Annotated in this window: 60 protein-coding genes and 1 riboswitch (2 of these 61 only partly in view); of the genes, 30 read left to right on the top strand and 30 right to left on the bottom strand. The window is 63.9% G+C overall.

The features are described from left to right. From ASE49_RS12155 to ASE49_RS12195, 9 genes are all read right to left on the bottom strand, one after another. Window positions 1-834 carry the 5' portion of a DegT/DnrJ/EryC1/StrS family aminotransferase gene (locus ASE49_RS12155; RefSeq protein WP_056772685.1) on the bottom strand. 402 nt of this gene lie to the left of the window's left edge, so 834 of the gene's 1,236 nt are visible here — the first part of the coding sequence; its start codon is at window positions 832-834; its stop codon lies beyond the left edge, outside the window. 138 nt (window positions 835-972) lie between these two features. Beyond that, complete coding sequence (gene rfbA, locus ASE49_RS12160; RefSeq protein ID WP_056772689.1) at window positions 973-1,842, bottom strand: glucose-1-phosphate thymidylyltransferase RfbA; 870 nt, start codon at window positions 1,840-1,842, stop codon at window positions 973-975. A gap of 24 nt (window positions 1,843-1,866) precedes the next feature. Then, entirely contained in the window at window positions 1,867-2,757 is an 891-nt protein-coding gene (rfbD, locus tag ASE49_RS12165) for a dTDP-4-dehydrorhamnose reductase (RefSeq protein WP_056772693.1), read from the bottom strand. Beyond that, entirely contained in the window at window positions 2,754-3,827 is a 1,074-nt protein-coding gene (gene rfbB, locus ASE49_RS12170) for a dTDP-glucose 4,6-dehydratase (protein WP_056773213.1), read from the bottom strand. The genes rfbD and rfbB overlap by 4 nt, the downstream gene beginning before the upstream one ends. Window positions 3,828-3,832: 5 nt before the next feature. Then, window positions 3,833-4,396 (bottom strand): dTDP-4-dehydrorhamnose 3,5-epimerase, encoded by a 564-nt coding sequence (gene rfbC, locus ASE49_RS12175; RefSeq protein WP_056772697.1) that lies wholly within the window; start codon window positions 4,394-4,396, stop codon window positions 3,833-3,835. 54 nt (window positions 4,397-4,450) lie between these two features. Further along, window positions 4,451-5,584, bottom strand: a complete 1,134-nt coding sequence (locus tag ASE49_RS12180) for a polysaccharide biosynthesis/export family protein (RefSeq protein ID WP_056772701.1) — start codon at window positions 5,582-5,584, stop codon at window positions 4,451-4,453. 111 nt (window positions 5,585-5,695) lie between these two features. Beyond that, window positions 5,696-7,630, bottom strand: coding sequence for a rhamnan synthesis F family protein (locus ASE49_RS12185; protein WP_082456450.1), 1,935 nt, complete (start codon window positions 7,628-7,630; stop codon window positions 5,696-5,698). Then, on the bottom strand, window positions 7,627-9,168 hold the full coding sequence (locus ASE49_RS12190; RefSeq protein WP_156370291.1) for a hypothetical protein: 1,542 nt from the start codon (window positions 9,166-9,168) through the stop codon (window positions 7,627-7,629). The genes ASE49_RS12185 and ASE49_RS12190 overlap by 4 nt, the downstream gene beginning before the upstream one ends. 5 nt (window positions 9,169-9,173) lie before the next feature. Continuing rightward, window positions 9,174-9,572 (bottom strand): hypothetical protein, encoded by a 399-nt coding sequence (locus ASE49_RS12195; protein WP_056772714.1) that lies wholly within the window; start codon window positions 9,570-9,572, stop codon window positions 9,174-9,176. A gap of 432 nt (window positions 9,573-10,004) precedes the next feature. Here ASE49_RS12195 and ASE49_RS12200 point away from each other — a divergent pair, with 432 nt between their 5' ends. Further along, window positions 10,005-11,702 carry a glycosyltransferase gene (locus tag ASE49_RS12200; protein WP_056772718.1) on the top strand — a complete coding sequence of 566 codons (1,698 nt, stop codon included), beginning with the start codon at window positions 10,005-10,007 and terminating at the stop codon, window positions 11,700-11,702. Next, window positions 11,699-12,607, top strand: coding sequence for an NAD-dependent epimerase/dehydratase family protein (locus ASE49_RS12205; protein ID WP_082456451.1), 909 nt, complete (start codon window positions 11,699-11,701; stop codon window positions 12,605-12,607). The genes ASE49_RS12200 and ASE49_RS12205 overlap by 4 nt, the downstream gene beginning before the upstream one ends. Window positions 12,608-12,637: 30 nt before the next feature. Here ASE49_RS12205 and ASE49_RS12210 read toward each other — a convergent pair whose 3' ends face one another. The 3 genes from ASE49_RS12210 to ASE49_RS12220 are packed head-to-tail and all read right to left on the bottom strand — an operon-like array spanning window position 12,638 to window position 15,245. Then, the gene (locus tag ASE49_RS12210) at window positions 12,638-13,285 is read right to left on the bottom strand and encodes an ABC transporter ATP-binding protein (RefSeq protein ID WP_056772724.1); all 648 of its coding nucleotides are present in this window, start codon (window positions 13,283-13,285) and stop codon (window positions 12,638-12,640) included. Then, a complete protein-coding gene (locus ASE49_RS12215; RefSeq protein WP_056772727.1) occupies window positions 13,282-14,073 on the bottom strand; it encodes an ABC transporter permease in 792 nt (263 codons plus the stop codon). The genes ASE49_RS12210 and ASE49_RS12215 overlap by 4 nt, the downstream gene beginning before the upstream one ends. Beyond that, entirely contained in the window at window positions 14,073-15,245 is a 1,173-nt protein-coding gene (locus ASE49_RS12220) for a Wzz/FepE/Etk N-terminal domain-containing protein (RefSeq protein WP_235522970.1), read from the bottom strand. The genes ASE49_RS12215 and ASE49_RS12220 overlap by 1 nt, the downstream gene beginning before the upstream one ends. Window positions 15,246-15,443: 198 nt before the next feature. Here ASE49_RS12220 and ASE49_RS12225 point away from each other — a divergent pair, with 198 nt between their 5' ends. After that, window positions 15,444-16,439, top strand: coding sequence for a hypothetical protein (locus tag ASE49_RS12225; protein WP_156370292.1), 996 nt, complete (start codon window positions 15,444-15,446; stop codon window positions 16,437-16,439). Here the strand turns inward: ASE49_RS12225 and ASE49_RS12230 are convergent. From ASE49_RS12230 to ASE49_RS12245, 4 genes are all read right to left on the bottom strand, one after another. Then, window positions 16,436-18,172 (bottom strand): hypothetical protein, encoded by a 1,737-nt coding sequence (locus ASE49_RS12230; protein ID WP_156370293.1) that lies wholly within the window; start codon window positions 18,170-18,172, stop codon window positions 16,436-16,438. The two genes, ASE49_RS12225 and ASE49_RS12230, sit on opposite strands and share 4 nt — an antisense overlap. A 181-nt stretch (window positions 18,173-18,353) precedes the next feature. Then, a complete protein-coding gene (locus ASE49_RS12235) occupies window positions 18,354-19,289 on the bottom strand; it encodes a phytanoyl-CoA dioxygenase family protein (protein WP_056772739.1) in 936 nt (311 codons plus the stop codon). A gap of 84 nt (window positions 19,290-19,373) precedes the next feature. Then, a complete protein-coding gene (locus ASE49_RS12240) occupies window positions 19,374-20,147 on the bottom strand; it encodes a DUF5672 family protein (protein WP_056772742.1) in 774 nt (257 codons plus the stop codon). Window positions 20,148-20,154: 7 nt separating this feature from the next. Next, window positions 20,155-21,789, bottom strand: coding sequence for a glycosyltransferase family 2 protein (locus ASE49_RS12245; RefSeq protein ID WP_082456466.1), 1,635 nt, complete (start codon window positions 21,787-21,789; stop codon window positions 20,155-20,157). A gap of 408 nt (window positions 21,790-22,197) precedes the next feature. Between ASE49_RS12245 and ASE49_RS12250 the strand changes: the two genes are divergently transcribed. Then, window positions 22,198-22,821: an outer membrane protein gene (locus ASE49_RS12250; RefSeq protein WP_056772745.1), complete on the top strand. Its 624-nt coding sequence runs from the start codon at window positions 22,198-22,200 to the stop codon at window positions 22,819-22,821. Window positions 22,822-22,866: 45 nt separating this feature from the next. On the opposite strand, the gene ASE49_RS12255 is transcribed toward ASE49_RS12250, so the two are convergent. The 4 genes from ASE49_RS12255 to ASE49_RS12270 all read right to left on the bottom strand — a co-directional run bounded on the left by ASE49_RS12255 (window position 22,867) and on the right by ASE49_RS12270 (window position 27,389). Continuing rightward, entirely contained in the window at window positions 22,867-23,229 is a 363-nt protein-coding gene (locus ASE49_RS12255; RefSeq protein WP_442945997.1) for a hypothetical protein, read from the bottom strand. Beyond that, window positions 23,190-24,602 carry a PepSY-associated TM helix domain-containing protein gene (locus ASE49_RS12260; protein WP_056772749.1) on the bottom strand — a complete coding sequence of 471 codons (1,413 nt, stop codon included), beginning with the start codon at window positions 24,600-24,602 and terminating at the stop codon, window positions 23,190-23,192. Before ASE49_RS12260 ends, ASE49_RS12255 begins: the two co-directional genes overlap by 40 nt. Beyond that, complete coding sequence (locus ASE49_RS12265; protein ID WP_056772755.1) at window positions 24,590-26,899, bottom strand: TonB-dependent receptor; 2,310 nt, start codon at window positions 26,897-26,899, stop codon at window positions 24,590-24,592. Before ASE49_RS12265 ends, ASE49_RS12260 begins: the two co-directional genes overlap by 13 nt. 106 nt (window positions 26,900-27,005) lie before the next feature. Continuing rightward, on the bottom strand, window positions 27,006-27,389 hold the full coding sequence (locus ASE49_RS12270) for a hypothetical protein (RefSeq protein WP_235522971.1): 384 nt from the start codon (window positions 27,387-27,389) through the stop codon (window positions 27,006-27,008). Between the two features lie 208 nt (window positions 27,390-27,597). Beyond that, window positions 27,598-27,674: riboswitch (Fluoride riboswitch) on the top strand. 24 nt (window positions 27,675-27,698) lie between these two features. On the opposite strand from ASE49_RS12270, the gene ASE49_RS12275 reads away from it, so the two are divergent. Continuing rightward, window positions 27,699-29,054 carry a voltage-gated chloride channel family protein gene (locus tag ASE49_RS12275; protein WP_056772760.1) on the top strand — a complete coding sequence of 452 codons (1,356 nt, stop codon included), beginning with the start codon at window positions 27,699-27,701 and terminating at the stop codon, window positions 29,052-29,054. Window positions 29,055-29,079: 25 nt separating this feature from the next. Next, a complete protein-coding gene (locus ASE49_RS12280; RefSeq protein WP_056772766.1) occupies window positions 29,080-29,463 on the top strand; it encodes a DUF190 domain-containing protein in 384 nt (127 codons plus the stop codon). Window positions 29,464-29,518: 55 nt separating this feature from the next. Here the strand turns inward: ASE49_RS12280 and ASE49_RS12285 are convergent, their stop codons facing one another. After that, on the bottom strand, window positions 29,519-30,178 hold the full coding sequence (locus ASE49_RS12285; RefSeq protein WP_056772769.1) for a TlpA family protein disulfide reductase: 660 nt from the start codon (window positions 30,176-30,178) through the stop codon (window positions 29,519-29,521). Between ASE49_RS12285 and argH the strand changes: the two genes are divergently transcribed. Genes argH through ASE49_RS12305 form a run of 4 tightly spaced genes read left to right on the top strand, consistent with a single transcriptional unit; the run spans window position 30,138 to window position 33,870 of the window. After that, complete coding sequence (gene argH, locus ASE49_RS12290) at window positions 30,138-31,511, top strand: argininosuccinate lyase (protein WP_056772774.1); 1,374 nt, start codon at window positions 30,138-30,140, stop codon at window positions 31,509-31,511. The two genes, ASE49_RS12285 and argH, sit on opposite strands and share 41 nt — an antisense overlap. A 5-nt stretch (window positions 31,512-31,516) precedes the next feature. After that, complete coding sequence (locus ASE49_RS12295; protein ID WP_056772778.1) at window positions 31,517-31,813, top strand: hypothetical protein; 297 nt, start codon at window positions 31,517-31,519, stop codon at window positions 31,811-31,813. A 7-nt stretch (window positions 31,814-31,820) separates the two neighbouring features. Beyond that, the gene (gene lysA, locus ASE49_RS12300; RefSeq protein WP_056772782.1) at window positions 31,821-33,080 is read left to right on the top strand and encodes a diaminopimelate decarboxylase; all 1,260 of its coding nucleotides are present in this window, start codon (window positions 31,821-31,823) and stop codon (window positions 33,078-33,080) included. A 7-nt stretch (window positions 33,081-33,087) separates the two neighbouring features. Continuing rightward, complete coding sequence (locus ASE49_RS12305) at window positions 33,088-33,870, top strand: siroheme synthase (RefSeq protein ID WP_056772786.1); 783 nt, start codon at window positions 33,088-33,090, stop codon at window positions 33,868-33,870. 6 nt (window positions 33,871-33,876) lie between these two features. On the opposite strand, the gene ruvX is transcribed toward ASE49_RS12305, so the two are convergent. From ruvX to pyrE, 7 genes are read right to left on the bottom strand one after another with little or no spacing between them, the layout of a single operon-like run. Beyond that, a complete protein-coding gene (ruvX, locus tag ASE49_RS12310) occupies window positions 33,877-34,386 on the bottom strand; it encodes a Holliday junction resolvase RuvX (protein ID WP_235522972.1) in 510 nt (169 codons plus the stop codon). Further along, entirely contained in the window at window positions 34,362-35,486 is a 1,125-nt protein-coding gene (locus tag ASE49_RS12315) for a DUF3089 domain-containing protein (protein WP_056772790.1), read from the bottom strand. The genes ruvX and ASE49_RS12315 overlap by 25 nt, the downstream gene beginning before the upstream one ends. 4 nt (window positions 35,487-35,490) lie before the next feature. After that, window positions 35,491-36,597: an AI-2E family transporter gene (locus tag ASE49_RS12320; protein ID WP_056772795.1), complete on the bottom strand. Its 1,107-nt coding sequence runs from the start codon at window positions 36,595-36,597 to the stop codon at window positions 35,491-35,493. After that, complete coding sequence (gene lepB, locus ASE49_RS12325; RefSeq protein WP_056772799.1) at window positions 36,597-37,535, bottom strand: signal peptidase I; 939 nt, start codon at window positions 37,533-37,535, stop codon at window positions 36,597-36,599. Before lepB ends, ASE49_RS12320 begins: the two co-directional genes overlap by 1 nt. Further along, complete coding sequence (gene acpS, locus ASE49_RS12330; protein WP_056772802.1) at window positions 37,532-37,957, bottom strand: holo-ACP synthase; 426 nt, start codon at window positions 37,955-37,957, stop codon at window positions 37,532-37,534. Before acpS ends, lepB begins: the two co-directional genes overlap by 4 nt. Beyond that, window positions 37,954-38,694: a pyridoxine 5'-phosphate synthase gene (locus tag ASE49_RS12335; protein WP_056772805.1), complete on the bottom strand. Its 741-nt coding sequence runs from the start codon at window positions 38,692-38,694 to the stop codon at window positions 37,954-37,956. The genes acpS and ASE49_RS12335 overlap by 4 nt, the downstream gene beginning before the upstream one ends. Window positions 38,695-38,754: 60 nt before the next feature. Further along, window positions 38,755-39,339, bottom strand: coding sequence for an orotate phosphoribosyltransferase (gene pyrE / locus ASE49_RS12340; protein ID WP_056772810.1), 585 nt, complete (start codon window positions 39,337-39,339; stop codon window positions 38,755-38,757). 211 nt (window positions 39,340-39,550) lie between these two features. Between pyrE and coxB the strand changes: the two genes are divergently transcribed. From coxB to ASE49_RS12410, 15 genes are all read left to right on the top strand, one after another. Then, window positions 39,551-40,588 carry a cytochrome c oxidase subunit II gene (gene coxB / locus ASE49_RS12345; protein WP_056773234.1) on the top strand — a complete coding sequence of 346 codons (1,038 nt, stop codon included), beginning with the start codon at window positions 39,551-39,553 and terminating at the stop codon, window positions 40,586-40,588. A 29-nt stretch (window positions 40,589-40,617) separates the two neighbouring features. After that, a complete protein-coding gene (gene ctaD, locus ASE49_RS12350; protein ID WP_056772814.1) occupies window positions 40,618-42,309 on the top strand; it encodes a cytochrome c oxidase subunit I in 1,692 nt (563 codons plus the stop codon). Window positions 42,310-42,407: 98 nt separating this feature from the next. After that, window positions 42,408-43,334: a heme o synthase gene (locus ASE49_RS12355; protein ID WP_056772816.1), complete on the top strand. Its 927-nt coding sequence runs from the start codon at window positions 42,408-42,410 to the stop codon at window positions 43,332-43,334. Between the two features lie 16 nt (window positions 43,335-43,350). Beyond that, complete coding sequence (locus ASE49_RS18835; RefSeq protein ID WP_268778251.1) at window positions 43,351-43,476, top strand: hypothetical protein; 126 nt, start codon at window positions 43,351-43,353, stop codon at window positions 43,474-43,476. A gap of 6 nt (window positions 43,477-43,482) precedes the next feature. Further along, on the top strand, window positions 43,483-44,061 hold the full coding sequence (locus tag ASE49_RS12360) for a cytochrome c oxidase assembly protein (protein ID WP_056772820.1): 579 nt from the start codon (window positions 43,483-43,485) through the stop codon (window positions 44,059-44,061). An 85-nt stretch (window positions 44,062-44,146) separates the two neighbouring features. Beyond that, a complete protein-coding gene (locus tag ASE49_RS12365; protein WP_056773237.1) occupies window positions 44,147-44,968 on the top strand; it encodes a cytochrome c oxidase subunit 3 in 822 nt (273 codons plus the stop codon). Continuing rightward, window positions 44,968-45,357 (top strand): DUF983 domain-containing protein, encoded by a 390-nt coding sequence (locus ASE49_RS12370; protein ID WP_056772823.1) that lies wholly within the window; start codon window positions 44,968-44,970, stop codon window positions 45,355-45,357. The genes ASE49_RS12365 and ASE49_RS12370 overlap by 1 nt, the downstream gene beginning before the upstream one ends. After that, on the top strand, window positions 45,357-45,914 hold the full coding sequence (locus tag ASE49_RS12375; protein WP_056773240.1) for an SURF1 family protein: 558 nt from the start codon (window positions 45,357-45,359) through the stop codon (window positions 45,912-45,914). Before ASE49_RS12370 ends, ASE49_RS12375 begins: the two co-directional genes overlap by 1 nt. 75 nt (window positions 45,915-45,989) lie before the next feature. Further along, window positions 45,990-47,393, top strand: a complete 1,404-nt coding sequence (gene thrC, locus ASE49_RS12380; protein ID WP_056773243.1) for a threonine synthase — start codon at window positions 45,990-45,992, stop codon at window positions 47,391-47,393. Next, the gene (locus tag ASE49_RS12385) at window positions 47,393-48,280 is read left to right on the top strand and encodes a class I SAM-dependent methyltransferase (protein ID WP_056772826.1); all 888 of its coding nucleotides are present in this window, start codon (window positions 47,393-47,395) and stop codon (window positions 48,278-48,280) included. The genes thrC and ASE49_RS12385 overlap by 1 nt, the downstream gene beginning before the upstream one ends. Before the next feature lie 9 nt (window positions 48,281-48,289). After that, entirely contained in the window at window positions 48,290-48,661 is a 372-nt protein-coding gene (locus ASE49_RS12390) for a dihydroneopterin aldolase (protein WP_056772830.1), read from the top strand. A gap of 10 nt (window positions 48,662-48,671) precedes the next feature. Next, complete coding sequence (locus ASE49_RS12395; protein WP_056772834.1) at window positions 48,672-48,998, top strand: Rossmann fold domain-containing protein; 327 nt, start codon at window positions 48,672-48,674, stop codon at window positions 48,996-48,998. 17 nt (window positions 48,999-49,015) lie between these two features. Beyond that, a complete protein-coding gene (gene moaA, locus ASE49_RS12400) occupies window positions 49,016-50,035 on the top strand; it encodes a GTP 3',8-cyclase MoaA (protein ID WP_056772838.1) in 1,020 nt (339 codons plus the stop codon). Further along, on the top strand, window positions 50,036-50,296 hold the full coding sequence (locus ASE49_RS12405; protein ID WP_056772841.1) for a MoaD/ThiS family protein: 261 nt from the start codon (window positions 50,036-50,038) through the stop codon (window positions 50,294-50,296). It begins immediately after the preceding gene. Window position 50,297: 1 nt separating this feature from the next. Further along, window positions 50,298-50,741, top strand: a complete 444-nt coding sequence (locus tag ASE49_RS12410; RefSeq protein ID WP_056773247.1) for a molybdenum cofactor biosynthesis protein MoaE — start codon at window positions 50,298-50,300, stop codon at window positions 50,739-50,741. A gap of 9 nt (window positions 50,742-50,750) precedes the next feature. Here the strand turns inward: ASE49_RS12410 and ASE49_RS12415 are convergent, their stop codons facing one another. Then, window positions 50,751-51,275 carry a hypothetical protein gene (locus tag ASE49_RS12415; RefSeq protein WP_056772844.1) on the bottom strand — a complete coding sequence of 175 codons (525 nt, stop codon included), beginning with the start codon at window positions 51,273-51,275 and terminating at the stop codon, window positions 50,751-50,753. A gap of 250 nt (window positions 51,276-51,525) precedes the next feature. Here ASE49_RS12415 and rplU point away from each other — a divergent pair, with 250 nt between their 5' ends. The 4 genes from rplU (at window position 51,526) to ASE49_RS12435 (ending at window position 53,616) form a co-directional block, all read left to right on the top strand. Further along, on the top strand, window positions 51,526-51,822 hold the full coding sequence (gene rplU / locus ASE49_RS12420) for a 50S ribosomal protein L21 (RefSeq protein WP_056772847.1): 297 nt from the start codon (window positions 51,526-51,528) through the stop codon (window positions 51,820-51,822). Between the two features lie 25 nt (window positions 51,823-51,847). Beyond that, window positions 51,848-52,117, top strand: a complete 270-nt coding sequence (gene rpmA / locus ASE49_RS12425; protein ID WP_056772851.1) for a 50S ribosomal protein L27 — start codon at window positions 51,848-51,850, stop codon at window positions 52,115-52,117. A gap of 230 nt (window positions 52,118-52,347) precedes the next feature. After that, a complete protein-coding gene (locus ASE49_RS12430; protein ID WP_056772854.1) occupies window positions 52,348-52,902 on the top strand; it encodes a GNAT family N-acetyltransferase in 555 nt (184 codons plus the stop codon). Window positions 52,903-53,079: 177 nt separating this feature from the next. Next, window positions 53,080-53,616: a GNAT family N-acetyltransferase gene (locus ASE49_RS12435; protein WP_056772856.1), complete on the top strand. Its 537-nt coding sequence runs from the start codon at window positions 53,080-53,082 to the stop codon at window positions 53,614-53,616. Window positions 53,617-53,629: 13 nt separating this feature from the next. Here ASE49_RS12435 and ygfZ read toward each other — a convergent pair whose 3' ends face one another. Continuing rightward, a complete protein-coding gene (gene ygfZ / locus ASE49_RS12440; RefSeq protein ID WP_056772859.1) occupies window positions 53,630-54,379 on the bottom strand; it encodes a CAF17-like 4Fe-4S cluster assembly/insertion protein YgfZ in 750 nt (249 codons plus the stop codon). Between the two features lie 197 nt (window positions 54,380-54,576). On the opposite strand from ygfZ, the gene ASE49_RS12445 reads away from it, so the two are divergent. Continuing rightward, on the top strand, window positions 54,577-55,152 hold the 5' portion of the coding sequence (locus ASE49_RS12445; protein ID WP_056772860.1) for a nitroreductase family protein. The gene runs 3 nt beyond the window's last position; the window shows 576 of its 579 coding nt (coding positions 1-576); its start codon is at window positions 54,577-54,579; its stop codon lies beyond the right edge, outside the window.

A 55,152-nucleotide genomic window follows, 5' to 3' on the forward strand; every position in this document is an offset into this window, starting at 1 on the left:
GGCGCGCTTGGCCGTCCACCCGTCAAGCTCTGCCAGCGCGACGGCGGCGTGGTATTCGCTCATCTTGCCGTTCAGGCTCTCGGTCTGGCTGTTACGTGATCCCAGGAATCCGAAGTTGATCGTCTGCGCGCCGCGCATCGCCAGGGTTGCGTCCGCCCATGCCAGGCAACCGCCCTCGCCGCACCCGAACGCCTTGGTCGCGTGGAAGCTGAGCGCCAGCGGCAGATGACGGCTGACGTGCATCCTGCCATCGGCGACAGCCTCGATCGCGGCAGCAGCGTCGACGACCACCGGCACGCCGGTACGCTGCTGAAAGTCCTCCCACGCCGCGATGTCGATCGCCCGGCCATAAGCGCATACCGGCACCACCAGCCCGACCCGTGCCAGCATCGGATGATCCAGCAGCGCGGCGGGGTTGGCCGTCCAGGTGTCGGGAGATACATCAACGAGATAGGGCTCGTACCCGCACTGCCGAACCGCTGCGGCGGTGGCCACGAAAGTATAGGCCGGGCACAGCGCCAGCGGGCGCTCCGGCGCGGGGCGCCCCGCGTGCGCCAGAATGCCAGCCATCAGCGCGGCTGTGCCCGATCCTGTAGGCACCACCGTGTTGGCGGGCAGGCCGAACAGGTCTTGCAGCCGGCTTTGCAACGTCAGCACCAGCGGGCCGTAGTTGGAGTAGATGCGCGACTGGTCGATCTGCCGCAGATACGGGATCAGCGCATCGGTGGACGGCAGCTGCGGCTTGAACGCCAGCAGATGGCGTTCGGCAGCCTGCAGTTCGACAGACGCGGGTGCGTCAGGGCTATCGGGGGCGGGCAAAGGACGGAGCGGCATGTGGCAGCCAGTTTCTCTTTCAAAGCGCATGGCACCTGGAAAAGCGCCGCCGCCGCCCCTTAAAACGGGGTTATGCCTCCAGCATACTGCAACGACCGCCAGCCGCCAACAGCGGGTTGCTTCCTAAGCCGGGCAGGCTCATCTTTCGGTCATGATCCCGCGCAGATACCGACCGTAGTCCGATTTGCCGAGCTTGGCGATGGCGCGTTCCATGCCGGCAGCGTCGATAAAGCCCTGGCGGAACGCGATTTCCTCGGGGCTTGCGATCTTGAAGCCTTGGCGCTTTTCCAGAATTCGCACGTATTCGCCGGCGTCCAGCAGACTGTCCGGCGTGCCGGTATCGAGCCAGGCGTAGCCACGCCCCATGATCTCGACCGACAGTTCGCCGCGCTCCAGATACACGCGGTTGACGTCGGTGATCTCCAGTTCGCCACGCGGGGAGGGCGCCAGGTTGGCGGCGATGTCCACGACTTGCGCGTCGTAGAAATACAGGCCGGTGACAGCCCAGTTGGACTGGGGCTTTTCCGGCTTCTCTTCGATCGAGACTGCCTTCATCGTATCATCGAAGGCGACCACGCCGTAGCGCTCCGGATCGGTCACGTGATACGCGAAGACGCTGGCGCCAGACGTGCGCGCGCCCGCGCTGCCCAGCAGTTCGGGCAGGCCGTGGCCGTAGTAGATGTTATCGCCCAGGATCAGCGCGGATTGCTGGCCGGCCACGAAGTCGGCGCCGATCACATACGCCTGCGCCAGCCCGTCAGGGCTGGGCTGCACGGCGTATTCGAAGTGCATGCCCCACTGCGACCCGTCGCCCAGCAGCGCCTGGAACGAGGGCGTATCGCGCGGGGTGGAGATGATCAGCACTTCGCGGATACCGGCCAGCATCAGGGTGCTGAGCGGGTAGTAGATCATCGGCTTGTCGTAGACCGACATGAGCTGCTTGGACGTTGCCAGCGTCATCGGATAAAGCCGGGTGCCGCTGCCGCCGGCCAGGATGATACCCTTCATGTGTCGTCGTCCTCGTGTAATGGGTCAGGTGGCCGGGCCAAGCAGGCGGGCCACCACGGTGTCCAGCGCGCCTTGCCAGGCGGGCAGGGCCACGCCGTGCGTCTTCGCGATCAGGCTGCAGTCCAGCCGTGAATTGGCGGGCCGGGCTGCGGGGGTCGGATACTCAGCGGTGGTGATGCGCTTGACGGCGGCGGCGGGGCCGCCATGCCGTTGCGAAGCGGCGAAGATGCCCTCGGCAAAGTCAGCCCAGCTTGCCTCACCGGCGGCGGTCATGTGGAACACGCTGCGCAAGGCCGGATCGGGATTGGCCGCCAGATTGGACAGCACGGCAAGGATGCCATCGGCGATGTCCAGTGCGCTGGTCGGGTTGCCGACCTGATCTGCCACCACGGACACCTCGTCGCGCTCACCGCCGATACGCAGCATGGTCTTGACGAAGTTGCCCCCGAACGGGCTGTAAACCCAGGCTACCCGAAGCACGGCGCTGCCTTCAGGATACGCCGCAAGAACGGCCTGCTCCCCTGCCAGCTTTGATGCCCCGTAGACTCCGGTTGGCCCGGTCGGGTCGGTTTCGCGGTAGGGGTGGTTCGCGTTGCCGTCGAACACGTAGTCGGTGGAGATGTGTACCAGCGGCACACCCAGGGCTTTCGCGGCCTGGGCCACGGCACCGGCGCCTTCGCCGTTCACCGCCTGAGCGATGTCCGCCTCGGTTTCGGCCTTGTCCACCGCGGTGTAGGCGGCGGCGGAGACGATCGCATCGGGCTTTGCCGCCTTCAGGGTGCGCATCACCGAAGCGGGATCGGCGAGGTCGAGGGCGGGTCGGCCCAGCGCGATCACGTCGTGCCCGACCACTGGCCCGCGTTCCAGCAGACTGGTGACCACTTGGCCCGTGTTGCCGGTGACGGCAATCCTCATGCCGAAGTCTTTGTCGCCGTATCGACTGCGCCCAGACCAAGGCGCTGCCCGTCGTACTGCACGCGCAGGGGCTGCCACCACCACTGGTTTTCCAGATACCAGCGGACCGTCTTCTCGATGCCGGTGTCGAAGGTTTCGCGTGCACGCCAGCCCAGCTCGGTTTCCAGCTTGGTGGCATCGATCGCGTAGCGCGCGTCGTGACCCGGACGGTCGGTAACGAACGTGATCAGGTCTTCGCGGGGGGAGTCGCCGGGAACCAGCTGGTCGAGCACGGTGCAGATGCGGCGCACCACGTCGATGTTCCGGCGCTCGTTGCGCCCGCCGACGTTGTAGGTCTCGCCCACCCGGCCCTTCTCGGCGATGATGTCGAGCGCGCGGGCGTGATCGTCCACGAACAGCCAGTCGCGGACATTATCGCCCTTGCCGTAAACCGGCAGCGGCTTGCCTTCCATCGCGTTGAGGATGGTGAGCGGGATCAGCTTTTCCGGGAAGTGATACGGCCCGTAGTTGTTGGAGCAGTTCGACACCACCACTGGCAGCCCGTATGTGCGCTCCCACGCCTTGGCCAGATGATCGGATGCGGCCTTCGACGCGGAATAGGGCGAGGACGGATCGTACGGCGTTGTTTCCTCGAACAGGCCCTCGTCTCCGAGCGAACCGTAGACTTCGTCCGTGGAAACGTGCAAAAACCGGAACGCGGCCTTGGCATCGGTATCCAGCCCGTTCCAGTAGCCGCGCGCGGCTTCCAGCAGAGTGAAAGTGCCGACCACGTTGGTCTGAATAAAATCGGCAGCCCCTGTGATTGATCGATCGACGTGGCTTTCGGCGGCCAGGTGCATGATGCGGTCCGGGGCGAAGTCCGCAATCGCCGCGTCCATCGCCGCCCGGTCGCAGATGTCGGCCTTCAGGAAACGGTGGTTTTCCTTGCCCTCGACCGCCTTAAGCGACGCTTCGCAGCCCGCATAAGTCAGCGCATCGATGGTCAGGACGTCGTAGCCCTTTTCAAGGACCAGATAACGCACGAGGGCCGAGCCGATGAAGCCGGCACCGCCGGTAACGATTACGCGCATGGGGATCATTCGCTCCAGACGAAGTATTCAGGAAGGTCAGCCAGGCGCGGCTGTACGCGATCTTTTGCCGACAGCGTTTCCGGGTCGGCCACGTCGGGCCAGACGATGCCGATATCTGCATCGTCCCAGGCCAGGCCCTTGTCACATGCGGCGCTGTAGTAGCCGGTTACCTTGTAGGCGATGACGGTATCGGGTTCGAGCGAGCAGAAGCCGTGCGCGAATCCGGGTGGGACCCACAATTGCTTGCCGTTGGCCGGGGTAAGCGTTTCCGCCGCCCACTGGCCGTACGTGGGCGAGCCCCGGCGGATGTCCACAGCCACATCGAAAAGCGCGCCCGCCGTGCAGCGCACCAGTTTGCCCTGAGCGTAGGGTTCGCTCTGGAAGTGCAGGCCCCGGACGGTGCCGGCTTTGGCGCTGAGCGATTCGTTATCCTGCACGAACGTGTGTTCGCCACAGGCCTGCGCAAACAAGTCGGCACGAAACACTTCGGCGAAATAGCCGCGTTCATCGCCCATTCGCTTTGGAACGAACAGCTTCAGGCCCTCTTGGGCTAAAGAATGAACTTCCATGGCTTCACTTTCATGCTGTCAACCACATCATGCCCCGCGCTGGATAAACGGGCTTTAGTTGCTGCTGTTCTGAACTGTCTGGACGGCACTGGTAACCGTGAGGATGGGAGCAAACAGCTGACTGACGAGCTGGATCACCTTGCTGGGCTGATTTGCACGTGCGTTGCCGAAATACAGCACGTCTTTGTCACGCATGATGAAGTGCTGGGACAGGAAATAAGAGCCGGCCTTCATCATATTGATATGATACACGACTGGCTTGGTTCCACCGGTTGCATCCGGAACATAACGGAACACGAAAATGGCCGAGGGATCGCCAAGGCTGGGATTGGTCCCGCCAGCCGATGCCACCGCTTCCGCAAGCGACATCGTCGATCGGGTGAAGGACAACTGGTCAGCCCGGCCCGGTGAACCCAGGATGGAAAACGTGCGAGGATCGCTGATCAGGGAAACCCGATCGCCCGGATACGCCCGCACATCGAGGGCCGGATTTTCCAGAAGGTCGCTTACCCGCAATTCAGCCGTGCGTTGCCCTCGCACCACGCGCAGGGAAAGCTCGTTCGCCTTACCGCGATATCCGCCCGCCAACGCCACCACGTCGGAAAGCGTTTCCCGGTTCGTCTGCAGCACAAGGCGTCCGGGCTTTGCCACTTCACCGCTGATGATGACCGAATTGGTGATCACGTCACGCGGTGTGACCAGCACCTGCGGGTTTTGCGTAAGTCCGCGCAGGGACCGTCGTATCTGGTCCTGCACTTCCGCGATCGTCTTGCCCACCACGTGCAACCGGCCCGCATACGGGATGACGATGTCGCCATTGTCATTGACGCGGCTGGGAGGCAGCGTGTGCGCCCTGGCGGAAGGGTCGAACGCCGGCGTTGCCGCAGTGCCGGACTGCCCGCCGCCGAATAGCGCCACGCCGGTTTCGTAGATCGATATCTCCAGAACATCGCCGGGACCGATCATGTCGGTGGGCGGAGGCTGAAGGTCTGGCAGCGGCATCGTTGCCGCCGCTGGTGCGGTCGGCAATTCAGTGGCATCTACCACTTCGACCACGTCCAACGGATGTTCCGGACGCGCGGCGTCCTTCAGTATTTGCGACCCGGTCGGGCCACTGGACGGGAGCGACGCGCACGCGCTCAGCAGGCCGGCAGCCGATAAGACAGACAGGAATTTGGAATGCTTCATAAACGTCGTCCGGGGCCCTGAAGGGCGTATTTGCAGCGGCCTTAGATCAGGCACGGGAACCTGGCAATCGACCATGGGCAAAGGCTTGGGGGTATTCCCGACCGACCGCACTTACGACGCCTTGTTGTAGGCGTGGATCGCTGCCCAATCGAACCCGGCATACTGGCAGGCAGGGACCCACATGCGCTCGATGGCATGCAGGACTGTACCATCATAGGGAACCGGCTCTCGCGGCCAAGGCATGGCGCTTGTGGCAGCCTGCATGGCGCGGGCGACTTCTACCTTGGCAAAGAACATGTTGCCGATGGGCATGGGGCCCGGGTGAGCAGGCAAGGCAAAGCCGAAGTTCTTGGCAATATTTTCGCAGAACGAGCGGTTTTTGCCCCAACCGACCGGACGGGAGGAATCGGGGAACAGCAACCCCAGCCGTTCATCGTCGAAAGCATCCACCGCCGTTTGGGTGAGGAGTGCGCCATAAAGGCTCTTGCGCCACAATGCCCCGTAAGTGGGGCCGACAGCAGGACTTTTTTTCGTGTGGATGTGGCAGATAACATCGCCGTCGGAGGCGTAATCGATGGCGTGATCCAGAAACGGCCCGATGTCACGACCGCTGTTTTCCACGAGGATCGTCTCGGCTGAGGCAAATCCTTTTTCCTCGACGATCTTTATGATTTCGTCGAAGTTTTTGGTCGTCGTCGTCGTAATCAGGAATCGCCCATCAACGGCGTCATCGACGAAATATTCAAGTATTTCTTCCACGACATCGGGATAGAATGCGTGGATATGGATCAGCATCGAAGACGGCAGCCGGCAGACCGGTTCGTCTTTGGCAAGGATGCTGGTGTAGCGAAGGAAATCGCCATTTTCCTGGCGCGCCGCGTGGACGCCGGGGGCCGGATTGATTGCGACTATGCCGTAGCTTAGCATGCGCTCAATCTGTTTCACCGTGTCTGCGCGCTGGCGCTCGGATACGATGACTTCAAACGCGGTATCATACGCCAGTCCTGTGTAATCCGTATCGATTTCAACGTTGACCGGACGTGGTGGCTTGGCGGACAAAGCTTCAAGGCGTGAGAACAGCTTGTCCTGGTAGGCTTTGTATGGTGAGGGGCCCGCCGCTGTTTTGGCGGGCGCCTGGGTGGCGCTGACAGGTCTGGCGGCAGGTTCATCCGAGCCTGGCCGGGAGGACACACGCTGCTTCGCATTACTTGCAGGTGCTTTCCGAGCCGCATTCGCGCCATCTATCGCCAACGCGCCCCTCACGCGGGCGGCCGGACGCTGCGGGTCTGGCGCTGCAAGTTGGACCCAGGGGTGCAACTGCTCGATGTTGCGATGAAGGTCGTCGATGTTCTGGCCGACATTGGTCTGCTGGCGCAGCATCGATTTTTGGTGATGGCGATAGCGCGAAAGCACTTCGGGAAGGTGCAGCAAACGTTCCTGCGCTTCGCACAGCCTAAGCCACAACTCGTAATCTTCCCATCCGTGCTTGATCGGAAGGAAGCCTTCGAGGCGTTCTATCGCATCGCGCCGCAGCATGGTCATCGCATCGATGTAGTTGCCCTTCTTCAGCCGGTTCTTGTCGAAGACATTGGCGCCGATGAGCTGCGATACGCTGCCGAATTCTTCAAGGATCGAATACGCGCCCACGCAATCCTGGCGGGCGTCGAGGGCGCGGACGTGCTTTTCAAGGCAGCGCGGGAAAAGCAGATTGTCCGCATCCAAGAAAAAGCAGTATTCCGATCGAGACTGCGCGATCCCGGTGTTTCGCGTCACGGACAGGCCCGCGTTGGACACGTTCGTAAGCAACACGCACGCTAGGTGGTCAGGAGCATCGTCACGCATCCAGCGCTCGACCACCGTCAACGAATCATCCGTGCTGGCGTCGTCGACGACGATCAGCGCGATATCCTTGAGGGACTGGGCAGCGACCGTGGCGAGGGTTTGTTCGATCAGATACGCGTAATTGTGAAGCGGGACGATCACCGACACCTTGCGCGCCAGATCGCCGCGCTTGAAAATCGTGTTCGTGGTTTGAATTTTCATCATGCCGCGAGCCTGCTCCAGTCGGACGTGCGCGCCCTTAGCTGGTCGCAGTTGTTACGGATGCGACCCATCTCGGCTTGTCCTTCCGGGGTTTCCAAAAGCCAGCGCAGTCGCTCGGGCATGTCCTGCAGACGGCACTCCAGGAAATGCTCGCCGGCCTCGACATAGCGGTTGGGAATGCATGGCTCGGTCAGCACCACGCAGCCCTCGACGATGCCGAACAGGAACAACCGATGCCACTCGAAATACCGGCTTTCGCCCTGATGGATGTTGAGCAGGATTTTCGCGTTCCGGGCTATTTGAACCAGATCACCCGTAGCCAGCATATCTGGATCGCCTTGCCGCACCGGCCCATCAAAGCGCGGACAGTGAATGAAAGCTTCGTGATCGGCTAGCACCGGGGCAAGCGTTGCCAGCGCTTTCTCGCGTCGGGGATTGGACGCGCCGACAAACAGGACATCGTACGGCCTTTGGGCCAGCATCTCGGGGTACGTCAGCTTTTCGATATACCGCGCCTTGGCAAAACCGTCAGATAGCGGAGCGCGGCTCACTTCAAAAGGCGAGCCGGCCATGGGCAACAAAGGGAGGAACGCCGTCTCGATGCCCAGCGCCTGCAGTCCCGCGGCCGAGGCGGGATTCATGTCGATCGCCTTGTTCGACAGCTTGAGGAACTTGTAGGCGAGCGAAAACCATGAGGTGTGCCATTGCTCCGTGTTCAGGTAAATTGCTTGCCGCAACAGCGGTTCGCGCCACTTTTTTCCAGGTCCATGGACGCAGAATTCGTGAGGGGCGACGATGACGATGTTACCCTTGAAACTCTCAGGCTTCGCCAGATCGGTATCGCATGTCACGCTGTATCCGGCCCGGCCCAGCGCCGCTTTGAGATAAGCGGCGATCTCGGAGAAGAAAAAATTGCCGTCCGCCCAGTGAACGACGTGCACGGGCAGGGAAAGGTCGAGCAATGCGTCGATGGAGGTCAGTGAAATTTCACAGTTTTCGGCCAGGAACGCATCGACCCTGTTGGCGTCAAAGATCGCGCGACCTTCTGCAAACCCGTGATCGACAGCGTGCGCCAGGGGAGCCGTCTTGCGACTGTCCGGGTGAAACTTGGCATACTGCAGCGTTGAAAATAATGGTCCGGGGTCGATTGACGGATCTTGCGCGGAACGACGCAGATAATCCGCGATCAACTCTGGCACGGGCGCCGACTGACCGGCGAGCGTGTCGCTCGCATGATGCTTTACGTACCAGGCATCATCGAAAAGCCCGGATGACGCGATTCTCTGGCACAAACCCGGATCGACTTGCGCGTCGATCGCCGGGGGTTCGCGATACGCAACCAGAAATTCGGACGCACGCCCATCCGCGTCACGGGATGCCTTCCGGCCGATATGCTGGCCCACTCTCACGAAATGTTCGGCAGGCGACATTCCGCAATGCGCCACGTCGGGATATCGCTCCACATACCAGCGTTCGTCGAAAAGACCGGAGTTGAGCAGAAGCCGGACTTTGTCCGCCAAAGTTGTCATCGCAATGGACACCAGTTTTATGCGCCGCGCCGATTCTCGGCGATGCCATGGTAGAGATAATGGCGGAACGGATCCTGTCCGGAGGTGACGACATCGGGATATCGAGCGACGTACGCCGCACTGTCAAAAAGTCCGCGCCGGAGCAATCTGGCATCCCGTTTGCGGCGTTGCCATGATCGCGGCATGAAGCGCCACCACCATTTGCCGCGCTCCAGCAGAAAGCTGCCTGCTTCTCTCAGCCAGCGGTTTTGATCCTCAAGCTTCGCGATCTGATCCTGGGCATGTGCAACCATGTCCGCCAACTGCGCAAGATCGTGGTAGCATTCGTCCAGCCGCGATAACGTGGATGGGCTGTCCGGAGCCTGGACTGCGATGTCGCGCCTTGCCGCCGGCGCGGTGCCCTGCAGCGTATTCATCGAGCCGGGGAACGGCTGAGCGACCGACAGCGCAACAGGGAAGCGGTGCGCTGAATCTCATTGCATATAAACGGGCGCATTGAAGCCGGTCAGCCTTTCGCGGGTGTCATCAAACATCATCCCTTTACGGCAGCCGCTATCGCAAAGTCCATCGCCTTGATCCACTCTCGTCGCATTCCACCGCGCGCGGGCAGCGACAGGCCTTGGCGAAACTTGCCAGCCGTGCCCGATGCTTGCACATGCGTGCGCCGGCTGTCATTGAGGATTCTATCGTGCGCACAGCCCTGATGGATATCGTTGCGAAACGCCTATTTGTCATGGATGGCCATCGTCGGGACGTATTTTGCAGGCGGGCGATAATGTGCGGCCAGAAAAGTTGAGTTGGTATCCTTTTGATACGCCTATCGCCCCTCTCTATTCGGAAATTGCATCATGAAAAGTGAACATGAACGGCTGGCGGCTGTCATAATCGAAGAGGGCATTTTCGACGCCAAGTTCTATCAAGAGCAGGTTCCTGACGTTGCAGGGCTCTCCGTTAAGGAACTTGCCTGTCATTACCTGGAGGTTGGCGAAAGCGAAGGTCTCGCTCCGAGCGCCATTTTTGATCCGGCGTACTATCTCGAAAAGAATCCCGATCTGACAGACGTCCCTAGCCCCGCGGTTCACTATGCCATGCACGGCAGGGAAGAGGGGCGGCCCAGCAGTCTGGCGCAGTTGCTGTTTGCCGAGGAACTCGACAGCGCGGCCGTTGAGGAAGGCCTCATACCGGCCCCCGAAGTGGAGCGGAGCGACCCCGATTATTTCAGGCAGCTTGCTAAATCGGTTCGCGTTATCGACCGGGATCTGCGATTTTTTTCCCGTGAGTTTTACCGCTCGAGTCATCCGGACATCGGCCAAAGCATGGATCCGATCGTTCACTATCTTCGTCATGGTCGCCATGAAGGGCGGTCCACCAACGTCACGCTTTCTGCCGGAATTCATACGGATGAAGCGGCAATCGATCCCGACTTGCCATACGTTGTAGTGGGGGTGCACGAATCATCGAAGACCGGGGCGCCGATCGTCGGTCTCGATCTCGCGCGGGAGCTCGCGCAAACCTATAACGTTATTTTCGTGACTTTGCGCGACGGACCGCTTGTGGAGATTGCCAGAGGCCTGTTTCCGGTCGTCATGGTGGCCAGTCAAAACAAAGCCGACAACACCATGTTTCTCGATTATATCGCAGAGCGGTATGACGTGAAAGATGCGTTTTTTTCCAGCGGATGCTGTGGTGCGTTCTTGTATCCGATGTCGGCCGGAAAATACCGAATAACCTGCCTTATTCATGAGTTTCTTGAGTATATGCTGCCCGATCATCACGCAGTTCTAGCGTGCGATCTTTTGGTTTTTTCTTCAAAAGAACTGCTGAAATCCTGGCAATACATGCTGGACAGCTATAACCGAGACCCGGATACGGTCATGGTCCTCCCCCAACCGGCGTCTGCGACCAATTCTAGGCGCATGTCCAAAGCGGAGGCTCGCAAGGCTGTTGCCGATGCTGCCGGTCTCGACATTGACGACGATACGACGCTGGTGCTGGGCGCGGGGCAGGTCCAGATCCGCAAGGGGACCGATATTTTCCTGCAGATCGGCAGCCAATTGAAGCGCGAAGCCGGGAAGTTCGTGTCGGTCTGGATCGGCGAGCAGATCAGCGAACTTGAACTGTCCTTCGGTGTCTACTTCCACGTCCAGATTGATCGTTGCCGAGACGAAAATGGTGTTTGTCCGGTGCATTTCGAGCCAGCCGGGCCGCTGTACCCCATTCTCATGGATGCGGCCGATGTATTTCTGGTGACATCGCGCCTGGACCCACTGCCAAACGTAGCCTTGGATGCTGCGGCACGGGACATGCCCGTCATTGCGTTTGCGGGGGCTACCGGTCTGGCTGACATCGCCGAGCAGGGCGAGATGAACCTGATCGAGGTCGAAATGGGCGCTGTCGATGAAGTGATCGCCGCGATCAAGGCTAACACCGCCCAGCCGGCTGCAGGCAAGCGATTTGCAGTCAGCGGCGCTTCAATGTCGTCGGGCGAGGGGGCCGATCGCCAAGGGTCACGGCAGCGCCATCATGTGGATACGGGCGTGGCATGAGCATGCCAGGATCTTGCGCAATCATCGGTGGCGGCCTGATCGCGACTGCCGGCGCTTTGACTTTGGACAAGCGCGGCTACGGCGTGACCGTTGTCACGCGCGCGCCACCTCCGCAGGGTGGGGATGGCATCGCGTGGAACTACGGTGACGTAACCAGCCCCGCAGCCTATCAGGCGATGACCGACGCGGAGTGTGTGATCTACGCGGCAGGCACGCTCAGCCCTGCCACTAAACTCGATACTGTGTCAGGCGCTGTGGCCGACGAGATTCTACCGGTTCTGAAGCTAGCGGAAGGGGCCGCTGCCGCAGGGGTCCGCACGTTCGTCTTTGTGTCGTCGGGCGGCACCGTCTACGGACCGGATGCCCCGATTCCCACCAAGGAGACGGTAAGAACCGCGCCGATCAACATATACGGCACCATAAAGGCGCTGACCGAACAGGCGCTGATGGAGATCGGGCGCAAGTTCGGTATTTCGATCGTGGTGCTGCGTGTGTCCAATCCCTACGGCCCAGGCCAGAGTGGAACCCGGCGGATGGGTTTCATCGCGGCGGCGATCAAGGCTGCGGCAGCGCAGGAGCCGATCGTGATTTGGGGTGACGGCAGCGCGACGCGGGACTTTGTGTTTCTGGAAGACGTGGGCGCCGCGATTGCCGCTTCGGCAAACTATCGCGGCGAAAGCGTCATTCTGAACATCGGTTCGGGTCAGGAGTACTCGCTGATCGACGTGTGCGATATAGTTTCGCGAAATAGCCGCCATGCGCTGCAAGTGCATTTCGACGCAGGTCGTGCCTTCGACGTTCCCAGAAGTTGTCTCGACATTTCTCGCGCCGCCCAAATTCTGGGGTGGTCCCCTCACGTCGGTGTCGAGGAAGGCATCATCCGAACCATCGGGCAGGTCCCCTGAGTAATGCCTGAGGTTGCCTTTGCCATGTGATCAGAGGGTTTGGTAGATTGCCAAACCCTCGTCTACGTTATCGTACTCGGTTAACAGACCGTCCTGCAAAACGGCGGACTTGTTGCAGAATTCTTTGATGGAATCCATGCTGTGCGATGCCAGCAGTATCGCTCGGTCCTTTCGCCGTTCGAAAAGCTCGTAGTGGCATTTCTCCTGAAAGTTCTTGTCGCCGACTAGAATGACCTCGTCGATGAGATAGCAGTCGAACTCGATCGCCAGAGACAGCGCGAACGCAAGCCGGGCCCGCATGCCGGAGGAATAAGTCTTCACCGGCATGCGTAGCTGCCGTCCCAACTCCGTGAAATCCTCCACGAACTGGCGCATCTCCGAATAATCTTTGCCGTAGATGCGCGCGATGAAACGGGCATTGTCATACCCGGTAAGGCTGCCCTGAAAGCCACCATTGAAGCCCAGCGGCCAGGAACAGGTCATCTCCCGATGCACTTTTCCTGAGGTGGGCATTTCCACCCCGCCGATCAGTTTGATCATGGTGGATTTGCCCGCCCCGTTTCGCCCGAGCAGGCCGATACGATCGCCAGGGGCGATGGAGAGGTTCACACCTTTTAAAACCCGTTTCTCGGTATGACCGACCCGGTAGTTCTTTTTAAGATTGATACACGAGATCATTCGACCACCAATGTGCGGCGAACGCGCCGGCAAAGTGCAAGCCCGATTACCGCCAGAACTGCGGATGCGCCGAGCGGAACCCAGATGTTATAATATGGCCGTACTGCATCTCCGAAGAGACCGTATCGCATCATCTCCATGCCGTTCACGAATGGTGACCACAGCACAACATCGCGTGCCGCAGGCGCCAGCCAGGACACCATGTTGAACGTACCGGACAACGGGATCGCGATGTAGACCGTGACCGGCATGAGCTTTTCAAGCACTTCGGACATTTCCGAAAGCGGTGCGATAACAAGGCACAGCGAAAAAACGAACAGCATGTAGAGGGACCAACCGGCTAGAAAAAAGCCGATGTGCGCGGGCACGGGAAACAGATCGAAAGCGATCAGAAGCGTACCCACAAAAAGGTAGGCCATCATGCCGCCGACCATTTCAATCAAGAAGCGCACCAAGATGAAATCCAGCACGCGTACTTGCCGGTGATAGAGAAGCGCCCCGTTCACAAGGAAGATACTGACAATCCGACCGAAGGAATTGCGCATTACCGTAAGCGGTATGTAGCCGCTGGCGACGAAGGCGATGACGCCCACCCCGTGCTCCTGCTCGCCGATCATGATGCTGTACATCGTGCCGACCAGCACGGCGAAAAGCATCGGCTCGGCCATAATCCACAGAAAGCCGATATTCTCGCGACCGAACCTGGTGGTCAGTTCGCGGATCATCAAGGCGACGATGACCCGCTGCTGAATCCGCCAGGCCTGCAAAGCCTTCTTCACCGGCTGCATCAGTCTTCCGGCGCGTGTTCGAGGATTCCGACGATCAGCATCCAGCCGATCAGATACAGGGCCAGGGCGGCCCCCGCGACAGTAAGAATGTTGAGCAAACGCTTGGGGAACATGGCCATGTCCGGGCGGTCCGGTTCGACGACGCGCTCAAGATAATACTGTTGCTTCACGGCTTCCGTGCGCGCCTGCTCAAGCGTAGCGCTGGCAGTCGTCAGCATTTGCGTGGCGAACTCCTGGTCGACCTGCAAGCTCTCATACTGGGTCAGCTTGGAAGCCAGGCCGTTGTCGGTTCCCACCGCGCGGCTGTTCTGCGCGGCGATCTGGGCGCCGATGGCGTCGATCCGGCTGCGCAGCGCGGGAATGGCAGGATTTCGCGGTGCCGCTCTGACAGTGGCTTCCAGTTGCGCGCGCAGGGCAGCCTGTTCGCTCACCAGCTTGTTCGAAACCTCCAGGACCCCCTTTGCTTCCTCGGTAGGATCCATGACATCGCTTGCGTTGCGATACTCGCGCAGAGATAGCCGCGCAGCCCGAACGCGCGCCTGCGCATCACGCACCCGTTTTTCCGCTTCTGCGATCGCCTTGGTCTGAAAGCGGGCATTGAGACGATTTACCAGGTCTTCGCTAAGTTCCAGCAGGCGCAGGTTGAGCTTCTGCGCGTCGGTGGGCGTGAAAGCTTTGACTGTCAGAACTGCCGAATTGGTATCGTGGTCAATACGTACACCGACCATATTCTTGTAGTATTTGTAAAGACGTTCAAACCGGTCTTCGCCAAAAATCCCAGGATATCGACTGATGATATCCGCATCAGGGTCAGCAAATATATTCCTGACATTGACCTTTTTCTCAAGATCCTGCAGCGCATCCCGCGACTCAATGTAGTCCATGACTTCATTGGTCTGATCCTGCCCGCCCGACATTCCGGACGATTGAATGAGGTTGGCGATACTGGGCATCTGCATCTGCTTTTGGGCAGGTGCCTTGATCACGAAACGGGATTCCGACTGATAGATGTCCGAAGCGATCAGTCCATTGTAGATCGTGGCGAGTAGCACTGGTACGATGACAAAGATAATGAACCAGCGACGACGATGGATGATCCGGGCGAGCGAACTGCCACGCCGGGGGGTATCCGCGGCGGTGTGGGGGCTGCTCAAAAGGTCAATGTTTTCCAACAGATTGGGTGTTCCGTAGCCATTTTCGTGGCCTGTTTATGGGGAATGCCGATGCGGCACAAGGTCTGCGCTCAGGATTGACGCGCCGTCCGTAAAATTGAATCTGTACCCCGACCAGTCAGGATTTCTCCGGAAATTGCGTGATCTCACCCTGCAGGCGCTGAAGCGTTGATCCTGGGTCCGTTTAGGAAGTTCTCCATGCCGAAGCAAGTCTGCCGGATGCCGTCGCTCGCCGTAGCCCTCCTCTCGTTGTCATTTGCCCCGATCGCTCTGGCGCAAGACGTCGATTTGAATGAGGGCGCGACACAAGCGGCCTGTCCCGCGCTCCCGGTGGGAAGCCGGCTCGCGGGGCTGGTCGACATCGCACCGGATGGGACCGGAACGACCGCGCAGGCGCGTGAGTGTATCGCGCTGAAGGGCAACCGAAGGGCTGCACAGGTTGCCAGGGCCATCGAGGTCAGTGACGGGGCCCGTGGTCCCGCGTCGGGGCCTGGCATCGCTACAGCGGCAAGTGCCAGCTACGCGTTGTCGCTGGTCAATACGCGCCCCGATTGGAGGCACTCCGATCTTGCCGGAGAAAGCGACGGGCTGAGCATCTTCGTACGGCAAGGCAAAGGCGACACGGCCGCCATGCTGTCAAATGTGGGCGTGCGTCATGGCTTTGCCGCAACACTGGAGTCCTACACATTTTCTGCCGACGCCGAAGGCAGGCCGATCCGTGCGGTGCGCACGCAGCTTGGCGTCGTGAACCCCCGTGATGGCGGAGAGTTCGGCCTGCTCGTTCAAGCATCCGAGGGGCAGCGGCTTACCGCGGGCCTGCGTATTGCCAGCCTCGGCACCGCAAACTGGGCGAACTATCTCGAAGCAATCAGCCCTGCCGGCGAAACGGTGGCCGCTGTTCGTGGCAGCGACGGGGCATTCGTTGGCGGAGATCTGCTTCCGACGTCAGACCTTGGCAAGAATGTCGGTTCCCCTGCCAAGCGGTATGCCGCCACTTACACGCAGGTTTTGCAGCTTGCGGAGACCACATTCTCCAGCTTGCCCGCGTGCGGTGGCGGAGCAGGTGCCGGGACCCTTGCGTTCGTCTCCGATGCCGAAAAGGCGGTTACCGCCTGGGGCCAGGCTATCCGTGCGGGCGGTGGTCGCAACAAGACATTTGTGAAATGCAACGGCTTTGGCTGGACCGCATTTTAGCTTTCGGGCTGATGCTTGTCGCGCAGGGTGCGCCACAGCCGTTTCCAAGGCGTGGTATCCTCAGCTTTGTAAGCTGCAAACTGTGCGGCCAACGCTTGATGCTGATCGGCGGCGCTTGAAAGCGCACGCGTGCGACTGGCAATTTCGTCGTTCAAACGCAGAATTTCCGCTTCCAGTCGCTCGGTATCGGATTGCCTGGCAAGGTTCTGTTTGGCCGCCTCACTCAAGGCCGCATCGCGCGTGGTCACCTCGTCTTTCAGGCGTTTCACCTCGCTACGCAAGATGTCGGCCTCGGCATCGCGCTCACTGGCGGTTTGGAAAGCACGTTCCAGCTTGGCACCTTGCGTCGCGATGGTCGCTTCGTGGTCGATCGCCAGCGCGCGCTGAGCGTCAGCGTCCATACGGGCAGCTTCCGCCGCCGTGATGGACTGCGCCAAATCTGCATCGCGCGCAGCAATCACGCGATCAAGCTCCTCTACCCTACGCTTCAGAGCTTCAATTTCGCGCGTAAGGATAGCAGCGCCATCTGCGGCCTGTGCCAAAGCAGCGTCCTTTTCGCGAAGCTCATTCTCGGCTTGCGACGCGTGGGTCGAGAGCGCCCGCAACTCTGTACGCGTTTCTTCTACCTCCCGCTGCAGCGCCTCTGCCTGCGATGTTCGTGCGGACAGCAGATCATTTACCTGGTCCAGTTCATGTTGCAGTGCCCCGTTGCGCGCTTCGATGCCAGCATGTGCCTGCTGCGCCTGCTCTTGCGCACTGGTCCGCAGCCACTCGACATGCCGCAAATGCTCGTGCGCTTGCTCAAGGCTCCTGCGAAGCTGGGCCGCTTCGCCGGGTGCTCCGCGGTTTGCTTCCACCGAGAAGGCTGGACCAAGAGCGAGACTGACCTGATCGAACCGGGTGCGGATCTGGTCTAGCTTGCGGTGATCGGCGACATCTTCGCTACCGCGCGCCCAACGGACCATTATCTCAAACGTGTCGGACACCCAGACGGAGGCGTCATAGCCGACGTCGTCGCTTTCCGCTCGGGGATAGCCAGCGATTTCCGCGTCGACCTTTTTCCGGGGATCCAGGAATGCGTCCACCTCAGCGGCCGACATTGCGGTTCGACGTGGAAAAACGACATCGAAATGGTCAGCCGCGCGCTGGATGATGGCCTTCCAATCGTGCAGAAGCTGTGCATATGTCGTGAACAGTCGCGCCCGGCCACGCGTTGCGATCTCCGCATCGAGCACGTAGCGCAACCACAGCAATTTACCCGTCCACTCATAGGTGCCGTCACGTCGCAGCAGCGATGCCGCCACCTCGGATGGGTCGCGGACAGGCATGATAATGCTGGTATCCACATCATCGCTTGCCAGGATATCCAGCCACCACTTGGCGAGACGGCAGATGCGCGGGTCCTTGAGAACGAACAGGGGCGCGTCCTCAAACTCCTGGCGCACGAGGGCGCGGGCGCGATTGGCAAATCGCTCCGCTATCGGCGAGCGGTACCAATCGTCGTTGAAAGGCTGCCAGTCATCCCAGCTCGTTCCCGCAGACGACATCAATTCGTCATTGAAGGCCGATATTGCTTCGGACTCCCAGTGGCCGCTTTCGTTGCCCACGTTGGGGCCCATCAAAGTGGCCGGAAGAGCGCAGCCTTGGGTATTGAGCACGCGGGTGAGCGCACTCGTCCCGGAGCGATGCGCGCCCAGCACCAGGACGCAGGTGGCGCGGGTGTTATGCTTCAAAACGCGGTCCGACGAACGTTGCATACAGTTCCCGCATCGCTTTCGTGTTCAGGGATGACACCCGATCGCACGTACGCCAAACGGGAAGCATTCGGTTCCCTCAAGCGGTAGGAGTTGGGCGGGATACCTGTCAATCCGGTGTCTTGCGAAGTTCGCCTTTCTTCAGTTCGGGACGTCATCGTCAGCCCAGCAATCGGCGTGCCAGCTTTTTGGCGAACGAGGGTTTGCCAGGTCGGGCGATCGTCTCACCCAGATAGCGGTTGGGCCGTGGCAGCCCGTCGCTGATCGACCGCAGGTTGCGAAGGTCCAGACGGCCCAGCGCTTCGTCGGAAAAGGCCGGGGTGTAATAGATGCAATCGTCGAAGTAATAGTGCGTCACCTGCGACCAGCGGGTCAGCGTGGCGTCGATCTGGCGCGTGCCGCCGTGAAGCAGGTTCGCCGCCCAGATGAGCGCCTGACCCTTGCGCGCCAGGAATTGTTCCTCTGTGGCACCATAGGCTTCGCGCAGCGCGCGCCAGCCTTCGGCGAAGGGCTCTTGCGCGGAAGCCAGGGTGCTGCCGTGGCCGCGCCGTCCGATCGTAGCGTTATTCAGCATCGGCCAGCGATGCGATCCGGGTAGGTAGAACAACGGTCCGGCATCGGCGCCGATGTCCTCCATCGCCAGCCATACGCCGCACATGAACCGTTCGGGCAAGCTGGAGAAATGCACCATGTCGGTATGCGCCTCCTGCTGGGTGCCTACCGGAAAGTTGAGCGTCTGGAAGGGAAAGGCGCGCCGTCCGTACAGCTTGCCAAGGATGTCCAACATCGCCTGATTGGCGGCGATGGCGCGCACATCGTCATCGAATTTCCACGCGTCCTGAATGCGCCGCTCACCGATGGTCTTGTCGCTTTGCGGATCGGCGAAGTCGATGCCGGCATATCGGGGCGCCAGGTTGGCCTTGATCCGTTCCACCCGCGCGTCGATCTCCGGATCGGGGAAGTCGAGGACCGCATACCCCTTCTCATGCAAATCCGTGGCGATCCGCTCCTCTTCGGGCGTCAACCCCATCGCTGCGCGCTGCGCCGCGAACAGGGGAGATTCGACCAGAGGAATACCGGGAAAGGGGTTGGTCACGAAAACAGGGTATCCTTGGTTGCGCACGTAAGAGGTTTGCTGGCCCTACCGCGTCGGGCTGCGGGATAGAAGCGCGGGTTTCATCTAGCGGCCCAGAGCATGACGCAGGCGATCGGCGATCATACGCCGCGCTCGCCGCATGCCGCCGGAGCCGCGCATGGTATGGCGCAGGATCAGGCCGAAATCGTGGCGGATGCTGCCCAGTTCGTCCAGTTCGCCATACACCTGCCAGAACGCCCGCGGGCCCAAGGCGCGGGGCATGTTGAAAGCGCCGTGGTACCCAAAGCTGGTGGCCAAGTCGCCGGTGCGCTCGGTCGCGAAGGCATCTGCCAGATCGCGCGGTGCGAATCGCATTCCTTGTGCCTCCAGCCACGCGCGGTTGGTGCGTCCGATGGCCACGTCCTCCGGGTGGACCGGGATGAACTGCGGGTCCCGGCACAGCTCCATGAGCTGCCGGCTGCGGATCGAAAAGCCGCCGTTGCCCACGTCGTGGCCATCGTCGAATTGGGGCCAGCTTGCGCCGATATAGTCGTAGTCCAGGAACGCCGGATTCCACCGATCGGCGCGCAACAGATGGCCGTCCCACTGCGCGATCATGCAATGGGTGGAGACTACATGGCTGGCCAGCCGGGTCAGCAGGAAGTCGGAATAGGCCGCAGACGAACGCAAGGGCGCGATCGGCAGCACCCGGATGGACGGATGCAGGGGGCATACAACCGCGTCGGTAAACAGCAGCACCTCGGCGAAATCCACCTGCGCCACGCTGGCTTCCAGCGCGCGCACGGTGGCGGCCACGTTCACGGAGGTGACCGCGCATAGCGTCACCTGCGGCAGGGAAAGGCGTTGGGGCTGTATCATGGCACCGTCAAAGCTGAACGACGAAACGATCGCTGAACCTGTTCAGGTCGGGATGATGGAAGGGATCGACTATGGCGTCCGTTCCCCATCGGGTTTTCATCGCTTCCAGTTCGCCGGCCAGTCGCTCTGCGCCCACCGGATCGCGGTCGAACCCGCGTGACACGGATTCGTGATGGATCAGGACTGCGCGGGGTTCGTAAAATGATTGCCAACCGCGCGCGTTGAGACGCATGCACAAGTCCACATCGTTGAAGGCGACCGCGAAGTTGGCCTCGTCTAGGCCGCCTACTGCCATGAAGCGTTGACGCTGCACCACCAGGCAAGCGGCGGTTACGGCGGAGGTGAACTGGGGCAGGGCATGACGGTTAAAATAGCCCTGTGCATCCGGCCTCAACAGCCGATGGGCATGGGTCGCGCCGCCGCAAATGCCCAGGATTACCCCGGCATGCTGGATGCGTCCGTCCGGATAGAGCAGCTGCGCGCCCACCGCGCCGACATCCTCTCGCAACGCCTGGGTCGCCATGATGCCGAGCCAGTCTGGTGCCAGCACTTCGATGTCGTTGTTGAGCAGGCACAGCAACGCACCGCGCGCCAGCTGCGCGGCACGGTTGTTCAAGGTGGAGAAATTGAAGGGGCCGGGTGCCCGCAGCACGCGGTGGCGGCACGGGTCCAGCGCATCAAGGTACGCGAGCGTGTCGGGATCATCGCTGCCGTTGTCGACAACGATGACTTCGATGTCAGGGTAGTCGGTTCGCGCCACCCCTTCCAGACACTTGCGCAGCAGGTTCAGGCCGTTGCGGGTGGGCACGATTACACTGACCGGGGGCAAGGCGCCGCTGATCGCAAGTGCGTCGGGCAGACGCGGGCGTGGCCGCGTGCGGCGATGGTGCAAGACGTGGCGCACGTGCACCGGTTCAGCCTTTGCCGCTGCCACGGTTTGCGCCACCAACTGCGCCGCCCACCCAGATCCGGACGTATGCGACAGCTGGCTTTCCGAAACGTGCAGGATGCAGGCACCGGTCAGATAATCGTGATGGCGGAACAGTTCGGCATTCCAGTCCGGCTTGAAATGCGGCGCGCTGCGCCTGCCCGACAGGTCCATCAGGTCATCGTCCGCGTAAGCGATGGTGGCATGCCTGGCAGAGTCATGTGCGAGCGCATTCAGGTACGCGTCGCGTGTGCCGGGGGCGAGTCTATCTCCCGGCGCGATTGCCAACACCCAGGGATCGTCCTGCCAGGGGATGTGGCGGGCGGCTTCGGCGAGCGTCAACCCGTCCGGGCCGCCAATGACCAGCCCCACGATATTTTCGCACGAAAGACTTTGCAGCGTGCGGTCCACACCCTCTTGCCCGGCAGCGGTATCGATCAGCGCAACGATCGTCCCGGCAACGTGGGGCGTGCGCGCCACCGCCACCTCGCGCTCAAGCCACAATCCATAGGCGCGGGGCGACGCCGACAACAGCGGGGCAAAGCGGGCGCGGGCGCGTACGCGCTTTCCGCAGATCCGCCACCAGACGGCCACCAGATATGCGAGCGGCGCTATCCGGAACGCATCCAGATGAATGCGCATCTTCAGCCAGGCGCTTGCCGTGTGCCGGGATGGGGAACCGGTCTGCCGGGGCTCGATGTTGATCGCTCGCATCAAGACCGCGATAGCCGTTTGGCGGATGGGAACAAGACCCCCGCAAGCGATGCCACCCACGGCTGCGCGATAAAGTTGCGGCCGATCGACCAAAAGATCGGTGGCCATGCGAAGGGGAAAATGGTCCCTCACAGCGCTGGTCGATCCAGACACCTGCGCTACCGGGAGGCTCGCGTATGCATTATGCAACCTATTGTTTTCGATATCTATTTTAAGCGCGTGCCGATGCTGGTGCGGTACGGCCCTGCGGGGCCGCGCCGCCATTTTCCGGTCAAGGCGCGGGGGGACGTGCAAATGTTGCAACTTCGTCACACTTGGGAAGTATCTGCCCTCGCGCCCCTTGTGACGGAAACTTGGCAGACCCATTCTCGTTCTCGCTGAGAATGCAAATACTAGAGGACGTTATCAATGAATTTCAAAGCCCTCACTCTCGCGGCCGTCGCCGCGGTAGCGATCGCCACGCCCGCTCTGGCGCAGGACGCCGAGACGGAAGTCGCATCGAACGGAACTTCGTTCCGCGGTGTCCGCATCGAGGGTAACCTTGGCGGTGACCGTTTCATGTCGGAAGGCAACCACCACGACAAGTTCGGCTACGGTGGCACCGTCGGTTTCGACGGCACGATCGGTAGCCGTTTCGTGATCGGCGCCGAAGGTTCCTACTGGAACCCGAACAAGGGCAACGAAAACGTGACGGCGCTGGCTGATGGCAACACCATCGCGCACAAGTCGTTCGAAGAGTGGGGCGCCGCCGTGCGCGCCGGTGTCCTCGTGACCCCGCAGTTCCTGGTCTTCGGCAAGGCCGGCTACGTCAACGCCGAACAGCGCCGCGCGATCACCGGTCCGACCGGCGCGCTGCTGGTCTATGACCACTATCGTTCGGACGGCTACCAGGTCGGTGGCGGTGTTGAATACACCGTGATGCCTGCCATGCGCACGCCGATCTACGTGAACGCACAGTACGTGTATTCGGTGTACAACGGCAATTCGAGCCGCCAGCGCGTGATGGCGGGCGTGGGTATCCGCTTCAAGTAAGCGCAGCCCGGGCTTGATGCCTGTGCAAAAAAGCCCGGTTCCTCATCATGAGGCACCGGGCTTTTTTGTTGCGCCATGTGCAGCAAAGCGGCGCATGCACCCCGCAAGCAGCAATGTCGCGCATAGCGGCCCCAGCCAATCCACCCACTGGTCCAGCTTGGGCCAGACCCTCAGGTCGAACGGCCCCCACCAGGGCATGTTGGCGCGCAGACCATGGCCGAACATCTCGATCCAGCGGTATTCCGCCTGCGCCACCTCCCGCCCGATGAAATAGGCCGAGGCGATCCCCGCCCCGGCCCACCAGTTCCCGGTGGCGCGCGCGATGACGACCTGCACGATGACGGCAAGGACGATGTGCTCGAAATACATCACGGCGATCTGCTCCCGGTTGTTTTGATCCTGCGCCACCCCATCCAGTAATGCGCCGCTGGTGCCAGGCGGCCAACAGCCGCTTCGGCCAGCACCACCAAGGCCAGTGACACGCCGAAAAGCGGCATCGCCAGCGCCAGGACGATGACTGCGGCCACCACCATCCAGGAATGGCGCAGCGGCGCCAGCGCGCGTGGGGCACCCAGCGCGCCTTGGGGACGTCGGCGCCACCACAGGATCACGCTCGACACGCACAGCAGCACGAGCCCGATCAGCACGGTGAGATTGACCAGCTGGTTCGCAAGGCCTGCCCATGCGCCTTCATGGATGGCCACGCCGTAGCCCACCGCCCGGTCGATCCAGTGACGGTCGGCAAAGCGGCGAATGCCCACTACGGTGCCGTCGCCGGCCACCTGCGCGCTGTCGCGCTTCGGACGGTTTTCCGCCTGGCTGCTGACCTGCCACGCGCCGCCGGGCGCGGTGGGCGGGCTGATCTGCACGGGCGCGGCAAAATGCAGGGTTTGCGCGGTTCCCACCACCGCATCGAGCGCGGCCGGGGCCGGGGCGACCATCGGCATCGCAGCGGGCATGTCCGCCATGCCGGCATGGTCCATGTGCCCGGCCATTGCGCCGCGCATGGCCGCGTCCGCTTGTGCGCGGCGCGCGCTGTCGGCGCGCGACCCGGCGGACCAGTCCTGCGGGCCGTCGGCGGTGCCGGTAACCGTGCGCACATCGCGCAGCCATGCGCCCCAGGCGTTCGCCCAAGGCAGGCCGGAGGCGATGAGGAACAGCGCGCCGATGCTGATCCACAGGCCGGTCACCGCATGCAAATCACGCCAAAGCGCCGCACGCCCCTGGCGCAGGCGCGGATAGATGACGCCGGCCAGCTTGCCGGCGCCGCGCGGCCACCACAGGAACAGGCCGGTCAGCAGCATCACCAGCGTCCAGCACGCTGCCATCTCCACCAGCGCCGAGCCGAAATTGCCCGCCAGCAGTTCGCCGTGCAGGCGAAACACCACGCGCATCAGGCGGTCCTCCTCCGGCACCTTATGCAGCACCGTGCCGGTCTGCGGATGCACCCAGACCCGCACCTCCCGGGCCCCGTTGCCGACCAGCACTTGCACCGCATCGTTCGGTTGTTGCGGCAGGACATAGGCGTGAAGCGCCGATCCGGGCACCGCGGCCACGGCCTGTGCGGCGATCGCGTCTGGCGCCAGGCGCGGCGCTAGCGCCGTCGCAACGCCGCGATAAGGCGCATACAGCGCGTCCTCGATCTGCGGCTTGAACAGATAGATCCCGCCGGTGACGGACAGCCACAGCACGAACGGAATGCAGAACAGCCCGGCATAAAAGTGCCAGCGCCATACCGCGCGATACCAGCGTTCGGTGCGGGCCTCGGTCATAGCGTCCATCCTGCTTCCACCAGGAAGCTGCGCTGTGGGTAGGGGTGATAGACCCAGGCCCGGTCGTTGGTGATGTTGTCCACGCCCGCGCTCAGGCGCAACTGCTCCGTCACGTTCCAGCTGACTTTGGCGTCCAGCGCAAACAGTTCAGACGTATAGCCATACGTATCCCCGCGCTGCAGCCCGAACAGGTCGGTGTTCGGGCGGCTGGCGTAACGCACGCCCAGCGAGAGTAGGACTGGCGGGCTGATCCGGTAGCGCACGTTGCCGTTCAGCCGCCAGCGCGGGATGCGGGGGAACTGCACGCCATCGGCGGTGGGGGCGGCATCGTTGCGCACCGTGATCGCATCGATCCAGGCCGCGTTGGCATCCACGCTGAGGCCGGGCACCAGCAGGTCGCGCGCCTCCGCGATCAGCTCGAAACCGTACTGGCGGGTCAAGTCGATATTCTTGAAGTTCGAGGTGGTCACCCCGTTCTGGTTGAAGCCGGTGAAGGAAAAGATGGTGTTGCGCACCCGCTGCCAGAAAGCGGACGCGGTGAGCTTCACCCGGCCCACCTGCCGCGCGACGAGGAGGTTGGCGTCGGTCGAACGCTCCGGCGCGAGATTGGGATCGAAGCTGTTCGCGTTGAAGCTGCCATCGCCGTTGAGGCTGCCCTGGAACAGTTCGCCCACCGTGGGAAAGCGGGTGGCCTTGGCAAGGCTGAGCTGCACGCGGGTATCGGGATCGACCGTCCATTCCAATGAGGCCTTGGGCTGGAAGCCGGTGGCGTGGCGCGCGCCATAGCGGTTGGTGACCATCACGCCGCCTGTGCCAATGCGCGCAAGCCCGCCGTCGAACGCACGCCAGTCCTCGTAACGCGCGCCCAGTGTCACGGTTACCGGGTCAAGCGGTACACGCAGTTCGGCCCACGCCGCCAGGTTTCGGGTCTTGCCGAAAGTGCGGGTGGAAAAGCTGGCGGCATCGTCGCTGCGCCAGCTTGGCAAGGCGTAGTTGGTAAGGTCCGTCTTGTAGATGTTGGCCGCGCCCCCACCGGACAGTTCGACACTGCCCAGCCGCGCTTCCAGCGAGACATCGCCCGTCCACCACCATGTGGGGCCTTGCCGCGCCAGCGTGCCGGCACCGTCGCTGCGTCCGTTGTCGTAGCCGGTGGAGGTGAAAGCATCCGACCGCGTGATCTGGTATGTCGATACGCTGGCCTTTGCGGTCACCGTATCGGACAGCGGGGCCGCCAGCTTGAGGCCGCCCAGCACTTCGTCACGCAGCGTGCGCGACCAGTTGGCCCCGCTGGCGGTATAGACCTTCCCGTTCAGGGCGACGGGTCCGTTGCAAACCGTGTTGCCGGCGGCGTCCTGCAGGTAGCAGTCCGGCGCGGTCTGGCTGTCCAGATTGTGCCAGTAGGCCAGCAGGAACTCGCCGGTGACACCCGATGCACCGTCGTACCCCACGCGCAGCTTGGCCTGATCCTGCGTGACCTTGGCCGGGCTTTGCGCCGCGAAGAACGGATTGGTGGTGGTGCCGGGCGCGCCGGCCATCGCCTGGCGGGGATCGATCACCGCGCCGGTCACCGGCGTTGCGCCCGTGCTGGTGGAAGGATTCAGCCCATAGAACATCATCGGATGGCCGGTATTGCGGAAATGCCGGCCCGATACCCGCAGCGACCAGGGGCCGTCCTTCTGGCGAAAGCCGAACCCGGCCTCGGCGGAATAGCCATAATACGTGTCCTGCGTACCGAACTGGTCGTAGGGCTGCGCCATCGCCTGGACGGTGGCGAAGGCCTCGGTCTTCTCCGGCGAGCGGGTGGTGATGTTGACCACGCCGCCCATGGAATTGCCGGCGTAGCGCGCCGAATACGGGCCGTAGACCACGTCGAACTGGTCCACTTCGCCGGGGCCGACGACACCCCACTTGGGCGCATAGGCGAACGAGTTGCCCAGGAAGTTGGACACCGTGAACCCGTCCACCATCACCAGCGACCGGGCGCTTTGCGTGGAATGGGTGCCGCGAAAACCGGGCACGCCGTTGGAATCGCCGGCATAGCGGGTGCGAACGAAAAAGTCGGGCGCGTACTTCATCAGATCCTCGACGTTGCGCGCGTTCACGCCGGCGAACTGTTCGTCGCCCAGGCTGACGGACAGGCCGCGTGCATCGAGCCTGATCGCCTTCTCGCTCTGGCCGACGACGAGGATGGTATCACCCGGCGGCGCGTCAGCCCCATCGGCAGCCGCGTCAGCGTCGGCGGCAAGGGCGTGGAGCGGGAACAGGGCAAGCGGCGCCGCGCCAAGCGCGAGCAGGATACGAAGCATGAAGGTTATCTCACCTGAAAATGCCCGCTGGCTCGCTAAGGGAACCGGTCGGGGCAGAGATCAAAATTTCCGCGCAGCATGGTGCTGCACGGCAATTGCGTCGGGTTCAGGTGAAGCGAGGCGGCGCGTGGCTGGGCGGGCGGCTGCGCTTTGCAGGGGCTGGCAGTGCCAGCGGCGTGCGGGCAATGGCCGCCACAAACACAAAGACCAGCGCGGCCAGCACCAGCGGGGCAAGGTCCGCGCCGGTCATGGCGGCGCAAAGCGGCGCGAAGGCGCACGGGTGATCCGCCGTGCTGGCGCCGTGCTCTTGCCCGCCGGGTTTTTTGGGCACGGCGATGGTGATCGTAGCGCCGGCGGGCGTCGCGCCGGAACACAGCGCGACGATGAGGCCGGTATCGGGCGCTGCCGGCATGTAGCCGACCGGCACGAAGATCTTCAGGCACAACGCCGCGCCCAGCAGCAGTGCTGCCAGCGCCGGACGGTCCCGCAAGAAGTGCCGCATGATCCCCACGCAGCAACCGTTAGCGGCGCGCACCGGCGCTGTCACGGGCAAACGTGTGGTGCCTCGATGGTGGGTCGGGGCGGCAACTTTCGCCGGCCATCGTGGACGTGGCCGCATTTGCCGCCGTTCCCGGCGCGATGCAGAATTTGTGCGCTTTAATCATACCGTTGACGGCTGAACGCCTAACGCACATATGCCGCACCACGGTGATGGATTTCCGCCGGGCTATTTGGCCGAACCGCCCTCGCAAGGGCCGATGATTCCTACTTGGCGCCGCAAGGCAGCAAAGGGGGAATTATGCGCGCTACCTTTCACAATCTCATCGCCGAACTGAACGTCGCGGCGTTTGTCCGCAATCGCCACGATCATGCTGTGTCGGTCATGCGCTGGGCGCTGATCCTGGTGCCGATGGCCGCACTCATCGGGACGTTGTGTGCTGCGTTTCTATGGAGCCTGGATGCGGTCACACGCCTGCGGTTCGCATTGCCCTGGCTGCTCTACCTGCTGCCAGTGGGGGGCTTCGTGGTCGGATTGCTGTACCATCTGACCGGCCGTTCGGTGGAGGGCGGCAACAACCTCATTGTCGAGCAAATCCACGAACCGGGCGGCGGCGTGCCGTTGCGGATGGCACCACTGATTTTCTTCGGCACGGTGGTAACGCATCTGTTCGGCGGTTCGGCCGGGCGGGAAGGCACTGCCGTCCAGTTGGGCGGCAGCCTTGCCAGCGGCTTCGGTCGCCTGCTGAAGCTCGATGCCGAAGGTACGCGCGTCCTGCTGATGACGGGTATTGCCGCCGGTTTCGGTGCGGTGTTCGGCACACCGATCGCGGGCGCGGTGTTCGCGCTGGAGGTGCTGGCGATCGGACGTGTCGAATATCGCGCGCTGGTGCCGTGCCTGCTCGCGGCGCTGGTCGGCGACTGGACGTGCCTCGCATGGGGCATTCATCACGGCGTCTATCGCATCGGGGAACTGGTGCCGGTCGATCCGCTACTTGTGGCCAAGGCCGGCATCGCCGGGGTTGCGTGCGGGTTGGTCGGCCTCGTCTTTGCGGAAGCCAATCACGCGCTCGGCGGATGGCTCAAGCGGATCGTACCCTATGGTCCACTGCGCCCGGTCATCGGGGGCGTGGCTGTCATCGCGCTCGTCTACCTGTTCGGCACGCGCGACTATCTCGGCCTCGGCACACTGGCGGCGACACCAGAGGGCCTGACCATCTTCAGCTTCTTCGGTCCCGACACGCATCCGTGGAGCTGGGCGCTCAAGCTGCTGTTCACCGTCGTCACGCTCAGCGCCGGCTTCAAGGGCGGCGAGGTCACGCCGCTGTTCTTCATCGGCGCGGCGCTTGGCAATGCGCTCGCCCCCATGCTCGGCGTGCCGACCGGCGTGTTTGCTGCGATCGGCTTCGTCGCGCTGTTCGCAGGCGCTGCCAATACACCGCTCGCTTGCACCTTCATGGGCATCGAGCTGTTCGGAGCTACTTATGCCGTGCCGATCGCGGTGGCCTGCTTCGTCGCCTACCTGTGTTCCGGTCATAACGGCATCTACCTGTCGCAGCGCGTGGCCGTGCCGAAGGTGCCGGCGACGGGTCTTACCCCGAACGCGACCCTTCGCGAGGCGCGGGCGCATCGCGCTGCGCGTCGTCCGCGCTCTTGATCTCCCACCAATCGAAGGTCTGCCCATGCCCGATCGTTTCACCGTCCAGCATCGCGAAATCGGCATGCTGCGCATCTACATGAAGCCGTCCGACCGGATCGGTCAGCGCAGCCTGCGCACGCTGTGGGGGGCTAGGCCGCTCTACCGCGCGTTGATCCAGACGGCGAAAGCGGACGGGATCATCAATGCCGTTGCGCAGCATACCCATTACGGATTCAGCAACCACGGCCCGATCCGCGAACACGGAGCGGAAATAGCCGATCCGCACCTGACGATCTGTGTCGAACTCGTAGGCGAGCGCGACCAGCTCGACCTGTTCTGCCGGCGACACGGCGACCTGCTGGCCGACAAGGTGATCGTCTACAAGCAGTTGGAGCGCTGGTCGGTCACATCCCGAGACAGTCCATGATGCTGCCGACACCTCAGCCTTAGCCGAAGATACCTAGCCCGCCGGCCCTGCCCCCTTACTTCGCCTCGGCGATCAGCTTAAGCGCGGTCGGGCTGGTCCAGTCGTTGCCGCCGGTGTAGCGCCACACTTCCTTGCCCTGGCTGTCGAACAGCACGGTGACCGGCAGATTGCCGCCGTACTGGAAGCCCAGGTCGCCCTGCTCGTCGATCCAGGGTTCGATATGGTCCAGCTTGCGGCGGCGCAGGATTTCCACCACTTTGCCGGCCTGGCCCATGTCCTGCGAGATCGGCAGGATCACGGCCCCGATGCCGGGTTCGCGGCCCGCCAGCGCGTTGAGCGTGGGCATTTCGGCGATGCACGGCGCGCACCATGTAGCCCACAGGTTGATCAGCAGCGGCTTGCCCTTGAACGAGGTGAGGTCGAGGCTTTCGCCGGTATTGTCCACCAGGCTGACGACGGGCATCGCCTCGCCCTTGTGCGAACGGTCCAGCTTGCCGGCGGCTTCGGGCGGCTGGCCGGGGCCGGCCTGCGCCTTCTCGGAAGGCTGCGGTTGCGCGTCCTTCCCGCCTTTACTATCGCAGCCGGAAATGGCGAGGGCGCTGGCCCCGGCAAGCGAACACAGGAACAGCGACTTGAGCGAGCGGGCAGATAGCAAAGCGGAAGGCTCCAACCAGATGTGGGGCGGACGGTTCGCCGAAGGACCGTCGGCGATCATGCGCGAGATAAACGCCTCGATCCCCTTCGACAAGGCATTGTGGCGTCAGGACATCGCGGCCAGCAAGGCGCATGTCGCGATGCTGGGCGCGTGCGGCATCGTGGCGAGCGCCGATGCGGTGACGATCCGTGACGGGCTGGACGCGGTCGCGGCGGAGTACGAGGCCAGCGGCGTGCCCGAGGACTGGGATCTCGAAGACATCCACATGACCACCGAATCGCGGCTGGCCGAACGTATCGGCCCGGTCGCGGGGCGGCTGCACACCGCACGCTCGCGCAACGACCAGGTGGCCACCGATTTCCGGCTATGGGTGCGAGACGCGATGGACCAGGCGCAGGCGGGCCTGCAGGCGCTGCAGGTGGCGCTCGTCACCCGCGCGGGCGAACATGCCGACGCCATAATGCCCGGCTTCACCCACCTGCAGACCGCGCAGCCGGTAACCCTGGGCCACCACCTGATGGCCTATTACGAGATGATCGGGCGCGATCGTTCGCGCTTTGCCGATGCGCGCAAGCGGATGAACCGCAGCCCGCTGGGCGCCGCCGCGCTGGCCGGCACCGGCTTTCCGATCGACCGCGACATGACCGCGCAGGCGCTGGGCTTCGACGGGCCGACCGCGAACAGCCTCGATTCGGTGTCCGACCGCGATTTCGCGCTCGATTACCTGATGGCGGCCAGTCAGTGTGCGCTGCATCTGTCGCGGCTGGCGGAGGAGTTCATCATCTGGGCCAGCCAGCCGTTTGGCTTTGTCACGCTGCCCGATGCGCTGTCCACCGGCAGTTCGATCATGCCGCAAAAGAAGAACCCAGACGCCGCCGAACTGGTGCGCGGCCATGCGGGGCGCATTTCCGGCTGCCTGATGTCCCTGATGATGACGATGAAGGGCCTGCCGCTGGCCTATTCCAAGGACATGCAGGACGATAAGCCCCCCGTGTTCGAGGCGGCCAGCCTGCTCGCACTGTCGATCGCGGCGATGACCGGGATGGTTGCGGAAACCACGTTTCGCACCCCCCGGATGCGCGCCGCCGCCGAACTGGGTTTTGCCACCGCGACCGATCTGGCTGACTGGCTGGTGCGTGAAGGCGACGTGCCGTTCCGCGAGGCGCATCACATTACCGGCGCTGCGGTAAAGCTGGCCGAGCAGCGGGGGGTGGCGCTCGATGCGCTGCCGCTCGATGATCTCAAGGCCATCGACAGCCGCATCGACGCGCGCGTATTCACCGCGCTGTCGGTGGAGGCGTCGGTGGCTGCGCGCAATTCGCATGGCGGCACCGCCCCCAAGCAGGTACGACTGCGCGTGGCCGATGCCCGCGCGGCGCTGGGTCTGGAGTAGAACGCATGCGCATGAGTGCCCGAGTGAAGAAGGCCGCCGTCCTTGCCATGCTGGCGCTGCTGGCCGCGTGCGGGCAGCGGGCGGCGCTGGCGCTCAAACCGGGGCAGCAGTTGCCACCTGCGCCCTACGGCCGGGCCGACAAGCCCAAGGCCGAGGAACTGCTGGCAACCCCCACTATCGCCATCCCGGAGCGCAGCGTTGAACTGCGCACCCGGTCCGAACCGCGCGCGGACGATCCGTTCGATCTGCCGCCCCCCGAAGCGGCCCAGCCCGCCGACCCTCAGCCCGCCAACCCGCAGTAGGTTTTTCATGGATCATTTCCAGATTATTGGCGGCGCGATGAACGCCGAACACGTGCCGCTGCCTGACATCGCCCGCGCGGTGGGCACGCCGGTGTACGTCTATTCGCGCGCCACTCTGTCACGCCACGCGCAGGTCTTTCGCCAAGCGTTGGCCGCGCTGCCGAAAGTGCACATCGCCTTCGCGGTGAAATCCAACCCCAACCTGGCCGTGCTGCGCCTGCTGGCCAAGGAAGGCTACGGCGCGGACGTGGTGTCCGAGGGCGAGATGAACCGCGCGCTGGCGGCGGGCATGGCGCCGGGCGACGTGGTGTTTTCCGGCGTGGGCAAGACCGCCAGGGAGCTGGCGGCGGCGCTGAAGGCAGGGATCGGCCAATTCAACCTCGAAAGCGAGGAAGAGGGCGTCGAGCTTGCGCAAATCGCCGCGTCCATGGGCGTTGTTGCCACCTGCACCCTGCGGGTCAATCCCGACGTGGATGCCGGCACGCACGCCAAGATTTCTACCGGCAAGGCGGAAAACAAGTTCGGCGTGGCGTATGACGTGGCGGGCGCGATCTACACGCGACTGTCCGCTTTGCCGGGCTTGAACCTGCGGGGGCTGGCGGTTCACATCGGCAGCCAGATCACCGACTTGGAGCCATCGCGGCAGGCGTTCGTGAAGATGGGCGCGCTGATGGCGGGCTTGCGCGAACAGGGCCAGCGGGTCACCCACATGGACCTGGGCGGCGGACTGGGCGTGCCATACAAGGCGGGCGACATGTTGCCAACTCCTGCGGACTACGGCGCTATGGTGGCTGAGGTGGCGAAGGACTGGGACGCTACGGTGATGTTCGAGCCGGGGCGCGTCATCACCGGGAACGCCGGCGTGCTGGTTACGCAGGTCGTGCGCGTCAAGCAGGGCAGCGCCCGGCCCTGGGTGGTGGTGGATGCGGCGATGAACGATCTTGCGCGCCCTGCGATGTACGATGCCTGGCATGATTTCGCCGCCGTCCAGCCGACCGGCGACATGATCGAAGCCAACATCGTCGGGCCGATCTGCGAAAGCTCCGACACTTTCGCGATGGCACGCACGATCGATGCGGTGCAGGCCGGCGATCTGGCCGTGTTCCGCACGGCGGGCGCGTATGGCGCGACGATGGCCAATACGTACAACAGCCGCGCGCTGGTGCCCGAAGTGATGGTGGACGGGGACAAGTGGGCGATCGTGGCCAACCGCATCGAACCCGCCGCGATCCTGGCTGCGGAACAGGTGCCGGACTGGCTGGACTGACCGCGCCATGATCGCCGCGCTTCCCCTGTTTCACCGGATCGCGGGACGCCCCGTCATCGTGCTGGGCGAAGGCGAGGGCGCAGACGCCAAGCGGCGGCTGGTGGAACGGGCCGGCGGGATCATCATCGGCGATCTGGATGCCGGGGTGGCGCAGGGCGCGCGGCTGGCGTTCGTGGTGCATGAGGATGCCGCGCTGGCCGAGGCTGACGTGGCGCGGGCGCGCGCGGCGGGCCTACTGGTGAACGCCACGGACCGCCCGGCGCTATGCGATTTCACGGTGCCCTCGATCCTTGACCGTTCGCCGGTGCTGCTGGCGATCGGCACGGGGGGCGCGTCGGCCGGCCTTGCCAAGCAGGTGCGGCTGCGGTTGGAAGCGCTGCTGCCGGCATCGCTGGGCGCGCTAGCACGGGCCTTGTCTGCGGCGCGCCCGGCGCTGCGCCAGCGCTTTCCAGAAGCTAGCGCACGGCGGCGTGCGCTTGATGCGGCGCTGGGGGCCGGCGGCGCGCTTGATCCGCTGACGGATCAGGCGCCGGATGCAGTCGCACGCTGGTTGGATGGTGCGCCCGCCGCCGAAGCCGGGGTGTTCGAAATCGGCTTGCGCAGCAATGATCCTGATGACCTGACGGTGCGTGAAGCGCGGTGGCTGGGCACCGCCGATGTGGTGATGCACGAAGCGCGGGTGCCCGGCACCGTGCTCGATCGCGCCCGTGCCGATGCGGTGCGCCTGATGATGGGCAGCACCATCGCGCCGGACGGACGCTTGACGGTGATCATCCGGGCAGCACCCTGACGCCGGTCAGCGCTGGGGCATCAGCTCACGCGAAAGACCACCGGCCAGCGCGTCGATCGCGCCTTGCAGGATCACCGCTGCTGCCGCCGAATCGATCCGCGTCGCGCGCTTGGCGCGGCTCATGTCCTGATCAATCAACCCGCGCTCGGCTCCGGCGGTGGACCAGCGCTCGTCCCACAGCAGGATCGGCAGGCCCAGCACCCCAAGGTTGCGGGCATAGGCCCGGCTGGATTGCGCGCGCGGCCCTTGCGATCCATCCATGTTGAGCGGCAGGCCGATGACGATGCCCTTGATCGCACGTTCGCGGATCAGGCCTTCCATCAGCACCTTGTCGGCCCCAAACTTACTGCGCTTTATAGTGTGGCCCGGCGACGCGAACCGCCAGCCCGCATCGCAAAACGCGGTGCCGATGGTCTGCGTGCCAAGGTCCAGCCCCAGCAGCGGTCCCGCGTCTGGCAAGGCTGCGCGGAAATCGAGCGCGCTGGTGGTTATTACGATTTGGTCTTCGCCTGCCACGCTGCGGCCCGCCTCTCGAAATCGGCCCTCAGGTTGGCCCAGAACAGCGCGATGTCATACAGGTGGTAATTGTTTCCGGGAAGCACGTAAGGGCCAAGGTCAAGCTTGGGCGGCGGGCCGATGTGCAAAAACCCGTCGCTGCCGCACGCCGCCGGGACGATGCCGGGGGCGATGGTGCCGGTGCGGGCCGCAAAGTCGGGTACCAGCGTGCCTAGGTTGGCGCTGGCATCTGCGTTGCCGCCCTGCCGGCCGGTGAGCGGGTTGGTGCACAAAAACGGGCTTGCGGCCACGGACCGGCCATCCAGCCCGGTGCGGCGCGCGTAGGCCTTTTCCAGCATCTGCGTGTCAGCTGGGTCCGCCACCGTCAGCCAGCTTGCCACGCAGCCGGCCTGATCGGGACGTGTGCAGGCGGGCAGGCCCATCTTCGGTAGATCATGCGCCAGCGATACCGGCCAGCCGATTACCCATGCGCCTACGACCTGGTCCGCCAGCGGGGTTCCCGCCACACGGTCCCGCAGCAGGCGGCGCAGCAGGAACGCGCCCTGGCTGTGACCGGCAAGCGCGATCGGCTGGCCAGGGCGCAGATGACGCGTGAATATGTCGAACGCTGCCAGCACATCGCCATAGGCCAGATCGATCGCTTCGGTGGCTTCCGGCTTGCCGGTGAGGAACGCGCCGACAGCCGCCTGGCGATAGCGCGGCGCCCAGATCGCCTCGGCATCGTTGAAAGGGCTCGCCATCGCCTGCACGAACAGGTCCGCGCGGTCGCGGCTGATGGCGTCCTGCAGCGAGGCGTTCCAGGCGTCCCTGGCGATGTAGCTGGTGGGGTGCACGAAGAACACGGCAACCGGCAGCTTGCGCGCCGCCGGTTTGACGCCGGGCGGCAACCACGCCGCTGGATCGTTTTTCAAGCCGGGCCGCGAGACCCACATGGCGGTGTTTTCCCATGCCTGAGGTGGCAGCGCGTTTTGCCGCGCGAACGAGACATTCGGCACGAAGGCCATCTCGGTCAGGTCTTCGGACCAGATGCGCAGCGCCAGCAGCAGTGCCAGCAGCAGGATCGTGACGCCGGCGATCAGGTACAGGAACTTGCGCGCCACGCGGTTAGCTAATCTTGATGTCGGTTATCTGCTCAACCGGCTCGCCATTGTTGTAGGCCGCTTCGCGTTCCAGCCAGATCTTGATCATGGCGACCAGCGGATCGGCCAGCGCCAGCCCGAGGATACCGAAGAGGACCCCCATGATCAGCTGCGCGGCCAGCACCAGCGCGGGGGGCAGGTCCACCGTCTTGCGCGCAATGAACGGCGCGATCAGGTAACCGTCGATCAGGTGGATGATGGCGTAGACGCCGATCGTGTACAGCCCCATCTGGCTGCTCACCGAAAAGCCGACCAGCACCATGATCGCGCCCGAAATCGGCGCACCGATATTCGGCAGGAACGCGAGCAGACCGGTGATCAGCCCCAGCAAGGCGGCCATCGGCACGCCGTAGAACTGCAGCATCGCCCAGGTGAACACGCCTTCCACCGTCATGCCGATCACCCGGCCGAACAACAGCCGGCGCAGGGCCTGGCCCATGACCTGCGAGGTCGCCTCGAAACGGTCGCGCCGCGCCAGCGGCAGCATCCAGCCCACGCCGCGGCGATACAACAGCGGCTCCATCGCCATGTAGATGCCCAGCACCAGGATCAGGAACAGCGTGGTCAACGCGCCGAACAGGCCGCCCAGTGCGGCGGTGACCTGGCCGATGCCACCCATCGCATCCTTGGCGATCGAGCGCACGTCGCCAACTTTCACGTCCATGCCGTGCTGCTGCAACCAGCCGAGCGCGCGGTGGAACTGGCTTTCGATCGTGGCGGGAAGTTCGGCAGCCTGCTGGGTGATCTGGCTACCGGCGAACTTACCCAGCCAAAATACGAACAGCAACGCGGACAGCAGCACCAGCGCCACGCGCCAGCTGCGCCCGATCGGCAATACCCGCCCGATCAGCCGGGCTCCGCCGTCGATCAACGCCGCCAGCACGATGCCGCCGAAGATCACCAGCAGCGATTGCGAGAGAAACACGACCAGCGCGAGCAGCGCCGCCATGCCGATCCAAACGAACGCCTTGCGCGCTTCGTATCGTACCAGCGGATCGCTGATATCGGTCGGCCCTGCGCCCAGGTGTGCGGTGTCGTCGGCCTTGTGGCTATCGCCGTGGGTGGATGACATCAGCGTGTCGCCTTTGCAGGAGCAGGATCCATGCGCGGGCGCAGGCTGGTGAAGGCCCGGCCGGGGCGCAAGGCGTGCCACCAGCTCAGCGGGTTCCAGCCTTGAGAGCCGTCCAGTGAGAAAGTGATGAATTCAGCCCGTCCGCCGATGTCGGACAGCGGCACCGGCCCGCCAAGCCCGCCTTCCGCTTCGCCGCGATAATTCACCGTGAATGGCGCGCGACTGTCCGCAGAACGGTCGCGATCATCGCCCATGAGGAAGACATGACCTGCAGGCACGGTAATCTCCGAAAAGTGATCGAGCGGCTGATCGATATAATCGATTACCTGATAACTCGCACCATTGGGCAGGGTTTCACGGTAGGTCGGCAGCTCGTAAACTTCCCGTCCGCTGGCAAGCCGCACGCGAAACTGCTCGAATCCGTCGTAGCAGTGCCCCGGTTCCTGCCCTTCACAGGTCAGCGCATCGTCTGCGGGTATCTGCACCGGTGGCTCGACGGTGCGCGGGATGAAGCGTCCGTTCAGCCGGATACGCCCGTCGATCACCGCGATCCGGTCACCGGGCCGGGCGACGACCCGCTTGATGAGGTCCGCCTTGCGGTTGCCGGGCACCACGATCACCACATCGCCATACTGCGGTGTGCTGCCCAGGATCCGGGTGTTGGAGCGTGGCAGCAGGTGAAAGCTCAGCGACGACCAGTTCCAGCCGTACGGGTACTTGGACACCACCAGCCGGTCCCCCACCAGCAGTCCGGGCATCATCGAAATCGAAGGGATGTAGAACGGCTTGGCTACCAGCGAGTGGAACGCCAGCACGCCCATCAGCATCACCAGCAGCCCGCGCACTTCGTGCAGCCAGTTGGTGGGGCGCGGCGCGCGGGCGGCGTGGCGATCCGTTGAAGGCGCAGGCGCAGGCGGCGCCGCAGTCTGCTCGGTCATGCAATCTCGGGTCGGGAATGGGGAAGCGGGCGCGCTTCGATGATGACGAAGGCCTGCGCCCATGGGTGGTCGTCGGTGAGCGTCAGGTGAACCACGGCCTCGTGGCCGGCGGGGATCATCGCGTCAAGCCGGGCTTTGGCGCCGCCGGTGAGTGCGAGGGTCGGCGCGCCCGATGGGGCGTTGACGACGCCGATGTCCTTCATGAACACGCCGGCCTTGAAACCGGTCCCCACCGCCTTGGAGAAGGCCTCCTTGGCGGCGAAGCGCTTGGCCAGCGTGCCGGCGATGGTGTGCGGGCGGCGCGCCGCCTTGGCGCGCTCCAAATCGGTGAAAACGCGCGCCAGGAAACGCTCGCCGAACCGGTCGAGCGAACTGGCGATACGCTCGATATTGCACAGGTCAGAGCCCAGTCCGATGATCACCGCACTTCGTCCATCAGCGCGCGCATGCGTTGCACGCTGGCTTCCAGCCCGGTGAAGATCGCCTCGCCGATCAGGTAGTGGCCGATGTTAAGCTCGGCCAGCTGCGGGATGGCGGCGATCGGCTGCACGTTCTCATACGTCAGGCCATGGCCGGCATGCGGCTCGATGCCGTTCTTGGCCGCCAGCGCCGCCATATCGACGATCCGGCGCAACTCGTGTGCCACGGCCTCGCCTTGCGCATGGGCATATTCGCCGGTGTGAAATTCCACCACGGGTGCGCCCAGCTTCATCGCCGCCTCGATCTGGCGCGGGTCCGGGGCCACGAACAGGCTGACGCGGATACCGGCATCGCGCAGGCGCGACACGATGGGTGCGAGTCGGTTGTGCTGCCCGGCGGCATCCAGCCCGCCTTCCGTCGTGCGCTCCTCCCGCCGTTCCGGCACGATGCAGGCGGCGTGGGGGCGATGGCGCAGGGCGATCTCCAGCATCTCGTCGGTCGCGGCCATTTCCAGGTTGATCGGCAGGCCGGTGGAGTCGGCAACGCGTTGCAGATCCTCGTCCCGGATGTGGCGGCGATCCTCGCGCAAGTGCACGGTTATGCCATCGCCGCCGGCCTGCGCCACGATCTGCGCCGCGCGCGCCGGATCGGGGTGCGCCCCGCCGCGCGCGTTGCGAATCGTCGCCACGTGATCGATGTTGACGCCAAGGCGCAGGCGGGCAGGGTTCAGCACGTTCATCCATTCACCGGGGTTGGAGTGGGCTCGTGAGGGTACGGATCGATCGGGAGTGGCGGGCCGTCAGGCCTGCGCGCGGCTGCCCGGCTTGATGGCGGGCGTCGCGGCCAGGTCGGCCGGAACAGCGTCGGGCGCAAATGTCGGAAAGTTCAGCGCCACCAGTGGGAAGAACGGGACCCCCAGGTCCACCGCGCCGGCGGTGCGGTCCACCAGCGCAGCGGCGGCGATCACCGTGGCACCGGCCTCTTCGATCGCCTTGATCGCCTCCCGGCTTGACAGGCCGGTGGTCACCACGTCCTCCACCATCAGTACTTTGTCGGACGGGTCCAGCGTGAAGCCACGCCGCAGTTCGAACGTGCCGGTCGGGCGTTCCACGAACATCGCGTCCACCTGCAACGCGCGGCCCATTTCCTGGCCGATGATGACCCCACCCATCGCCGGAGAGACGACCTTGGTGATCTGCTTGCGAATATCGTGCGGCAGCTTTGCGGCCAGCGACACTGCCAGGCGCGCTGCCCGGTCCGGGTTCATCAGCACGCGCGCGCACTGCAGATAGTGGGCGCTGTGCCGCCCTGAGGAGAGCAGGAAGTGCCCTTCCAGCAGGGCCTTGCTGGCACGGAACTCGGCGAGGACCTCTTCTTCAAGCATTTGCGTGGCATACCTTACATGCGTTTTGCCGGTCGTCTCGCCCCTAGCGAAGCGCCTTTGCGTCAAAATTTCCCTAGAGGCGCTTGAGACGTGCGGCAAGCACGCGTATAGCCCGGCCCAAAGGGGGCGAAAACGCCGCCAAACAGGGGTGCGCGGGCGGCGGTTTTGTTGATCGTCGGCGCGTTCGAAGGAAGTGGAAGCGCAAGAAACCATGACAGCGGGCAAGATTTCTTCCGGCGCGGGGCACGCGGCCAAGGTTCTGGGATCGGCCATGACGGGCGCGTTCGTCGCGCTCGTGGTCGGGGCGACACCGGCGTTCGCGCAGGCGACCGCCGCAGCGGCACCGGCGGCGGGCAGCTACACCCCCATGAAGCCGACGCCGGGTATCGGCATGCCCGTGGATGGCGGTATCGGCCTGCAGAAGCAGTTCTCCCCCACCGGCGAATACGGCGCGTGGCTGCATCATGGCCTGCTGTGGATCATCGGCCTGATCTGCCTGTTCGTGCTGGCGCTGCTGGTGATCATCGCGGTGCGCTTCAATCGCCGGGCCAATCCGGTGGCATCCAAGACCAGCCACAACACCGCGCTTGAAGTGGCCTGGACGCTGCTGCCGGTGCTGGTGCTGATCGCCATCGCGGTCCCCTCGATTGACCTCATCGCCAAGCAGTACAAGCCTGCGCCTGAAAGCGCGCTGACGATCAAGATCACCGGCAACCAGTGGTTCTGGACGTATGGCTACCCGGACAACGGCGACTTCGAGGTGATCTCGAACATGCTGAACATCCCCGGGCAGCCCACCATCAACAACGGCATCCGCGAAGTGGGCACGCGCCCGTGGGACGGTCCTTCGCACCTTGAGGTGGACAACCGCATGGTGGTGCCGGCGGGGGAACCGATCCGCCTGCAGATCACGGCGGCTGACGTCATCCACTCGTTCGCGGTGCCTTCGCTCTGGTTCAAGTTGGACGCCGTGCCCGGGCGCATCAACGAGCGCGTCCTGTTCGTCGAAAAGCCGGGCGTCTATTACGGCCAGTGTTCCGAACTGTGCGGCGCCAAGCACGGCTACATGCCGATCGCCGTGGAAGCGCTGCCGCGCGATAAATACAACGCCTGGGTCCTCACCCATGCGGGCGGCCTGATCGATGGCAAGAAGAAGCCGGTAGCCGCCACCGCCGCTGCGGCTCCTGCCGCTCCCGCCACCGATGCCTCTGCGGCGCCGGCTGGCGAAGCGTCCGCCGAAGCCGAATAATAGCGATACAAGAGGACAGGGTCCCGAACATGGCAACCACCGCTGACCACTTCCAGGCGCACACGGAAGACCACGGCCATCATGGCCACGATCACGAACACAAGCCCGCGTTCTTCGCGCGCTGGTTCATGTCCACCAACCACAAGGACATCGGCACGATGTACCTTATCTTCGCGATTTTCGCGGGGGTGGTGGGCGGTGCCATTTCGGGCATCATGCGTGCCGAGCTGGCGCAGCCGGGCATCCAGTATCTGGGCTTCTTCGCCAAGATGGTGGGCGATAACCCGACCGACTTCAACGCCACCTTGCACATGTGGAACGTGCTGATCACGGCGCATGGCCTGATCATGGTGTTCTTCATGGTCATGCCTGCCATCATCGGCGGTTTCGGCAACTGGTTCGTCCCGATCATGATCGGTGCGCCGGACATGGCCTTCCCGCGCATGAACAACATCTCGTTCTGGCTCACCGTGGCAGGCTTCTGCTCGCTGATGTGCTCGCCTTTCGTGCCCGGCGGCACCGGCATGGGCGCAGGCACCGGCTGGACGGTCTATGCGCCGCTGTCGACCAGCGGCTCGGTTGGTCCGGCGGTGGACTTCGGCATTTTCGCGCTGCACCTTGCCGGTGCCGGCTCGATCATGGGCGCGATCAACTTCATTACCACCATCTTCAACATGCGCGCACCGGGGATGACCATCCACAAGATGCCGCTGTTCGTGTGGTCGGTGCTGGTCACCGCGTTCCTGCTGCTGCTGGCGCTGCCGGTCCTGGCCGCCGCCATCACCATGCTGCTGACCGACCGTAACTTCGGCACCACTTTCTTCGATGCATCGGGCGGCGGTGATCCGGTGCTGTACCAGCACTTGTTCTGGTTCTTCGGCCACCCCGAAGTCTACATCATGATCCTGCCCGGCTTCGGCATCATCTCGCAGATCGTCTCCACCTTCTCGAAGAAGCCGGTGTTCGGTTATCTGGGCATGGCCTACGCGATGGTCGCGATCGGCGTGGTGGGCTTCATCGTGTGGGCGCACCACATGTATGCCACCGGCCTTTCGGTGAATACCAAGATGTACTTCACCGCCGCCACGATGGTGATCGCGGTGCCTACCGGCGTGAAGATCTTCTCGTGGATCGCCACGATGTGGGGCGGCTCGATCGAGTTCAAGAGCCCGATGGTCTGGGCGATCGGCTTCATCTTCCTGTTCACCGTGGGCGGCGTCACCGGCGTGGTGCTGGCGAACGGCGGCGTGGACGACGTGCTGCACGATACCTATTACGTCGTGGCGCACTTCCACTACGTGCTATCGCTGGGCGCAGTGACCGCGCTGTTCGCCGGGTTCTACTATTGGTTCCCCAAGATGAGCGGGCGGATGCACTCCGAATTTCTCGCCCACGTCCACTTCTGGATCTTCTTCGTCGGCGTGAACATGATTTTCTTCCCGATGCACTTCCTCGGGTTGCAGGGCATGCCGCGCCGCTATCCGGACTATGCGGAAGCGTTCACCTACTGGAACCACTTCGCCACTGTGGGCTACATGGTGATGTCGGCCAGCATGGTGGTGTGGTTCGTCAACATCATCTACGCGTTCACCGCCGGCAAGAAAGCTCCGGCCAACTATTGGGGCGAAGGCGCGACGACGCTGGAATGGACGCTGTCCAGCCCGCCGCCGTACCACCAGTTCGAAACCCTTCCCGTCATCGACGAGACGGTTCACCACTGATCGCGCCGCCGCCCGTATCCCTGATGCGGGCGGCGCGTGGATGAAACGGGCCGCGAGCCCTCGCCTGACGGCTATGTGAGGTGTATGGGCAACCGGCCATGAATGTTTCCAGTCCCGATACCATCGCCGCTACCCAGCCCGCTGACTGGCGCGATCTTTTCGCGCTGACCAAGCCGCGGGTGATGAGCCTGGTGATCTTCACCGGCTTGTGCGGACTGCTGGCAGCGCCCGCGCATATTCACCCTACGCTGGGCTTCACCGCCATCCTGTGCATCGCCATGGGTGCGGGCGGGGCCGCCGCTCTCAACCAGTGGTGGGAAGCGGACATCGATGCCGGCATGAAGCGCACCGCGCAGCGCCCGCTGCCGCAAGGCCGACTAGATCGCACCACCGCGCGTGATTTTGCCGGCATTCTATGCGCGGCCTCGATCTTCCTGATGGGCTTTGCGATCAGCTGGCTGGCCGCCGCGATCCTGGCCGTGTCGATCGTCTATTATGCCGTCGTCTATACCATCTGGCTCAAGCCGCGCACGCCGCAGAACATCGTGATCGGCGGCGGCGCGGGCGCGTTCCCGCCGCTGATCGGCTGGATTGCAGCAACCGGGCATATCTCGGCGATGCCGGTGGTGTTGTTCGCTATCATCTTCATCTGGACGCCCCCGCACTTCTGGGCGCTGGCGCTCTTCGTGAAGACCGAATACGCCAAGGTCGGTATCCCGATGATGCCGGTAGTGAAGGGCGAACGCTCCACCCGCCGGCAGATCCTGGCCTACGCGGTGCTGCTCCTGCCGTTGAGCGCGTTGCCCTGGTGGCTGCCGGGGGATGAGCATACCGGGCCGATCTATGGCATTTCGGCGCTGGTCCTCTCCAGCGTCTTTCTTGCGCTTTCCGCCCGCGTGGGCCTGCGCGAACGTAGCGGGCCGGACGATATGATGAAGCCGGAAAAGCAGCTTTTCGCGTACTCCGTACTATATCTGTTTGCCTTGTTTGGCGCGCTGGTGGTCGACCGCTTCGTGCCGCTTTGACCGGAAGTTTGCCGCAATGACCAATACGCCCAAGCCCCGCACGATCGAACAGATCCGCCGCAGCCGCAACCGCGTGCTGGGGCTGGGATTGGGCGCGTTCGTGATTCTGGTGTTCTTCATATCCATCGCCAAGATGGGTTGAACGGACATGGCGCGTTCCAACCGCAAGACGGCGATGACCGCAGCGGCCGTGGCGCTGACCATGCTGGGGCTGGGTTTCGCCTCGGTGCCGCTGTACCGCATCTTCTGCGAGGCGACCGGCTATGACGGGACGACCCGCCGGGTGGACGAGGCGCAGGCTGCCACCGTGCAGGACAGCGGGCGCACCATCTCCATCCGGTTCGACGCCAATGTCGAACGCGGCATGCCCTGGCAGTTCAAGCCGCTGCAGCGCACCGATACCGTATCTATCGGCGTGCGCGACATGGCGCTGTTCTGGGCCAAGAACACCTCGGACAAGACGGTGACCGGGACTGCCAGCTTCAACGTCGAGCCGGAACAGGCGGCGCGCTACTTCAACAAGATCCAGTGCTTCTGCTTCACCCAGCAGACCTTGAAGCCCGGTGAGGAGGCGCGCATGCCGGTGATTTATTACATCGATCCGGCGATCCTCACGGACCCGGACAACAAGGATGTGCAGCAGATCACCTTGAGCTACACATTTCATGTAAACGCGATCAGCGCCGCTGATGCAAAGGCACTGGACCCGCAACAATCAGGCGGTTAAGGCCTTGGCGGGAGCCGTCTGCCTGAGAACAGCCCTGGGGCAGCGGGCGGCACGACAAGATCGGATGAACGGGGACGAAGGCAGCATGGCAGGGACCAAGAACCACGATTACCACATCCTTCCACCGGACATCGCGCCGCTGGCGACGACTTTGGGCGCCTTCACTTTCACGACCGGCATGGTGCTGTTCATGCACAAGATGCCAGGCGGCGCGTTCGTGCCCTGGCTCGGCATGGCGCTGCTGCTCGCCTCGATGTTCATGTGGTTTTCGAAGATCGTCAACGAAGGCCATGCCGGCGATCACACTCCGGTCGTGCAATTGCACCAGCGCTACGGCATGATCCTGTTCATCGCCTCCGAGGTGATGTTCTTCGTCGGCTGGTTCTGGGCATTCTTCGATTTCTCGCTGTTCCCCTCCAAGCTGGCCGAAGTGGTTGGCGGGCAGTGGCCGCCCAAGGCGATCGAAGCGGTCATGGACCCGTTCGCCCTGCCGCTGCTCAACACCCTGATCCTGCTGTGTTCGGGCACTACCGTCACCTGGGCACACCATTCGCTGATCCATGGCGACCGTGATGGCCTGAAGAAGGGCCTGTGGGCCACGATCCTGCTGGGCGTGTTCTTCTCGTTCATCCAGGGGTATGAGTATCTGCACGCCCCGTTCGGCTTTGGCGGCAACACCTATGGCTCGGCCTTCTACATGGCCACGGGCTTCCACGGGTTCCACGTCATCGTCGGCACCATCATGCTGATCGTGTGCCTGGTGCGCGCGTATAAGGGTGATTTCACGCCGCGCCAGCACTTCGGCTTCGAAGCTGCGGCATGGTACTGGCACTTCGTTGACGTGGTGTGGCTGTTCCTGTTCGTCTCGGTCTACGTTTGGGGCGGCTGGGGCTATGCCACGCACTGATGACGGATAGCGATCCGTCTCCATCAAAAGGGCAGCCGGGCACCGCTTCGGCTGCCCTTTTGGGTTGTTGCCCGCGGTGCGGTGAACGTACGCTGTTTTCTAGCCTCGTCACCTTCTCGCAGCGCTGCCGTGCCTGCGACCTGGATTTCGAACGGTTCAACGTGGGTGATGGCCCGGCCGCCTTCCTGACGCTGATCATCGGCACGCTGGTGGCGGTTATGGCGATCTGGCTGCACTTGTCCTTGGCGCCGCCGTGGTGGGTGCACGTGATCTTGTGGGTGCCGCTGTCGCTGGGGCTGACGCTGGCGGGACTGCGCGTTACCAAGGCATGGCTGCTGGGCATCGAATACCGCCGCAAGGCCGGCGAAAGCCGCTTCAAGGACCAATGATGCGCCGCATTCCGATACTGCCGAGCGTGCTGGTGCTGGTGGCCGTGGCGATCATGGTGTCGCTGGGCGTGTGGCAGCTGCACCGCCTGGATGAGAAGGAAGCGCTGCTGGCGCATTTCGCCGCCGCCCGGGTCAACCCGGCTCCGGTGGCGTGGAGCGCTGCGGGCGTTAGCAACGATCTGTTGTATCGCCGCGCCACATTGACGTGCGCCAAGGTCACCGCGCGCAGCAGCATGGCCGGGCGCAACGCCAGCGATCAGCCCGGCGTTGCGCAAACCGCGCAGTGCCTGATCGACGGCGGGGGCAAGGCGCTGGTAGTGCTGGGCTGGTCGGTCAACCCGCTGACGAAAGTGGACTGGAATGGCGGCGTGGTCACCGGCACGATCGCGCCGGGTCCGCGCCTGGTGGCCGATCCGCCGCTGGGTGGCCTGGCTGCAAACGCGCTGCCGGACCCTTCCGAGATCCCGAACAACCATTTTTCCTACGCGATCCAGTGGTTCCTGTTCGCGATAACAGCAGTGGTGATCTACGTGATCGCGCTGCGAAAGCGCCGCTAAAGCAAGTCCGCGATGGCGCCGCAGGGCGCACGGGGCTTTTCATTTGCTGCGCTGATCGCTAACCGCGCATTCGACATGGACTATATCAGCACCCGCGGCAGCGCACCGGCGCTCGACTTCGAAGGCGCGACGCTTGCCGGCCTCGCGTCCGACGGCGGCCTTTACGTTCCGCGTGAATGGCCACGCTTTAGCGCGGACGAGATCGCCGCGATGGCCGGGCTGCCGTACGCCGATTTGGCGGCACGGGTGATGGCGCCGTTCGTGAAAGGCAGCCTTACCGATGAGCGCCTGCTGGAACTCACCCGTCAGGCTTACGGGCGCTTCTCGCATGAAGCGGTCACGCCGCTCAAGCAACTGGACGCGCAGCAGTGGCTGCTCGAACTGTTCCACGGCCCCACGCTGGCGTTCAAGGACGTGGCGCTGCAATTGCTGGGCCTGTTGTTCGAGGAATTTCTGGGCCGGTCGGGCGGCAACCTCACCATCGTGGGCGCGACCTCTGGCGATACCGGATCCGCAGCGATCGATGCGGTGGCCGGGCGTGCCAAGGTCGACATTTTCATGCTCCATCCCAAGGGCCGGGTGTCGGACGTGCAGCGCCGGCAGATGACCACGGTGCTGGCCCCGAACGTCCACAACCTGGCCCTTGAACACGCCAGCTTCGATGATGCGCAGGCGATCGTGAAGCGCATGTTCAACGATGGCGCGATGACCGGTCGCTACGCGATCGGCGCGGTCAATTCGATCAACTGGGCGCGGCTGATGGCGCAAGTGGTCTATTACTTCGCTGCCGGCCTCCAGCTTGGCGCGCCGCATCGCAAGGTGGCGTTTTCAGTGCCCACCGGCAATTTCGGCGACGTGTTCGCCGGCTACGTCGCGGCACAGATGGGGCTGCCCATCGAACGGCTGATCGTGGCGACCAACGTGAATGACATCCTGCACCGCGCGCTGGCGCAGGGCGATTATTCGCAAGGCACCGTGACGCCTACCGCCGCGCCGTCGATGGACATCCAGGTCTCGTCCAACTTCGAGCGGCTGCTGTTCGACCTGGGCGGCCGCGACGGGCTGGCGCTGGCCGCGCAGATGGCCGGGTTCGAGACGACCCGCGCGATGCAGTTGACCAATGCGCAGCGTGAAGGCGCGGCGGCCCTGTTCACCTCGTCGCGCACCGACGCGGACGACATGGCATCGACGATCCGCTGGGCGTGGGAGCGCTGCGGCGAGCTTATCGATCCGCATACCGCGTGCGGCCTGTTCGCGGCGCGCACCTGTGGCATCGACCCGGCGATTCCGGTCGTCACCCTGGCGACCGCGCACCCCGCCAAGTTCCCCGAAGCGGTCGAACGGGCGACCGGCCAGCGGCCGGTCCTGCCGACACGCGTGGGTGACTTGTTCGAGCGTGAGGAAAAGTACGAAACGCTGGCCGGCGAATACGACGCGGTCGCCGCGTTCGTTGCTGCGCACGCCAGCCCGCGGGCCTGATGGCTCAGCTTGCCACCCAGCCGCTGATCCTGGCGGGCGAAGGCTGGGCCGATTACGGCCTCGTTGATTCGGGGCAGGGGCGCAAGCTGGAGCGCTACGGCGCCTATCGGTTCATCCGCCCCGAACCGCAGGCGATGTGGAGCCCGCGCCTTGCGACATGGGATGCACACGGCGAATTCGTGCCCGGCTCGGACGAGGACGGCGGCGGTCGCTGGCAGTTCGACAAGCCGGTGCCGCGCGATGGCTGGCCGCTGGCGTGGAACGAGGTGGCCTTCACCGCGCAATGCACGCCGTTCCGGCACTTGGCCTTCTTCCCGGACATGGCGCCGGTGTGGGATTGGATGCGCGGGATGCTGGCCGGGCGCAGCGATGCCAGCACGCTCAACCTGTTCGGCTATACCGGCGTTGGCACCCTGGCGCTTTCGGCGCATGGGCCGGTCACCCACGTCGATGCCTCCAAGAAGTCGGTCGCCCAGGCGCGGGAGAATGCGGCGCTGGCTGGGCTGGAAAGCCGCCCGGTGCGCTGGATGATCGACGATGCGGCCAAGTTCACCGCGCGCGAGGTCCGCCGCGAAAAGCGCTACGACGGCATCATCCTCGATCCGCCCAAGTTCGGGCGCGGACCTACGGGTGAAACCTGGCGGCTGGAGGAAGATCTGCCCGGCCTGCTGGCGGATTGCCGCCGGCTGCTGGACGCCGACAGCCGGTTCCTGTTCCTCACGGTCTATGCCGTGCGCATGTCCTCGCTGGCGCTGGCCGGGCTGATGGACGAGTTGTTCGCCAACCTGCCCGGCACGATCGAACACGGCGACCTTGCGGTGCGCGATGATGCCGCCGCCCGGCTGTTGCCCACCGCGATATTCGCGCGCTGGTCCAATCCGGAGTAAACGCGCGCCATGGCCGATTCGCTAATCCTGGAAGTCGCCGATTTCGAGCATGATGTCCTCACCGGCATCTACTCGGAAGAGACCGGAAAGCCGCAGCCCTTGCGCTTCACGATCAGCGTGCAGTTGCGTCCCGCAGAGCATTATGCGCCGGACACCCCGCTGTCGGCCAGCAAGAACTACATGGACCTGAAGTTCGCAGCATCCGAAGGCTTGCCGCCCGGCGTGCATTTCAAGCTGATCGAAGCGGTGGGCGAGCATGTGTGCGAAACGCTGTTCCTGCAGGACGAGCGGGTGGAAGCGGTAACCGTCAAGATCGTCAAGCTGGCGCTGACCGAAGCGAACGAGCGCATCGGCATGACCTTGACCCGCCATCGCCGGTGAGAACGGCGGCGTGAACGAACTGCTGCATCTTGGGCCGCTGTCTGACGATGCGCTCGACGCTGCGGCCGATTTTCACGCCCGGCTGCTGCCCGCCATCGAAGCGACAATGCGGGGCGGGGTCGATTCGCTGACGCTGGTGTTTCTTCCGGCGGCTGCAGATCACCGGGGCTGGCGGCTGGCGATGGTGCAGGGGCTGGCCCGGCATTTCGCGCCGTCGCGGGTGAACGCGCTGGAAAGCGACGATCCGGCGGCGATTGCCGCCGCGAAGACGTGGCTTGACGGTGCGGGCGGCATAACGGGTCAATTACTACCGCTCAATGGAACCGGCGCGGTTTGAGTGGTATGTCTAATGTGATGACGACACCGCACCCTTTGGTCGACCAGTTCCAGCGCCGGATCACGTACCTGCGCCTTTCCGTGACCGACCGGTGCGACTTGCGCTGCAGCTACTGCATGCCCGAACGCATGACGTTTCTGCCGCGGAAGGACGTGCTGACGCTGGACGAGATGCACGATCTCGCGCTCGGCTTCATCGCGCGCGGCATCACCCGCATCCGGCTGACCGGCGGAGAGCCGCTGGTACGGCGCGACATGATCGACCTGGTGCGCGCTCTCGGTCGCCGGATTGATGCCGCCGACGGGCATGGCCGGCTGGAGGAATTGACCCTTACCACCAACGGCACCCGCCTTGCGGAATTTTCCGAAGACTTGCGCAGTGCCGGGGTGAGGCGGATCAACGTGTCGCTCGATACGCTCGATCGCGCCAGGTTTGCCGCGCTGACCCGGCGCGATTCGCTGCCGCAGGTGCTGGAAGGTCTGGCGGCGGCCAAGGCAGCGGGCCTCAAGGTGAAGCTCAACACCGTTGCGCTCAAGGGCATCAACGAGGCGGAGATTGCCGACATCGTAGCATGGGCGCATGGGCAAGGCTTCGAAGCGACCCTGATCGAAGTCATGCCGCTCGGCGAGGTGGATGAGGATCGCTTCGACCATTACCTGCCCCTTTCTGTCGTGCAGGACGATCTGGCGCGCCGCTGGACGCTGGCGCCCAGCGATCATCGCACCGGCGGCCCCGCGCGCTATTGGGATGTCGTACAGACCGGCGGGCGGCTTGGCCTTATCACCCCGCTCACTAACAATTTCTGCGAAGGCTGCAACCGCATCCGGGTTACCGCCACTGGCCAACTTTACGCCTGCCTTGGCGGCACCGAGCAGGTGGACTTGCGCGCCGCCTTGCGCTCTGACGATCCGCAGGCGGCCCTGTCGGCGGGGCTGGATACCGCGATGCGGATCAAGCCCGCTCGCCACAACTTCGCCATCGACCGACGCGGAAACGCGCCTGCCTTGCCGCGTCACATGTCGATGACGGGGGGCTGAGTGGCAGCGAGGCTGGTGTTCCTGGGTCGGCTGGAGGAGTTGGCCGGTTGCCCGTTCGCAGACGTAGCCTTTGGCGCTCCGCTGCACTGGGCGGACGTGCTGGCTTGGCTGGGTGACGACCAAGCGCCCGAACTGCCCGCACTTGTCAACAGCGACAAGGTCCGGCTCGCGCTGAACGGCATGATGGTGACGGACAAGGCGAGCCTGACGGTGGTGGATGGCGACGAACTGGCGTTCCTGCCCCCGGTTTCCGGTGGCTGACCTGCTGGACGTGCGCTTGTGCACCGCGCCGTTCGATCCGGCGCTGGAACTGCGCAACTTTACGCGCGCTTTGCCGCAGGCGGGCGGGATCGTCAGTTTCCTTGGGCAAGTGCGTGCGGGCGACGGCGTGGAGGCACTGGACCTGCGGCATTACGCGCCATTGACGTTGCCGGCGATGAGGACGCTTGCCGGGCAGGTGCGCGGACGCTGGGCGCTGGACGGACTGCTGATTATCCATCGCAGCGGCGAGATGGTGCCGGGCGATCCCATCGTGCTGGTCGCCGCAGCGGCCCGCCATCGCCGCGATGCGTTCGCTGCGGCGGATTTCGCGATGGATCACCTCAAAAGCGAATCCTGGTTCTGGAAGCGCGAGAAGGTGGCCGGCCAATGGCGCTGGATTGAACCGCGCATGCAGGACTTCGAAGATATCGCCCGCTGGCGCTGAGCGCGCCGATCAGCTTTTCAGGCGCACGGATAAGCCGGCGATGGTTTCGTCCTGGCTGGAGACGATCGCTGAGACTTGCGTGCGGGCGTCAGCGATCGCCTTGACGCTGGGCGATTCCTGCGCCGGCGCCGCATCACGCGCATCGGCGTATAGCGTGTCGAGTTCGGCCAGCGCCGCCATCGCAGACGAACGGCTGTTTTCCAGCTGAGCCAGCGCGATGCTGGCCGCACTCCAACTGTCCGAGCCTAGTGCGCCCGCGCTTGCCACGGCCCGCGTCGCCGCGCCGCGATCGGTGTTGAACCGCCGGTCGGCGTCCTGCGCAGTTTTCACCAGGCCCGCCAGGCGCGTGACGAGATCGGCGCTGGCAGGGGGCAGGGTGATGGGGGGCACGCCATCGCCGGGTGCGGCCTGGGCAGAGCCGTTTTGCCGCTCCACGTCGCGAATGCCGAGCGAGGGATAGCGCCCGGTGGTGGAGCAGGCGGCGATGCCAAGCGGCAGCACGAGCGTGAGGATGCGTAACGTCGCTGAGGTCATGGGCGGTTCATAGCATGGGACCGGCGGAGCGGGAGAGCCTTTCGCTGCTCTCAAGTCCTTGGTTGACACGAATCGGGGCTTACATTAACGGCTCGCTCTCTTTCCGGGCACCTCACGGTAGTGGGGCGGTCGGCGCGTCGCCCGCTAGGCTTGGCTGTTCAGGGAAATTTCGGTTTCTTTGGACGAGAGCGCCGGGGCAAGGTTTGTTTCGGCTCGTTTCGGGCACACATAGAGATTAGGTAAGGGCACCATGTTCGCAGTTGTGCGCACGGGCGGCAAGCAATATCGGGTTGCCGCCGGAGACAAGATCGCGGTTGAGAAGCTGGCTGGTGAAGCCGGTGACAAGATCACCCTGGGCGACATTTTGCTCGCCGGCAACGATGGCCAGGTCGCCGATGTCGCGAACGTGACTGTCGCGGCCGAGATCATCGCCCAGGCGAAGAGCGAAAAGGTCGTGGTGTTCAAGAAGCGCCGCCGCCATAACTATCGTCGCAAGAACGGCCACCGCCAGCAGCTCACGCTGCTGCGCATCGTGTCCGTCGGCTGACCCCAAGATTTCGGAGTAACCAGCAATGGCACATAAGAAAGCAGGCGGTTCATCGCGTAACGGTCGCGATTCCGCAGGTCGCCGTCTCGGCGTGAAGAAGTTCGGCGGTCAGGAAGTGATCGGCGGCAACATCATCATCCGCCAGCGCGGCACCCGGGTGTACCCTGGCGTGAACGTCGGCCTTGGCAAGGACCACACGCTGTTCGCCCTGACGGAAGGCCGCGTGCGCTTCCATGACGGCAAGCAGGGTCGCAAGTACGTGTCGGTAGACGCGGTGGCGATGGCCGCCGAATAATCGGATGGTCGTGTATCGGGCCATCCTGACGGGTGGCCCCGCCGGTTCTTCTTGAAGGCCGGCAGAACGAGGGAGAGGGCCCCGCCCGTCTCCCTCTTTTCGTATCTCCCTCTCATACCGCCCGGGGGCGCTGATGCCTCCGGATTTGTGCGATTACGTATCGTGACACGAGCGTAATTGCTTTGTCACGCCCGCCTGTTACCGGCGCGGCGGGGGACGGAGAGACGAACATGTTCATACGCAGCGAAAGGTTGTTCCTGCGCCCCGCCTGGCCCGAAGATGCGGCCGACCTGGTGGCGCTGATCGACGAGCCCATCGCCCGTAATCTTGCGACAGTGCCGTGGCCCTATACGATCGAGGATGCGCGCGCGTTCGTCGATCTGCCGCGCCTGTCGCTGTTTCCGCGCTTTCTGGTGACGCTGCCCGCCGCAGGCGGCGCTGCCATTGCCGGCGTGTGCGGCCTGTCGCCCCGCGATGGCGAGGCAAACCTGGGCTATTGGATCGCCAGGCAGCACTGGGGCAATGGCTACGCCACCGAAGCCGCACGCACCGTCCTCGCCCTGGCGCGCGCGCTTGGCCATCGTCGCGTCGTGGCGAGCCACCAGATCGACAATTCGGCTTCCGCGCGGGTGCTGGACAAGATCGGGTTTCGTGGCACTGGGCGCATCGTCGAACACTTCAGCCAGGGGCGGGGGCACATGGTGCGCGTGCGCGAGTGCGAGGTGCGCTTCGAAGCGCCTGCCGACTGCGATGGTGACAATATGATGCGCCGTCAGGCAGCCTGACCGGGCGTCAGCGGGCCAACCGGCATTTGTCCTTATACTTGTGGCCACAAGCGGTTAACCCACGCCTGCAACGGTCTGGCATCGCTGGCCGGAGCCTGGATTCGCAAACTTCGTGCATTGCAGCCCGCTTGGGCGCATGATGCGAATCGTGGGCATAAGACGACGGAGAGCCGTGGCATGTTCGTCCGCACGGAGAGATTGTTCCTGAGACCGGGCTGGCCCGAAGACCTTGACGAGCTTGTCGAGGCTTTGGGTTGCGATGTGCGACACAACGCCGGTGTGGCGTTACCGCCGACGCGCCTCGATGCCATGCGTCTTTACCTTGACGCGCCGCGCGAGCCTTGTCTGCCGCGCCTTTTGATGTATCTGCGCGCGCCGTGCAGGCCAAAGCTGGTGGGCGGCATCGGCCTTGCCCGTAATCAGGGTGAGATCGAGATCAGCTACTGGATTACCGAGCAGCACCGTGGGCGCGGGTTTGTCGGCGAGGCGCTGCGGGCGGTGGTCGGCCAGGCGCGCACCCTCGGCTATCCGCGGGTGGTCACCAACGACTTTGCCGAACAGGTCGCTTCGCGAGAGGCACTGGAAAGCGCCGGCTTTCGCGATACCGGCAAGCTGCGTGTCGTGCGCGAAGCAGGCCGTGCGATACAGCGGGCTGCCCGGATCTACGTTGCCGATCTGGCGGGCAGTGCGCAGCGCCCAGCTACATGGGCTTGATCTGACCTGATGGTCAGGCGGTGAGGTTCAGCCAGGCCGGGGCATATTCAGGCGCGATGTCCTCCACTCGTAAGTGATCCACCGCCAAGCCCAACTGCGGATATGCCGCGCGGCGGCGCTTTTCGTCGGACTGGGCAAGCGGCACCACGATGAGGCGCCGGTTGACCTTGGCGCGCCAGTTCATCCGCGCGGTATTTTCCTGGCCCACGTAGCATCCCTTGGTGAAGCTTACCCCGTTCAACTCGGCGGCATTGCATTCCAGCCACAGCGTCTCGCCGTCACCCAGTTCGCCGCGACCTTCCGGAACGCCGTGCGCAAGCCGGTGCGCCAGCCACGCGGCGTCGGCGCCGGGCGCCTGATCGTCGGGGTTTTCGTTCTCCACTGGCGCGATCCACCGCTCCCCAAGCGCATGCAAGCGCGGGTCCGGCGCGGCGCCGTCGCCCACATGGGAGCGCCAGTGGACGGCCAAGTGCTCGTCCCGCGCGATGTCGATCGCTTTGCGTAGCCGGTACATCGAGAGCCGCTTCACCAGCGCATCGGCGGCCTGCGCCTCGCAATCCAGCAGCAGGCCGTCGCCGGCGGGCCAGACGATGAAATCGAACAGGGCCTTGCCTTGCGGGCTGAGCAGACCTGCCCATGCCGGCAGTGTGCCGGTAACGTCCGCGGTGACGAGACCTTGCAGGAACTCGGCGACATTTTCCCCTGATTCGGGGCGCGGGGAGAGGCGCACTACGGCGCGATCGAACAGGCGGCTGGCAGTCATCTGCCCTAACTGGGGCTTGCGAACACGATTGGCAACGCGCGGTGTGCGCTTGCGCGTGTTCGACTATTCCAAACCAAAGGATCGAATTTATTGTGATGGGCCGATCGTGTTTGAGCCGGTATCGCAGGGTTGCCGACGGCGTGATCGCGCTTATCTCGCGGTTTTACGCCTTCCCGAGCAGACAAGGATCTTTTTTGATGACCGAACGCAACGCCCATCCCAAGATCGAGCGCCTCATCGTCGAGCGCTGGAGCCCGCGCGCATTCGATGGCAGCGAAATTTCGCAGGACGACCTGGACGTGATCCTGGAAGCCGCCGGCTGGGCGCCCTCCGCTTACAACATCCAGCCATGGACGTTCCTGTATGCGCGCAAGGGCGACGCAAACTGGGATCTGTTCCTGTCGCAGCTGGTGGACTTCAACCAGGGCTGGGCCAAGAACGCCTCGGCGCTGGTCTATGTGGTGTCAGACAAGTTCGCACGGTCGGACAAGGGTAATTCGGAAAATCACAGCCACAGCTTCGATGCCGGTGCGGCGTGGGTGCTGGGCGCCTTGCAGGCGCAGGCGCTGGGCTATCACACGCATGGCATGACCGGCATCAAGTTCGGTGAAGCCGAAGCGGCGCTGGGCATTCCCGACGATCATCGCCTGGAAGCGGCCTTTGCGATCGGTCGGCAGGGCGACAAGGCTTCGCTGCCCGATTTCCTGCAGGAGAAGGAAGCGCCCAGCGGACGCAAGCCGCTGGCCGAAATCGCCAAGGCCGGCAAGTTCGCC

This window comes from Novosphingobium sp. Leaf2, assembly GCF_001421325.1.
GTDB lineage: Bacteria > Pseudomonadota > Alphaproteobacteria > Sphingomonadales > Sphingomonadaceae > Novosphingobium.

Excerpts from the sequence above, each read along its gene's own strand:
- rfbA (WP_056772689.1), bottom strand. The coding sequence starts at position 1,842 with ATGAAGGGTATCATCCTGGCCGGCGGCAGCGGCACCCGGCTTTATCCG.
- rfbD (WP_056772693.1), bottom strand. The coding sequence starts at position 2,757 with ATGAGGATTGCCGTCACCGGCAACACGGGCCAAGTGGTCACCAGTCTG.
- rfbB (WP_056773213.1), bottom strand. The coding sequence starts at position 3,827 with ATGCGCGTAATCGTTACCGGCGGTGCCGGCTTCATCGGCTCGGCCCTC.
- rfbC (WP_056772697.1), bottom strand. The coding sequence starts at position 4,396 with ATGGAAGTTCATTCTTTAGCCCAAGAGGGCCTGAAGCTGTTCGTTCCA.
- ASE49_RS12180 (WP_056772701.1), bottom strand. The coding sequence starts at position 5,584 with ATGAAGCATTCCAAATTCCTGTCTGTCTTATCGGCTGCCGGCCTGCTG.
- ASE49_RS12185 (WP_082456450.1), bottom strand. The coding sequence starts at position 7,630 with ATGATGAAAATTCAAACCACGAACACGATTTTCAAGCGCGGCGATCTG.
- ASE49_RS12195 (WP_056772714.1), bottom strand. The coding sequence starts at position 9,572 with ATGAATACGCTGCAGGGCACCGCGCCGGCGGCAAGGCGCGACATCGCA.
- ASE49_RS12200 (WP_056772718.1), top strand. The coding sequence starts at position 10,005 with ATGAAAAGTGAACATGAACGGCTGGCGGCTGTCATAATCGAAGAGGGC.
- ASE49_RS12205 (WP_082456451.1), top strand. The coding sequence starts at position 11,699 with ATGAGCATGCCAGGATCTTGCGCAATCATCGGTGGCGGCCTGATCGCG.
- ASE49_RS12210 (WP_056772724.1), bottom strand. The coding sequence starts at position 13,285 with ATGATCTCGTGTATCAATCTTAAAAAGAACTACCGGGTCGGTCATACC.
- ASE49_RS12215 (WP_056772727.1), bottom strand. The coding sequence starts at position 14,073 with ATGCAGCCGGTGAAGAAGGCTTTGCAGGCCTGGCGGATTCAGCAGCGG.
- ASE49_RS12225 (WP_156370292.1), top strand. The coding sequence starts at position 15,444 with ATGCCGAAGCAAGTCTGCCGGATGCCGTCGCTCGCCGTAGCCCTCCTC.
- ASE49_RS12240 (WP_056772742.1), bottom strand. The coding sequence starts at position 20,147 with ATGATACAGCCCCAACGCCTTTCCCTGCCGCAGGTGACGCTATGCGCG.
- ASE49_RS12245 (WP_082456466.1), bottom strand. The coding sequence starts at position 21,789 with ATGCGAGCGATCAACATCGAGCCCCGGCAGACCGGTTCCCCATCCCGG.
- ASE49_RS12250 (WP_056772745.1), top strand. The coding sequence starts at position 22,198 with ATGAATTTCAAAGCCCTCACTCTCGCGGCCGTCGCCGCGGTAGCGATC.
- ASE49_RS12260 (WP_056772749.1), bottom strand. The coding sequence starts at position 24,602 with ATGGACGCTATGACCGAGGCCCGCACCGAACGCTGGTATCGCGCGGTA.
- ASE49_RS12265 (WP_056772755.1), bottom strand. The coding sequence starts at position 26,899 with ATGCTTCGTATCCTGCTCGCGCTTGGCGCGGCGCCGCTTGCCCTGTTC.
- ASE49_RS12275 (WP_056772760.1), top strand. The coding sequence starts at position 27,699 with ATGCGCGCTACCTTTCACAATCTCATCGCCGAACTGAACGTCGCGGCG.
- ASE49_RS12280 (WP_056772766.1), top strand. The coding sequence starts at position 29,080 with ATGCCCGATCGTTTCACCGTCCAGCATCGCGAAATCGGCATGCTGCGC.
- argH (WP_056772774.1), top strand. The coding sequence starts at position 30,138 with ATGTGGGGCGGACGGTTCGCCGAAGGACCGTCGGCGATCATGCGCGAG.
- ASE49_RS12285 (WP_056772769.1), bottom strand. The coding sequence starts at position 30,178 with ATGATCGCCGACGGTCCTTCGGCGAACCGTCCGCCCCACATCTGGTTG.
- ASE49_RS12295 (WP_056772778.1), top strand. The coding sequence starts at position 31,517 with ATGCGCATGAGTGCCCGAGTGAAGAAGGCCGCCGTCCTTGCCATGCTG.
- lysA (WP_056772782.1), top strand. The coding sequence starts at position 31,821 with ATGGATCATTTCCAGATTATTGGCGGCGCGATGAACGCCGAACACGTG.
- ASE49_RS12305 (WP_056772786.1), top strand. The coding sequence starts at position 33,088 with ATGATCGCCGCGCTTCCCCTGTTTCACCGGATCGCGGGACGCCCCGTC.
- ASE49_RS12320 (WP_056772795.1), bottom strand. The coding sequence starts at position 36,597 with ATGTCATCCACCCACGGCGATAGCCACAAGGCCGACGACACCGCACAC.
- lepB (WP_056772799.1), bottom strand. The coding sequence starts at position 37,535 with ATGACCGAGCAGACTGCGGCGCCGCCTGCGCCTGCGCCTTCAACGGAT.
- ASE49_RS12335 (WP_056772805.1), bottom strand. The coding sequence starts at position 38,694 with ATGAACGTGCTGAACCCTGCCCGCCTGCGCCTTGGCGTCAACATCGAT.
- pyrE (WP_056772810.1), bottom strand. The coding sequence starts at position 39,339 with ATGCTTGAAGAAGAGGTCCTCGCCGAGTTCCGTGCCAGCAAGGCCCTG.
- coxB (WP_056773234.1), top strand. The coding sequence starts at position 39,551 with ATGACAGCGGGCAAGATTTCTTCCGGCGCGGGGCACGCGGCCAAGGTT.
- ctaD (WP_056772814.1), top strand. The coding sequence starts at position 40,618 with ATGGCAACCACCGCTGACCACTTCCAGGCGCACACGGAAGACCACGGC.
- ASE49_RS12355 (WP_056772816.1), top strand. The coding sequence starts at position 42,408 with ATGAATGTTTCCAGTCCCGATACCATCGCCGCTACCCAGCCCGCTGAC.
- ASE49_RS18835 (WP_268778251.1), top strand. The coding sequence starts at position 43,351 with ATGACCAATACGCCCAAGCCCCGCACGATCGAACAGATCCGCCGCAGC.
- ASE49_RS12360 (WP_056772820.1), top strand. The coding sequence starts at position 43,483 with ATGGCGCGTTCCAACCGCAAGACGGCGATGACCGCAGCGGCCGTGGCG.
- ASE49_RS12365 (WP_056773237.1), top strand. The coding sequence starts at position 44,147 with ATGGCAGGGACCAAGAACCACGATTACCACATCCTTCCACCGGACATC.
- ASE49_RS12370 (WP_056772823.1), top strand. The coding sequence starts at position 44,968 with ATGACGGATAGCGATCCGTCTCCATCAAAAGGGCAGCCGGGCACCGCT.
- ASE49_RS12375 (WP_056773240.1), top strand. The coding sequence starts at position 45,357 with ATGCGCCGCATTCCGATACTGCCGAGCGTGCTGGTGCTGGTGGCCGTG.
- thrC (WP_056773243.1), top strand. The coding sequence starts at position 45,990 with ATGGACTATATCAGCACCCGCGGCAGCGCACCGGCGCTCGACTTCGAA.
- ASE49_RS12385 (WP_056772826.1), top strand. The coding sequence starts at position 47,393 with ATGGCTCAGCTTGCCACCCAGCCGCTGATCCTGGCGGGCGAAGGCTGG.
- ASE49_RS12390 (WP_056772830.1), top strand. The coding sequence starts at position 48,290 with ATGGCCGATTCGCTAATCCTGGAAGTCGCCGATTTCGAGCATGATGTC.
- moaA (WP_056772838.1), top strand. The coding sequence starts at position 49,016 with ATGACGACACCGCACCCTTTGGTCGACCAGTTCCAGCGCCGGATCACG.
- ASE49_RS12415 (WP_056772844.1), bottom strand. The coding sequence starts at position 51,275 with ATGACCTCAGCGACGTTACGCATCCTCACGCTCGTGCTGCCGCTTGGC.
- rplU (WP_056772847.1), top strand. The coding sequence starts at position 51,526 with ATGTTCGCAGTTGTGCGCACGGGCGGCAAGCAATATCGGGTTGCCGCC.
- rpmA (WP_056772851.1), top strand. The coding sequence starts at position 51,848 with ATGGCACATAAGAAAGCAGGCGGTTCATCGCGTAACGGTCGCGATTCC.
- ASE49_RS12430 (WP_056772854.1), top strand. The coding sequence starts at position 52,348 with ATGTTCATACGCAGCGAAAGGTTGTTCCTGCGCCCCGCCTGGCCCGAA.
- ASE49_RS12435 (WP_056772856.1), top strand. The coding sequence starts at position 53,080 with ATGTTCGTCCGCACGGAGAGATTGTTCCTGAGACCGGGCTGGCCCGAA.
- ygfZ (WP_056772859.1), bottom strand. The coding sequence starts at position 54,379 with ATGACTGCCAGCCGCCTGTTCGATCGCGCCGTAGTGCGCCTCTCCCCG.